Source organism: Rhodococcus ruber NBRC 15591, from assembly GCF_001894945.1.
Taxonomy (GTDB): Bacteria; Actinomycetota; Actinomycetes; order Mycobacteriales; family Mycobacteriaceae; genus Rhodococcus; species Rhodococcus ruber.
The window spans coordinates 115,343-172,904 of record NZ_BCXE01000014.1 but is presented as its reverse complement, the minus strand read 5'-3'; the positions used below and the strand labels follow the sequence as shown (position 1 = coordinate 172,904).

Annotated in this window: 51 protein-coding genes (1 of these 51 only partly in view); 27 read left to right on the top strand and 24 right to left on the bottom strand. The window is 72.6% G+C overall.

Features of this window, described 5'->3' with window-relative positions; genetic code table 11:
- Positions 1 to 107: 107 nt before the first annotated feature.
- Together RR3_RS10125 and RR3_RS10120 are read left to right on the top strand one after the other, a co-directional pair.
- A complete protein-coding gene (locus tag RR3_RS10125; RefSeq protein WP_048773512.1) occupies positions 108 to 1,469 on the top strand; it encodes a M20/M25/M40 family metallo-hydrolase in 1,362 nt (453 codons plus the stop codon).
- 29 nt (positions 1,470 to 1,498) lie between these two features.
- Positions 1,499 to 2,032: a YbhB/YbcL family Raf kinase inhibitor-like protein gene (locus tag RR3_RS10120; protein ID WP_010596495.1), complete on the top strand. Its 534-nt coding sequence runs from the start codon at positions 1,499 to 1,501 to the stop codon at positions 2,030 to 2,032.
- A 108-nt stretch (positions 2,033 to 2,140) separates the two neighbouring features.
- Here RR3_RS10120 and RR3_RS10115 read toward each other — a convergent pair whose 3' ends face one another.
- From RR3_RS10115 to RR3_RS10105, 3 genes are read right to left on the bottom strand one after another with little or no spacing between them, the layout of a single operon-like run.
- On the bottom strand, positions 2,141 to 3,211 hold the full coding sequence (locus RR3_RS10115) for a quinone-dependent dihydroorotate dehydrogenase (RefSeq protein WP_017682200.1): 1,071 nt from the start codon (positions 3,209 to 3,211) through the stop codon (positions 2,141 to 2,143).
- A gap of 41 nt (positions 3,212 to 3,252) precedes the next feature.
- Positions 3,253 to 3,513, bottom strand: coding sequence for a DUF5703 family protein (locus tag RR3_RS10110; protein WP_017682199.1), 261 nt, complete (start codon positions 3,511 to 3,513; stop codon positions 3,253 to 3,255).
- Positions 3,513 to 4,523, bottom strand: a complete 1,011-nt coding sequence (locus RR3_RS10105; protein WP_064066675.1) for an NHL repeat-containing protein — start codon at positions 4,521 to 4,523, stop codon at positions 3,513 to 3,515. Before RR3_RS10105 ends, RR3_RS10110 begins: the two co-directional genes overlap by 1 nt.
- A gap of 137 nt (positions 4,524 to 4,660) precedes the next feature.
- Here RR3_RS10105 and RR3_RS10100 point away from each other — a divergent pair, with 137 nt between their 5' ends.
- Positions 4,661 to 5,008 (top strand): hypothetical protein, encoded by a 348-nt coding sequence (locus RR3_RS10100; RefSeq protein ID WP_010596492.1) that lies wholly within the window; start codon positions 4,661 to 4,663, stop codon positions 5,006 to 5,008.
- Here RR3_RS10100 and RR3_RS10095 read toward each other — a convergent pair.
- The 5 genes from RR3_RS10095 to RR3_RS10075 all read right to left on the bottom strand — a co-directional run bounded on the left by RR3_RS10095 (position 4,961) and on the right by RR3_RS10075 (position 9,643).
- A complete protein-coding gene (locus tag RR3_RS10095) occupies positions 4,961 to 5,848 on the bottom strand; it encodes a heme ABC transporter ATP-binding protein (RefSeq protein WP_048773508.1) in 888 nt (295 codons plus the stop codon). The genes RR3_RS10100 and RR3_RS10095 overlap by 48 nt on opposite strands.
- Positions 5,845 to 6,924, bottom strand: a complete 1,080-nt coding sequence (locus RR3_RS10090; RefSeq protein ID WP_017682195.1) for a FecCD family ABC transporter permease — start codon at positions 6,922 to 6,924, stop codon at positions 5,845 to 5,847. The genes RR3_RS10095 and RR3_RS10090 overlap by 4 nt, the downstream gene beginning before the upstream one ends.
- Entirely contained in the window at positions 6,921 to 7,931 is a 1,011-nt protein-coding gene (locus RR3_RS10085) for a heme/hemin ABC transporter substrate-binding protein (protein WP_010596489.1), read from the bottom strand. The genes RR3_RS10090 and RR3_RS10085 overlap by 4 nt, the downstream gene beginning before the upstream one ends.
- The gene (locus RR3_RS10080) at positions 7,928 to 8,602 is read right to left on the bottom strand and encodes a biliverdin-producing heme oxygenase (protein WP_010596488.1); all 675 of its coding nucleotides are present in this window, start codon (positions 8,600 to 8,602) and stop codon (positions 7,928 to 7,930) included. Before RR3_RS10080 ends, RR3_RS10085 begins: the two co-directional genes overlap by 4 nt.
- Before the next feature lie 102 nt (positions 8,603 to 8,704).
- Entirely contained in the window at positions 8,705 to 9,643 is a 939-nt protein-coding gene (locus tag RR3_RS10075) for an aldo/keto reductase (protein WP_010596487.1), read from the bottom strand.
- Between the two features lie 191 nt (positions 9,644 to 9,834).
- Here RR3_RS10075 and RR3_RS10070 point away from each other — a divergent pair, with 191 nt between their 5' ends.
- The 5 genes from RR3_RS10070 to mshC are packed head-to-tail and all read left to right on the top strand — an operon-like array spanning position 9,835 to position 14,144.
- Positions 9,835 to 10,680 carry an undecaprenyl-diphosphate phosphatase gene (locus RR3_RS10070; protein WP_174557566.1) on the top strand — a complete coding sequence of 282 codons (846 nt, stop codon included), beginning with the start codon at positions 9,835 to 9,837 and terminating at the stop codon, positions 10,678 to 10,680.
- A gap of 55 nt (positions 10,681 to 10,735) precedes the next feature.
- The gene (locus tag RR3_RS10065; protein WP_010596485.1) at positions 10,736 to 11,416 is read left to right on the top strand and encodes a histidine phosphatase family protein; all 681 of its coding nucleotides are present in this window, start codon (positions 10,736 to 10,738) and stop codon (positions 11,414 to 11,416) included.
- A gap of 42 nt (positions 11,417 to 11,458) precedes the next feature.
- On the top strand, positions 11,459 to 12,043 hold the full coding sequence (locus RR3_RS10060; RefSeq protein ID WP_017682191.1) for a DUF3090 domain-containing protein: 585 nt from the start codon (positions 11,459 to 11,461) through the stop codon (positions 12,041 to 12,043).
- A gap of 4 nt (positions 12,044 to 12,047) precedes the next feature.
- Entirely contained in the window at positions 12,048 to 12,851 is an 804-nt protein-coding gene (locus RR3_RS10055) for an SCO1664 family protein (protein ID WP_064066780.1), read from the top strand.
- Positions 12,852 to 12,902: 51 nt separating this feature from the next.
- Positions 12,903 to 14,144, top strand: coding sequence for a cysteine--1-D-myo-inosityl 2-amino-2-deoxy-alpha-D-glucopyranoside ligase (gene mshC / locus RR3_RS10050; RefSeq protein WP_064066779.1), 1,242 nt, complete (start codon positions 12,903 to 12,905; stop codon positions 14,142 to 14,144).
- A 223-nt stretch (positions 14,145 to 14,367) separates the two neighbouring features.
- Here the strand turns inward: mshC and RR3_RS24505 are convergent, their stop codons facing one another.
- The 6 genes from RR3_RS24505 to RR3_RS10015 all read right to left on the bottom strand — a co-directional run bounded on the left by RR3_RS24505 (position 14,368) and on the right by RR3_RS10015 (position 25,097).
- A complete protein-coding gene (locus tag RR3_RS24505; protein WP_010596481.1) occupies positions 14,368 to 15,297 on the bottom strand; it encodes a helix-turn-helix domain-containing protein in 930 nt (309 codons plus the stop codon).
- A gap of 486 nt (positions 15,298 to 15,783) precedes the next feature.
- Positions 15,784 to 19,929: a TIGR02680 family protein gene (locus tag RR3_RS10035; RefSeq protein WP_072786406.1), complete on the bottom strand. Its 4,146-nt coding sequence runs from the start codon at positions 19,927 to 19,929 to the stop codon at positions 15,784 to 15,786.
- Complete coding sequence (locus tag RR3_RS10030; RefSeq protein ID WP_010596479.1) at positions 19,926 to 21,290, bottom strand: DUF2398 family protein; 1,365 nt, start codon at positions 21,288 to 21,290, stop codon at positions 19,926 to 19,928. The genes RR3_RS10035 and RR3_RS10030 overlap by 4 nt, the downstream gene beginning before the upstream one ends.
- On the bottom strand, positions 21,287 to 22,753 hold the full coding sequence (locus tag RR3_RS10025) for a TIGR02677 family protein (protein WP_064066759.1): 1,467 nt from the start codon (positions 22,751 to 22,753) through the stop codon (positions 21,287 to 21,289). Before RR3_RS10025 ends, RR3_RS10030 begins: the two co-directional genes overlap by 4 nt.
- A gap of 184 nt (positions 22,754 to 22,937) precedes the next feature.
- Complete coding sequence (locus RR3_RS10020) at positions 22,938 to 23,987, bottom strand: coiled-coil domain-containing protein (RefSeq protein ID WP_064066758.1); 1,050 nt, start codon at positions 23,985 to 23,987, stop codon at positions 22,938 to 22,940.
- Positions 23,988 to 24,491: 504 nt separating this feature from the next.
- Positions 24,492 to 25,097 carry a helix-turn-helix domain-containing protein gene (locus tag RR3_RS10015; protein ID WP_048774377.1) on the bottom strand — a complete coding sequence of 202 codons (606 nt, stop codon included), beginning with the start codon at positions 25,095 to 25,097 and terminating at the stop codon, positions 24,492 to 24,494.
- Between the two features lie 79 nt (positions 25,098 to 25,176).
- Here RR3_RS10015 and RR3_RS10010 point away from each other — a divergent pair, with 79 nt between their 5' ends.
- Positions 25,177 to 26,163 carry an NAD(P)/FAD-dependent oxidoreductase gene (locus RR3_RS10010; protein WP_234420187.1) on the top strand — a complete coding sequence of 329 codons (987 nt, stop codon included), beginning with the start codon at positions 25,177 to 25,179 and terminating at the stop codon, positions 26,161 to 26,163.
- 236 nt (positions 26,164 to 26,399) lie between these two features.
- A complete protein-coding gene (locus RR3_RS10005; protein WP_051059610.1) occupies positions 26,400 to 27,458 on the top strand; it encodes a site-specific integrase in 1,059 nt (352 codons plus the stop codon).
- 6 nt (positions 27,459 to 27,464) lie between these two features.
- Here RR3_RS10005 and RR3_RS10000 read toward each other — a convergent pair whose 3' ends face one another.
- Complete coding sequence (locus RR3_RS10000; RefSeq protein ID WP_010596473.1) at positions 27,465 to 28,550, bottom strand: hypothetical protein; 1,086 nt, start codon at positions 28,548 to 28,550, stop codon at positions 27,465 to 27,467.
- A 395-nt stretch (positions 28,551 to 28,945) separates the two neighbouring features.
- Between RR3_RS10000 and RR3_RS09995 the strand changes: the two genes are divergently transcribed.
- Positions 28,946 to 29,797: a DUF8686 domain-containing protein gene (locus RR3_RS09995; protein WP_174557565.1), complete on the top strand. Its 852-nt coding sequence runs from the start codon at positions 28,946 to 28,948 to the stop codon at positions 29,795 to 29,797.
- On the opposite strand, the gene RR3_RS09990 is transcribed toward RR3_RS09995, so the two are convergent.
- The 4 genes from RR3_RS09990 to RR3_RS09975 form a co-directional block, all read right to left on the bottom strand.
- Positions 29,784 to 30,119: a Rieske (2Fe-2S) protein gene (locus RR3_RS09990; RefSeq protein WP_010596471.1), complete on the bottom strand. Its 336-nt coding sequence runs from the start codon at positions 30,117 to 30,119 to the stop codon at positions 29,784 to 29,786. The genes RR3_RS09995 and RR3_RS09990 overlap by 14 nt on opposite strands.
- A complete protein-coding gene (gene nirB, locus RR3_RS09985) occupies positions 30,116 to 32,623 on the bottom strand; it encodes a nitrite reductase large subunit NirB (protein ID WP_017681800.1) in 2,508 nt (835 codons plus the stop codon). Before nirB ends, RR3_RS09990 begins: the two co-directional genes overlap by 4 nt.
- A 90-nt stretch (positions 32,624 to 32,713) precedes the next feature.
- Complete coding sequence (locus tag RR3_RS09980; RefSeq protein ID WP_017681801.1) at positions 32,714 to 33,853, bottom strand: MFS transporter; 1,140 nt, start codon at positions 33,851 to 33,853, stop codon at positions 32,714 to 32,716.
- Entirely contained in the window at positions 33,850 to 34,743 is an 894-nt protein-coding gene (locus RR3_RS09975; RefSeq protein ID WP_010596468.1) for a PAC2 family protein, read from the bottom strand. The genes RR3_RS09980 and RR3_RS09975 overlap by 4 nt, the downstream gene beginning before the upstream one ends.
- A gap of 51 nt (positions 34,744 to 34,794) precedes the next feature.
- On the opposite strand from RR3_RS09975, the gene metH reads away from it, so the two are divergent.
- From metH to hisG, 6 genes are all read left to right on the top strand, one after another.
- The gene (gene metH, locus RR3_RS09970) at positions 34,795 to 38,364 is read left to right on the top strand and encodes a methionine synthase (RefSeq protein ID WP_026138016.1); all 3,570 of its coding nucleotides are present in this window, start codon (positions 34,795 to 34,797) and stop codon (positions 38,362 to 38,364) included.
- Positions 38,357 to 39,046: an HAD family hydrolase gene (locus tag RR3_RS09965; protein WP_026138017.1), complete on the top strand. Its 690-nt coding sequence runs from the start codon at positions 38,357 to 38,359 to the stop codon at positions 39,044 to 39,046. Before metH ends, RR3_RS09965 begins: the two co-directional genes overlap by 8 nt.
- Before the next feature lies 1 nt (position 39,047).
- A complete protein-coding gene (gene trhO / locus RR3_RS09960; protein WP_010596464.1) occupies positions 39,048 to 39,908 on the top strand; it encodes an oxygen-dependent tRNA uridine(34) hydroxylase TrhO in 861 nt (286 codons plus the stop codon).
- A gap of 2 nt (positions 39,909 to 39,910) precedes the next feature.
- Positions 39,911 to 40,798 (top strand): pseudouridine synthase, encoded by an 888-nt coding sequence (locus tag RR3_RS09955; RefSeq protein ID WP_064066711.1) that lies wholly within the window; start codon positions 39,911 to 39,913, stop codon positions 40,796 to 40,798.
- Positions 40,799 to 40,858: 60 nt separating this feature from the next.
- The gene (locus RR3_RS09950; RefSeq protein ID WP_003937712.1) at positions 40,859 to 41,122 is read left to right on the top strand and encodes a phosphoribosyl-ATP diphosphatase; all 264 of its coding nucleotides are present in this window, start codon (positions 40,859 to 40,861) and stop codon (positions 41,120 to 41,122) included.
- 105 nt (positions 41,123 to 41,227) lie between these two features.
- Positions 41,228 to 42,091: an ATP phosphoribosyltransferase gene (gene hisG, locus RR3_RS09945; protein ID WP_010596462.1), complete on the top strand. Its 864-nt coding sequence runs from the start codon at positions 41,228 to 41,230 to the stop codon at positions 42,089 to 42,091.
- A 22-nt stretch (positions 42,092 to 42,113) separates the two neighbouring features.
- On the opposite strand, the gene RR3_RS09940 is transcribed toward hisG, so the two are convergent.
- From RR3_RS09940 to RR3_RS09930, 3 genes are all read right to left on the bottom strand, one after another.
- Positions 42,114 to 43,910 (bottom strand): alpha/beta fold hydrolase, encoded by a 1,797-nt coding sequence (locus RR3_RS09940; RefSeq protein WP_072786404.1) that lies wholly within the window; start codon positions 43,908 to 43,910, stop codon positions 42,114 to 42,116.
- Between the two features lie 96 nt (positions 43,911 to 44,006).
- Complete coding sequence (locus RR3_RS09935) at positions 44,007 to 44,822, bottom strand: thioesterase family protein (protein ID WP_017681805.1); 816 nt, start codon at positions 44,820 to 44,822, stop codon at positions 44,007 to 44,009.
- Complete coding sequence (locus tag RR3_RS09930; RefSeq protein ID WP_040269745.1) at positions 44,819 to 45,700, bottom strand: RecB family exonuclease; 882 nt, start codon at positions 45,698 to 45,700, stop codon at positions 44,819 to 44,821. The genes RR3_RS09935 and RR3_RS09930 overlap by 4 nt, the downstream gene beginning before the upstream one ends.
- 70 nt (positions 45,701 to 45,770) lie before the next feature.
- On the opposite strand from RR3_RS09930, the gene RR3_RS09925 reads away from it, so the two are divergent.
- Entirely contained in the window at positions 45,771 to 46,622 is an 852-nt protein-coding gene (locus RR3_RS09925) for a tRNA (adenine-N1)-methyltransferase (RefSeq protein ID WP_010596458.1), read from the top strand.
- Between the two features lie 24 nt (positions 46,623 to 46,646).
- Here RR3_RS09925 and RR3_RS09920 read toward each other — a convergent pair whose 3' ends face one another.
- Positions 46,647 to 47,174, bottom strand: coding sequence for a WKL family lipoprotein (locus RR3_RS09920; protein WP_064066613.1), 528 nt, complete (start codon positions 47,172 to 47,174; stop codon positions 46,647 to 46,649).
- A gap of 173 nt (positions 47,175 to 47,347) precedes the next feature.
- Between RR3_RS09920 and arc the strand changes: the two genes are divergently transcribed.
- From arc to prcA, 6 genes are all read left to right on the top strand, one after another.
- Positions 47,348 to 49,132, top strand: a complete 1,785-nt coding sequence (gene arc, locus RR3_RS09915; protein WP_064066612.1) for a proteasome ATPase — start codon at positions 47,348 to 47,350, stop codon at positions 49,130 to 49,132.
- A gap of 73 nt (positions 49,133 to 49,205) precedes the next feature.
- Positions 49,206 to 49,616 carry a nitroreductase family deazaflavin-dependent oxidoreductase gene (locus RR3_RS09910; RefSeq protein WP_064066611.1) on the top strand — a complete coding sequence of 137 codons (411 nt, stop codon included), beginning with the start codon at positions 49,206 to 49,208 and terminating at the stop codon, positions 49,614 to 49,616.
- Positions 49,617 to 49,626: 10 nt separating this feature from the next.
- The gene (dop, locus tag RR3_RS09905) at positions 49,627 to 51,120 is read left to right on the top strand and encodes a depupylase/deamidase Dop (protein ID WP_010596453.1); all 1,494 of its coding nucleotides are present in this window, start codon (positions 49,627 to 49,629) and stop codon (positions 51,118 to 51,120) included.
- 138 nt (positions 51,121 to 51,258) lie between these two features.
- Positions 51,259 to 51,450 carry a ubiquitin-like protein Pup gene (locus RR3_RS09900; protein WP_003937722.1) on the top strand — a complete coding sequence of 64 codons (192 nt, stop codon included), beginning with the start codon at positions 51,259 to 51,261 and terminating at the stop codon, positions 51,448 to 51,450.
- 44 nt (positions 51,451 to 51,494) lie between these two features.
- Positions 51,495 to 52,313 carry a proteasome subunit beta gene (gene prcB / locus RR3_RS09895; RefSeq protein ID WP_017681810.1) on the top strand — a complete coding sequence of 273 codons (819 nt, stop codon included), beginning with the start codon at positions 51,495 to 51,497 and terminating at the stop codon, positions 52,311 to 52,313.
- Positions 52,310 to 53,086: a proteasome subunit alpha gene (gene prcA / locus RR3_RS09890; protein ID WP_064066610.1), complete on the top strand. Its 777-nt coding sequence runs from the start codon at positions 52,310 to 52,312 to the stop codon at positions 53,084 to 53,086. The genes prcB and prcA overlap by 4 nt, the downstream gene beginning before the upstream one ends.
- On the opposite strand, the gene RR3_RS09885 is transcribed toward prcA, so the two are convergent.
- Positions 53,074 to 54,546: a bifunctional phosphatase PAP2/diacylglycerol kinase family protein gene (locus RR3_RS09885; RefSeq protein ID WP_072786408.1), complete on the bottom strand. Its 1,473-nt coding sequence runs from the start codon at positions 54,544 to 54,546 to the stop codon at positions 53,074 to 53,076. The genes prcA and RR3_RS09885 overlap by 13 nt on opposite strands.
- A 64-nt stretch (positions 54,547 to 54,610) precedes the next feature.
- Here RR3_RS09885 and pafA point away from each other — a divergent pair, with 64 nt between their 5' ends.
- From pafA to RR3_RS09870, 3 genes are all read left to right on the top strand, one after another.
- Positions 54,611 to 55,969 carry a Pup--protein ligase gene (pafA, locus tag RR3_RS09880; protein WP_003937216.1) on the top strand — a complete coding sequence of 453 codons (1,359 nt, stop codon included), beginning with the start codon at positions 54,611 to 54,613 and terminating at the stop codon, positions 55,967 to 55,969.
- An 80-nt stretch (positions 55,970 to 56,049) separates the two neighbouring features.
- Positions 56,050 to 57,090 carry a helix-turn-helix transcriptional regulator gene (locus RR3_RS09875; RefSeq protein WP_017682295.1) on the top strand — a complete coding sequence of 347 codons (1,041 nt, stop codon included), beginning with the start codon at positions 56,050 to 56,052 and terminating at the stop codon, positions 57,088 to 57,090.
- Positions 57,087 to 57,562, top strand: the start of a protein-coding gene (locus RR3_RS09870) for a helix-turn-helix transcriptional regulator (protein ID WP_017682296.1). Its footprint extends 499 nt past the window's final position; 476 of the gene's 975 nt are visible here — the first part of the coding sequence; the start codon lies at positions 57,087 to 57,089; its stop codon lies off the right edge, out of view. Before RR3_RS09875 ends, RR3_RS09870 begins: the two co-directional genes overlap by 4 nt.

The window sequence follows — 57,562 nt, the reverse complement described above, 5'->3', positions numbered from 1 at the left end:
CGCTCCCACGTCCGTGGGCGCTGTGAAAGAGTAACCCACCGCGTCGCGGCGCCCAAATCGCCCCGCCCACCTGCGGGTTTGCCGAGATCGATGGTAGACAGGGGACCGTGTCCACAACATCGAATCCCGCCCAGCCGGCCGACGGATCCCGCGCCGAGGCCGAAGTCGTCGACCTGGTGTCGCAGCTGATCCGCTTCGACACCTCCAACACCGGAGACCTGGCCACCACCCGCGGGGAACGGGACTGCGCGATGTGGGTGGCGGCGCGGCTCGAGGAGGTCGGTTACACCACCGAATACGTCGAATCAGGCGCTCCCGGCCGCGGCAACGTGTTCGCCCGCCTGCCGGGTGCCGACCCGTCCCGGGGTGCGCTGCTGCTGCACGGGCACCTCGACGTGGTGCCCGCCGAACCGGCGGACTGGAGCGTGCACCCGTTCTCCGGGGCCGTGGAGAACGGCTACGTGTGGGGGCGCGGCGCGGTCGACATGAAGGACATGGTCGGGATGATGCTGGCCATCGCCCGCCGTTTCAAGGCCGAGAACATCGTGCCGCCACGCGACCTGGTCTTCGCGTTCCTCGCCGACGAGGAGGCCGGCGGCACCTACGGCAGCCACTGGCTCGTGCGGCACCGCCCCGACCTGTTCGACGGCATCACCGAAGCCGTCGGCGAGGTCGGCGGGTTCTCCCTGACGGTGCCGCGCCGCGACGGCGGCGAGCGCCGCCTGTACCTCGTCGAGACCGCCGAGAAGGGCCTGGGCTGGATGCGGTTGACCGCCAAGGGCCGCGCGGGCCACGGCTCGTTCCTGCACGAGGACAACGCCGTCACCGTCCTCGCCCAGGCCGTCGCCCGCCTCGGCACGCACACCTTCCCGCTCGTGCTGACCGACTCGGTCGCCGAGTTCCTCGCCGCCGTCGCCGAGGAGACCGGACTCGACTTCGATCCGGCCTCGCCGGACCTCGACGGCACCCTCGCCAAGCTCGGGTCCATCGCCCGCATCGTCGGCGCCACCCTGCGCGACACCGCCAACCCGACCATGCTCGACGCCGGGTACAAGGCCAACGTCATTCCCCAGACGGCGCAGGCCGTCGTCGACTGCCGCATCCTGCCGGGCCGGCGCGCCGAGTTCGAACGCACCGTCGACGAGCTGATCGGCCCGGACGTCACCCGCGAATGGATCACCGACCTCGACTCGTACGAGACCACGTTCGACGGGGACCTCGTCGAGGCGATGAACGCGGCCATCCTGGCCCACGATCCCCTCGGGCGGACCGTGCCGTACATGCTTTCCGGCGGCACCGACGCGAAGGCCTTCGCCAAGCTCGGCATCCGCTGCTTCGGATTCGCCCCGCTGCAGCTGCCCCCGGAACTGGATTTCGCGGCGCTGTTCCACGGGGTGGACGAGCGTGTCCCGGTCGACGCACTGCGCTTCGGCACCCGTGTCATGGAACACTTCCTGCTGCACGCCTGAGCACACCAGCACCCAGAGAAAGGACCGGTATGGCCCACGACCCGTATGCGCCGCTGCCCGACCTGCCCACCTTCGATCTCACCAGCGAGGACATCACCGACGGTCGCCCGCTGAAGCCGGAACAGGCCAGCGGGATCTTCGGGGTGCCCGGCGGGCAGGACATCTCCCCGCAGCTGTCGTGGTCGGGCTTTCCCCCCGAAACCAAGAGCTTCGTCGTCACCGTGTTCGACCCCGACGCACCCACCGCGTCCGGGTTCTGGCACTGGGCGGTGGCGAACATCCCGGCGTCGGTGACGTCGCTGCCCGCGGGGGCCGGCGACGACACCGGCTCCGCGCTGCCCGAGGGTGCGGTCACCTTGAAGAACGACGGCGGTCTGCACCGCTTCCTCGGCGCGGCCCCGCCGGCCGGGCACGGCCCGCACCGCTACATCGTGGCCGTGCACGCCCTCGACGTGGAGACCCTCGACGGGGTCGGCCCCGACTCGACCCCGGCGTTCCTCGGATTCAACGTGTTCTCCCACGCGATCGCGCGCGCGACGCTGCACGGCACGTTCGAGCAGTAGACCCGTTCGGCGGGCCGGCTCCGCACCGGAATCGGGCAGGCGCACCCGTCCCGAGGGGTGTGCCTGTCCGGCGGTGTGGCCCGGCCCGCCGGATCCGGGCGCGGCGGATCAGACGCGGGCGCCTGCGCCCACCGCGTCGCCGATCGACGCGAACCCGGCTGCCCGCACCTTCCGGGCGAGACCCTTGTGGACGCGGCGCGCCCAGAACGGGCCGCCGTAGATGAAACCGGTGTAGCCCTGCACCAGCGACGCGCCGGCGAGGATCCGCTCCCACGCCTGCTCGGCGGTCTCGATGCCGCCCACCGAGATCAGCACCAGCCGGTCCCCGACCCGCGCGTGCAGCCGGCGCAGGACCTCGAGGGAGCGCTGTGCGACCGGGGGACCGGACAGCCCGCCGGCGCCGATCTCCGCGACCAGGGCCGGATCGGTGCGCAACCCGTCCCGCCGGACGGTGGTGTTGGTGGCGACGATGCCCGCGAGCCCGAGTTCGACGGCGAGGTCGGCGACCGCGTCGACGTCCTCGTCGGACAGGTCGGGGGCGATCTTCACCAGCACCGGTACGTGCACGGTGTCCAGCACCGCCGCGAGCAGCGGCCGCAGCGACTCGACCGCCTGCAGGTCGCGCAGCCCGGGGGTGTTGGGGGACGAGACGTTGACGACGACGAAGTCGGCGAGCGGGCCGAGCAGCCGGGCGCTCGCGGTGTAGTCCTCGGCCGCGTCCGCCGGCGCGACCACCTTGGTCTTCCCGATGTTCGCGCCTATCGGGACGGTGTGCGCGCGGGTGCGCAGCCGGTTCGCGGCCTCCCCGGCCCCGTGGTTGTTGAAGCCCATCCGGTTGATCAGCGCCCGGTCCGCGGGCAGGCGGAACAGCCGGGGCGCCGGGTTGCCGGGCTGCGCCTGGGCGGTGACGGTGCCGATCTCGGCGAACCCGAAGCCCAGGGGACCCCAGGCGTTCACCCCGGCCGCATCCTTGTCGAAGCCGGCCGCGAGACCGAGCGGGGCCGGGAACGTCACCCCGAACACCGTGTTGCGCAGCACCGGATCGTCGACGACGAGAACCTTCGCGATCAGCGTCCGCAGCGGCGGGACCCGGGTCGCGAGCCGCATCGCGGTGAACGCGAGGTGGTGGATCCGCTCCGGCGGCAGCAGGAACAGCAGTCGAAGGAACAAGCGATACACGGAACACTCCCTGCTGGCCCGGGCGGCGCCCGGGGTCGGCGTCAACGAACGGTGGGTTCGGGCACGTGGTGGCCGGTCTTGCGGCGGCGCAGCAGCACCCGGCGGCTGCCGTCGGGATACAGCCGCACCCGCGTCAGCTCCCACCCGTGGAACTCGGCCTGGATGGCGAGCCGCAGCGACGCGCTGACCCGCGAGACGTCGCGCGGCAGCCGCAGCGGCACGTAGTCGTACTCGTCGTTGCTGGTGTCCCAGCCCACCGGCATCCGCGTCCACCGGCCGCCCACGTCGCGTGGACCTGCCATCACACACCCCCGATCGGGATCCTCTGCAGCCCGTCCCCGGTCCCGGATCCGATCACCAGGACGGCGCCGGCGGTGTCGACCACCACCGAGTTCGGTTGCCGCACCGTCGCGTACCGGCCTCGCTCCTGCGGAATCCCGGTCGACAGATCGTAGCCGACGACCTCGTTGCTCCCGGTCGAAGTGACCCACACGAGGTCGTTCGCGCTGTCGTAGGCGACGCCGTACGGGGCGTTCGGCACCGGATACCGCTGGCGCAACACCAGCGGATCGAGCGTGTACACGTGCAGCTCCCCACCCCGGGTGTCGGTCACCAGCACCCGGCCGAACGGGTCGGTGGCCAGCTGCGTGGCACCCTCCCCGGCGCGCAACGCCAGGCCGAGATCCCCGTCGGCGACGTCGACCTCGGTCAGCGACGTCTGGCGCCGATCCAGCGCGGCCAGCTCGGTGCCCACGGCGGCGAGCGCGTCGACCGACGCCAGACCGGGGACGGTCTGCGTCGCACCCGACGCCGGGTCCACGAGGTGGATGACGCCGTCGGCGGTGCCCACGGCGAGGCGACCGTCCGCCAGCACGGCGGCCGCCCGCGCATCCCCGTCCACGGGTACCTCCGTGACGGCGCCCGACCGCACATCCACCCGGGCCACGACGCCGGCGCCGGGGGCGAGGACCTCGCCGTCGACACCGGCGAGCACGGTCGCCGCCGCGGCCGGCAGGGTGACCTCGCGGGGCGCTGCCGCGGGGTCGGCGGCCCGGAGCAGCAGCAGCCGCGACCCGTCGCCGGCGAGCGCGGCGACCGTACTCGTGCCAGGATCGACGGCGAGGGCCTCGACGGCGCGGCCCAGTGCCTGCACCGTCCCCGCCGGCGGGACGGCCGGTTCCGGCGCCACGGCCGGGGTCGCCGGGTCGATGGTGGGCAGGCTGTCGCCGCCGCTGGAGGAGGAACACCCGGTGACCAGCGCCAACGCGAACCCCACCGCCGCGGCGGTCGCACGTGCTGCCGGTCTGCCCATCGTCTCGCTCCTCGTCGTCGCCCGGGGTCGGTGGCGTGCGGCACCGTCGCCGGCGGCGCACCCGACCCCCAGTGTTCCTGATCGCCGTGGCGGCGCCGCAGCCGCCTCGCCCCCCGTCACCCAGCCAGGAGGCCGATGTGACCTGGCCCACCGGTTCCCCCGACCGGCCCCCCGACGGCTTCGTCGTCGAGTACCTCAGCCCGGGTGTGCACGCGCACGGGTTCGGTCGCACCGAGGAGGGCCGGCCGTTCTCGTTCCGGGTGCGCCGCGCCACCCTGCGGGTGGAGGTGTACCGGCCCGCGGGCCCGTCCACCGTGCCCACCGCGGCGGACGTGATCGCCCGGGCGCGGGCGTCGGTCGCCGAGATCGACCTCGGTGACGAACGCAGCGTGGCGGCGGCGGTGCGGGACACCGTCGCCCGCGCCCGGCCGTGCCGGTCACCGACGTGGCTCGACCGCGTGCTCGGCTGGCTGCCCGGCCGGTGACGCCGCCGCGTCGCCGGCCCGCAGCGGCAGCACCAGCGGTGCGCCGGTCCCGGGATGGGGATGGACCCGCACCGGGTAGTGGTACACGCGAGTGAGCAGCTCCCCGGTCAGCACCTGCGCGGGCGGACCGTCGGCGGCGACGCGGCCTCCGGCGAGCACACAGACCCGGTCCGCGTACGCGGCGGCCAGATTCAGATCGTGCAGCACCACCACCACGGCCGTGCCGGCGTCGGCGCGGCCGCGCACCACCTGCATCACCGTCTCCTGATGCCCCAGATCCAGGGCCGCGGTGGGCTCGTCGAGCAGCAGCGTCTGGGTGTCCTGCGCCAGCACCCGCGCCAGCGCCACCCGGGCCCGCTCGCCGCCGGACAGGGCCGGGAACGGCCGGTGCGCCAGGTGCGTGACGTCCGCCTCGGCCAGCGCCGCGGCCACCGTCGTCTCGTCGTCCCGGCTGCGGTCGGTGCGCGCCCAGGCCGCACGGCCCATCCGCACCACCTGCAGGGCGGTGAAGGCGAACCCGACCGCGTGCTGCTGCGGCAGCACCGCCCGTCGTCGCGCCAGGGCGGCGGCCGAGAACTCGGCCAGCGGACGGTCGCCGACCGTCACCTCGCCCGCCGCGACGGGGTGATCGCCGGCGAGCGCGGCCAGCAGGGTGGACTTGCCGGCGCCGTTGGGCCCGACGAGCGCGAGCACCTCCCCGACCCGCACCTCGAGGTCGACGCCGTCGAGGACGACGCGGTCGCCGCGGCGGACGGCCACCTGCTCGGCGCGCAGCGTCACCGCGCCCCGCCCGGCTCGGGCGGGCACCTGCCGGTCCGGCCACGGCCGCCGCGGACTCACGCCCAGCCGCCCTGGCGTGCCCGGGTGCGGCGCAGCATCCAGAAGAACACCGGGCCACCGACCAGCGAGGTCAGCATGCCCAGCGGCAGGTCCGCGTTCGGCACCAGGGTGCGGGCACCGAGGTCCGCGGCAAGCAGCACCACCGCGCCGCACAACGCGGCGGCCGGGATCAGCACGCGGTGCGCGGGCCCCAGCGCGATCCGCATCAGGTGCGGCACCACGAGCCCGACGAACAAGATGATGCCGGTGAACGCCACCCCGGAGCACACCAGGACGGCGACGACGACGATCGCGGCCTGCCGTACCCGCTCGACGTCGACCCCGAGGTGGCGCGCGACGTGCTCGCCGAGGGCGAGCAGGTCCAGCTTCGGGGCGAGCACGACGGCCGCGACGACGCCGCCGACCGCGAGCGGCGCGACCACCGACACGACCTCCCACGTGGCCCCACCCAGGCTGCCGAGCTGCCAGAACACGATCTGGTCGCGCGCGGCGGGGGAGGCGACGAACGTGAACAGGGCGATCAGGCCGCCGGCGAACGCGTTGACCGCCACGCCGGTGAGGATGACCGTGACCACCTCGGTGCGGCCCTCGGACCGCGACAGCACGTACACCAGGGTCGTGGTCAGCAGCCCGGTGACGAACGCGGCGCCCGCCAGCGCCCACCCGGCGGTGAACGCCCCGCCCAGCACGATCGCCGCGCACGCCCCGACGGCGGCCCCGGCGGAGACGCCGATCACCCCGGGCTCGGCGAGCGGATTGGCGAACACGCCCTGCAGCAGGGCGCCCGCGCAGCCCAGCGACGCCCCCACCACGACGGCGAGCACCACCCGCGGGAACCGCACCTCCCACAGGGTGACCTCACCGGCCGGGTGGGCCGGCAGCGGCCCGAGGTCGAGCCCGAGGCGGTGCAGCACGCTGCCGATCACCTCGGCCGGCGAGGTGGGCACCTGCCCGAGGCACGCCGAGAGCACCGCCAGCACCACCAGGGCGGCCGTCAGGCCCGCGACCACCGCCGCGGTGCGGCCGCGGTGGGCGGCGGCCGGACGGACGGGGGCGGGGGAGTCGACGGCGCTCATGCCGGTGCGGCCGGGTAGAGCGCCGCGGCGAGCGCGGCGAGCACCCGGCCGGTGTCCGGGCCGAAGCTCAGCAGCACCGAGTCGGCCATGTCGACGATGGTGCCGTCGCGCCCGGCCGGGGTCTGGGCGACGCCGGGCAGCCGGGCGAGGCCCTCGGGCCCGCCCACGGAGGCCAGGCTCTCGGTCATGATCAAGATCACGTCCGGGGCGGAGGCGATCATCGCCTCGCTGGTGATCGGGGTGAACTCGGACGTCAGGCCGGCGACGGTGCCCGCATCGCGGCCGCCGAGCGCCTCGACGAGCGCGTCCGCGCCCGATCCGGGACCGCCGAGCATCTTGATCGCCGACCCGCGCAGATACAGGAACGCCACCGTCGGGGGTGTCCCGTCGTCCGGCACCGCCGCGCGGGCCGCGGCGATCTCGTCGTCGGTGCGCTGCGCCAGGGCCTCACCCGCCGCGGGCACGCCGAGCGCCCGGGCGACGAAGCGGATCTGCTCGCCCACGGTCGCCAGGGTGCGGCGCGGGTCGACGAACACCACGGGCACCCCGGTGGCCCGCAGCTGTTCCTGCACCGCGAGCGGCCCCACCGACGTGTCCGTGAGCACCACCGTCGGGGCCAGGGCCAAGATCGCCTCCGTCGAGAGCCCGTGCCCGCCGGGGGTGACGTTGGGCACCTGCTCGACGGCGGGGAAACCCGCCGTCGACCGACCCACCAGCCGGTCCCCGAGACCGAGCGCGAACACGGTCTGGGCGAGGGTGCCCGACCGGTCGGCCGTCACGATGCGGGAGGCGTCGGTGACGGTGACGTCGACCCCGTCGACGCCGCGGACCGTCACCGGCAGCGCCGGCACGGGAGCCTCGGCGATCGGCCGCGGATTCGGATCGCCCACCACCGCGGTGCGCGCCCCGGTCCCGCCGCCCCCGGTCGGGGCGGTCGAACACCCGACGAGCAGCGCGACGAGCGCGAGCGCCGCGGCGAGGAACGCGAGGATGCCGCGTCGCGTCATGGCAGGGCGGAAGTCGTGCGGTACCGGTCCAGGTCGGCGGCCAGATCGGCGAACAGGTCGGCGTTGAGCCCGAACACCAGGTTCGCCTCGTCGATCACCGTGCGCCGCCGGCCCTCGTCGAGCGGCGCCGCGTCCAGCTTCGCCCGGTAGGCGTCCTTGAACGGCTTGGGGTGGGGAATGTCGTCGAAGATGTAGAACCGCAACCCGTCCCGGTCCAGCCCGTACGCGCGCTCGAGCAGGCGCCGGATGATCTGCCCACCCGACAGATCCCCCAGATACCGCAGGTAGTGGTGCGCCAGGAACACCTCCGGGCGCACCGCGGCCACCTGCTCGAGCCGCGCGACGTACCGCTCGGTCGCGGGCAGCGGCGCGATCGTCTCCCGCCACCGCGGGCCGAGCAGGAACGTCAGATCCGCCTCGAGCGCCGGAGTGCGCAGCAACGCGTCGTCCAGGAACGGCCCGGCGATCGGGTCACCCGCGTGCGAGCGGCCGACCCGTTCGAGCGTCTCGTAGACGAACCACGACTGCGCGAGCAGCGCCGCATACCCCTGCCGGGTGAGCCGGCCGGCCAGCAGTTCGGTGACGAACTGCGCGTTCTCGGTGTCGCTGTGCGCCTGCGCGGTCTCCCGGCGGAGCCGTTGCGCGAACCCCGCGGCCTCGATCGCGGTCATCGACCGGTCCCTCCTCGTGCCCGCCGTCCGGTGCCGGTGCACCGACCTCGACCACAGGCTAACCTAACTTCGTGGCGGGGTCGCGGGCCCGGGGGCCCGACGTCACGCACTGACGTCGTCGAGCGCCGCCGCGATCGCCGCCGGCAACTCCAGTTCCTCCGTCACCAGCACCCCGGTCAGCTGCGCCAGATCCCGCGCACCCACCACCGTCGACGCCACTCCCGTCCGGTCCCGCACCCACGCCAACGCCACCGCCAGCGGGGAGGTCCCCAGTCCGTCCGCGGCCGTCGCCACCGCCTCGACCACCCGCGCCGCCGGCTCGGTCAGATAGCTGCGCACCTCCTCGGTGTGCAGGTCGTCGGCGCCCCGCGAGTCCGCCGGGATGCCGTCGCGGTACTTGCCCGTCAACACCCCGCCCGCGAGCGGCACCGCCGCGAACACCCCCACCCCGTGGTGCAGGGCCGCCGGGATCAGCTCCTCCTCGACCCCGCGCGCGAGCAGCGAATACTCCACCTGCGTTCCCACCAGCGGTGCGTGCCGCGTCGCCACCGACGCGGCCGTCGCCAGCTGCCACCCCAGGTACCCGCGCACCCCCACGTACCGGGCCCGGCCGCTGGTCACCGCGAACTCCAGCGCCGCCGCCACCTCGTCGACCGGCGTCCGTGGATCCCACGTCGCCACCTGCCACAGATCGAGATGGTCGGTGCCCAGGTCCCGCAGCGTGCGGTCCAGCTGCGTGAGCAGACCCGCACGGGAACAGTCCACCCGCCCCGCCCCGACCTTCGAGGTGTCGATGCCCGAGCTGCCCGACACGACCAGCTGATCGCGCGGCACCACGTCGTCGAGCAGCTCCGCCAGGATCCGCTGCGCCACCCCGTCACCGTAGGCGGGGGAGGTGTCGACCAGGGTGCCACCGGCGTCGACGAACGCCGACAGCTGCGCCGCCGCCTCGTCCCCGTCCGTGCCGCGTCCCCAGCTCAGGGTGCCCAGGCCGAGCCGCGAGACCCGCAGCCCGCTCGCACCCACCGTTCTGTGTTCCATATCCGCCCGCGCCTCGTCACGATCCGACCGACGGGGTCGAGCCGCCGTCACCGCGACCGCCGCCCCTGACCCAGCACCCTAGTGCCGTGAGGCCGCGAAAACCGTTCCGCCGCGCCGCGTACCCTCGCCCAGGTGAAAATCGACCCCACCCCCGGCGACCGTCCCCACGAGCACCCGGAGGGCACCGCGTGATCGGCGAATCCATGACCTGGCTGCAGGCGCTCGTCCTCGGCCTCGTGCAGGGCCTGACCGAGTTCCTGCCGATCTCGTCCTCCGGCCACCTGCGGATCGTCTCGGAGATCTTCTTCGGCACCGACGCCGGCGCCTCCTTCACCGCCGTCACCCAGCTCGGCACCGAGGCGGCCGTCCTGGTCTTCTTCGGCAAGGACATCGTCCGGATCGTCGCCGCCTGGTTCCGTGGCCTCGCCCACCGCGAACACCGCAGCGACCTCGACTACCGCATGGGCTGGTACGTGATCGTCGGCACCATCCCCGTCGGCGTCCTCGGCTTCCTGTTCAAGGACCAGATCCGCACCGGCGCCCGCAACCTGTGGCTCATCGCCACCATGCTCATCGTGTTCGCCCTGGTCATCGCCGCCGCCGAACGCTACGGCCGCAAGACCCGCAAGCTCGACGAACTCACCCTCCGCGACGGCATCGTCATGGGCTCCGCGCAGGCCCTCGCCCTGATCCCCGGCGTGTCCCGCTCCGGCGGCACCATCAGCGCCGGCCTGTTTCTCGGCCTGACCCGCGAGGCCGCCGCCCGGTACTCGTTCCTGCTCGCCATCCCCGCCGTCGTCGCCTCCGGCCTGTTCAGCCTCCCGGACGCGTTCGAACCCGCCGGGGAGGGCCTCAGCGCCTCCGGCGCCCAGCTGTTCGTCGCCACCGCCGTCGCGTTCGCCGTCGGCTACGCCTCCATCGCCTGGCTGCTCAAATTCGTCGTCGACCACTCGATGTACTGGTTCGTCGGCTACCGCATCGCCCTCGGCACCCTCGTCCTGGCCCTGCTCGCCACCGGCACCATCTCGGCCACCTGAGGCCGGGACCCCGCCGGGCCCGCTCGTCGGGCGCCCGGCCCATTAGGCTGGCTTCATGACGGTCATCCTGCTGCGGCACGGGCGCTCGACGGCGAACACCGCCCGGGTCCTCGCCGGACGCACCCCCGGCGTCGAACTCGACGAGGTCGGCCACATCCAGGCCAAGGGCCTCGTCGCGCGGCTCGCCGGCCTCACCATCGCCGAGATCGTGCACTCGCCGCTGCTGCGCTGCCACCAGACGGTGACCCCCCTCGCCGCCGACCGCGGCCTGACCCCCCTCGTCGACGACCGCCTCGTCGAGGTGGACTACGGGCAGTGGACCGGCCGCGAACTCGGCGAACTCCTGCAGGAACCGCTGTGGAAGGTGGTCCAGCAGCACGCCTCGGCCGCCGTGTTCCCCGACGGCGAGGGCCTCGCGCAGGTCCAGGCCCGCGCCGTCACCGCCGTCCGCGAACACGACAGCCGCCTCGCCGCCGCCCACGGCGGTGACGTCGTCTGGATCGCCTGCACCCACGGCGACGTCATCAAGGCCGTCCTCGCCGACGCGCTCGGCACGCACCTCGACGGCTACCAGCGCATCGTCGCCGAGCCCGCCTCCCTCAGCGTCGTCCGCTACACCGAGACCCGCCCGTTCGTGCTGCGGGTCAACGACACCGGCTCGGACCTGTCCGGGCTCGCACCGCCCGCCCAACCGGCGCCCGCGCCCGGCGGGGAGGTCGCCCCCCGCGGCGGATAATGGGAGAGCGACACCGGATGGATACGACAACGAGGAGGTGCGATGGCCCGCGCGATACATGTCTTCCGGACCCCGGACCGGTTCGTCGCCGGCACCGTCGGTGAACCCGGCGACCGGGTGTTCTATCTGCAGGCCGTGCACGCCTCCCGGGTGGTGAGCGTCATGCTCGAGAAGCAACAGGTGCAGATCCTCGCCGACCGTATGGGCCTGCTCCTCGAGGAGGTGCACCGCCGCTTCGGCACCGACCTGCCCGAGGACCCGGACGTCGACATCAGTCCGCTCGTCACCCCCATCGACGCGGAGTTCCGCGTCGGGACCATGGGCCTGGGCTGGGACGCCGACAGCGGCAACGTCGTCGTCGAACTGCTCGCCGTCACCGAGACCGAGGTCGACGAGTCCGTCGTCCTCGACGACGCCGAGGAGGGCCCGGACGCCGTCCGCGTCTTCCTCACCCCCCAGCAGGCCCGCGACTTCGCCGCCCGCTCCGAACTCGTCGTCGCCGCCGGCCGCACCCCGTGCCCGCTGTGCGGCGAACCGGTCGGCGGCGGCCACATCTGCGTCCGCACCAACGGGTACCTGCGCACCGAGGGCTTCGACCCCGCCGCCTGGCTCGGCGAGGAGACCTGACCCGGTGGGCAGCCCCGACCTCCGCACCGTGCTCACGGACGGCGAACTCACCGTGGTCGGCCGCGTCGTCCACGCCAGCAACGCCACCCTCGTGTGCGACGCCACCCTCGGCGCGACCACCGTGCGCTGCGTGTACAAACCCGTCCGCGGCGAACGGCCCCTGTGGGACTTCCCCGACGGCACCCTCGCCGGCCGGGAAGTCGCCTCCTACCTCGTCTCCGAAGCCCTCGGCTGGGGCGTGATCCCCACCACCGTGCTGCGCGAGGGACCCTTCGGGACCGGCATGGTGCAGCAGTGGATCGACACCCCCGATCCCGCCGACCCGCCCGGCCGCCTCGACCTCGTCGACCTGTGCCCGCTCGACGCCGTCCCTCCCGGATGGCTGCCCGTCCTGCGCGCCCGCGACCTCGACGGCACCTACGTCGTCCTCGTCCACGCCGACGACCCGCGCCTGCAGCGCATGGCCGTGCTCGACGTCGTCCTCAACAACGCCGACCGCAAGGGCGGACACGCCCTCGAAGGCCTCGACGGCGGCGTGTACGGCGTCGACCACGGCATCTGCCTGCACCAGGAGAACAAGCTGCGCACCGTGCTGTGGGGCTGGGCCGGCAGCCCGATCGACCCGTCGCTCCTGGTCGACCTGGACAAACTCGCCCGCGAACTCGACGGCGAACTCGGCCGGCGGCTGGGCACCTACATCACCGCCCGCGAGGTCGCCGCCCTGCGCGGCCGCATCGCCGCCCTGCTCCGCCGCCCCGTCATGCCCCGCCCCGTCGGCGAGCGGCGCATCCCCTGGCCGGCGTTCTGAGGACCCGGCCTCCGTCCGGAGCGCTCTGCGCCCTCCACTAGGCTCGTGCGCATGCTGTCATGGTCCGACATCGCGCTCCCGTCCGTCCCCGGCCAGGGCCCCCCGCTGCGGCTCTACGACACCGCGGACCGCGCGGTCCGCCCCGTCACCCCGGGTCGCACGGCCACGATGTACGTCTGCGGCATCACCCCCTACGACGCCACCCACCTCGGCCACGCCGCCACCTACCTCGCCTTCGACCTGGTCCATCGGGTGTGGCGCGACGCGGGCCACGACGTGCACTACGTCCAGAACGTCACCGACGTCGACGACCCGCTGTTCGAACGCGCCGCCCGCGACGGCGAGGACTGGATCGTGCTCGGCATGCGCGAGACCGCGCTGTTCCGCGAGGACATGGAGGCGCTGCGCGTCCTGCCGCCCCGCGACTACATCGGCGCCGTCGAATCCGTCGGTGAAGTCGTCGAACTGGTCGAGAAACTCGTCGCCTCCGGCGCCGCCTACATCGTCGACGACGCCGAGTACCCCGACGTGTACTTCCGCGCCGACGCCACCGAGCAGTTCGGCTACGAGTCCGGCTACGACCGCGCCACCATGGAACATTTCTTCGCCGAACGCGGCGGCGACCCCGACCGCCCCGGCAAACGTGACCCGCTCGACGCGCTGCTCTGGCGCGCGCAGCGGCCCGGCGAACCGGCCTGGCCGTCCCCGTTCGGCGACGGCCGCCCCGGCTGGCACATCGAATGCGCCGCCATCGCCCTCAACCGGATCGGCAGCGGCTTCGACGTCCAGGGCGGTGGCAGCGACCTGATCTTCCCGCACCACGAGTTCTCCGCCGCCCACGCCGAGGCCGTCACCGGCGAGCGCCGCTTCGCGCGGCACTACGTGCACACCGGGATGATCGGCCTCGACGGTGAGAAGATGTCCAAGTCCCGCGGCAATCTCGTCTTCGTCTCCAAGCTTCGGGGCCAGGGCGTCGACCCCGCCGCCCTCCGCCTCGGACTGCTCGCCGGGCACTACCGCGCCGACCGCGCCTGGACCGATCAGGTCCTCGCCGACGCGCAGGCCCGCCTCGCCCGGTGGCGCGACGCCGCGGCCCTGGGCTCGGCCCAGTCCGCCGACGACACGATCGCTCGGCTGCGTCAGCACCTCGCCGACGACCTGGACACCCCGAAAGCCCTCGCCGCGCTGGACAGCTGGGCGACGTTCGCGGTCGAGCGCGGCGGCGACGACCCCTCGGCACCCGCGGCGTTCGCGGACGCCGTCGACGCCCTGCTCGGGATCCCGCTGCGATAGAGCGAATTTCGAGTGTGCACATCTCGTCGCGACACGCCGAGGCGTAACGACGAGATGTGCGCTGCGGAACTCCGGTGCCGGGCCGTAGGTCTCCGCCACCACCGGCACTCGCCGAAAAGGCCCCTGGCGGTGCGACTCGTGGACGAATCGCCCGCCGGCGGCGTCGTCGCGGCGCAATGTGGATCCATCGGACCGACCACGGCGAACAGACACTCCGTCCGCGTCACGCACTACTCGCACACAACGTCCGGTGAGTGCGGTCGTGGGCGGAGCAGGATTCGGTCCGCTTGCGTGCGCTCGGCACTCCGGGGGGTGCCTCCGGCCACTCGAATCCGGCGCGGCGGCACGGGCAGCGAACTGCTCTGCCGAGTTCGTCGTCAGGTCGCCAGCCGTACTCCTCGCAGTTGCCGCAGGTGGGTGGACGTTTCGGCCGCGGCGGGCGCAGTTCCTGCCAGGTCGGGATCCACGCCGCCGCCGAGCGGGCGGGATCGTGTGGTCGATGGCGTGCGAGTGCCGCGCGCACGAGCGCGTCGATGCCGTGGACGTCGACCGAGTGCGTGATTATCGAGGCCTTCTCCGCGGTGAGGGTGTCGAACCGGGCGGTGAGCCCGGCCCGGCGGCATGCCGCGGCCAGTGTCTCGATCTGCGGATGATGCGGCCGCTGCGCCGCCTTCGCGGCGCGGGCGGGAGGCGCCGGGCGCGACGCAGCAGGTTCATCTCTTGGTTCGAGGACGGTTCGGGTGACATGCGTGTCACCCCGTGGCCGCTCGACTGTCACCCCGTCGGGGGCACAGTTGTCGCCCCGTGCGCGGGAGCGGGGTGACGATGTGTCGCCCCGCCGCATCGCCAGGTTGTAGCAGGTGGGGCGACGGTCCTCGCGAGCGATGGTGGCGGCGACGCGCTGCTGGTCGCCGCGGGAGATGAGACCGAGCTGGACGAGGGCGGCAAGGCAGCGTTGCACCTGCCGTTCGCTCATCCGGGCGTAGCCGGCGAGGGTGCGCACGGATGGATAGGCGCCCTCGCCGTGCCGGGACGCGTGATTCGCCAGGCTGATCAGGACCACGGTCAGCGCCGGCGCCGACGGCATGCCGGGCGGCGTGGGGGAGGGGATCGCGGCGCGTTCAAGTGCCCAGATGATCGCTTCGATGCTCATGGCGTCACCTGCGCATGAGTATGCTGTCGCATGTTCGACTCCTTTTCAGTCGGACATCCGGCCCGTCGCGGTGGCAGTCGCGGCGGGCCTTCCTGTTGAGTTTTCGCACACGCGTTCGACCGCGTGTGGTTGATCATCTTTGCATCGGACCGGACGGGGGTCAACGCTCCGCCGCAGCTCGTCGGTCTGCCCGTTGCCGTGGATTCGGCAGCGCGCAGCGCCGACGACCGGGTGGCGACAGCATCCGTCGAATCCGGTGTGGTGCCGATCGATGCCGTAGTCGGGGGCCCTGACTCGGCGTCGGCGGGGCCTGCGGTCGGCGACGCCGCACCCCGGCACCGAGAGAATCCGAGCGCAGCGGAACCTAAAGAAAAACCGAACTTGGCGACCCTGCTTCCACAGCCCCGAAGCGGAACCCACCGTCCGGCGCATCGGAGCAGAGGGGGATGCGCCGCCTCCCGCATCGATCCGGGAGCGCCCGCACCCCTACGCGAACTCGAGCGCCCCCTCCACCACCGCCGGCACCCGCCGCGTGCCCGGCGACCCCAGCGCCGCCGCCAGATCCGACCCGTCGTGCTCGGCGAGCAACCCGCCCTCCGACCACACCAACAGCGTCGCCCCGACCGTGTGCTCGGCCACCGAATGCGCCAGATCGTAATGCGCGCACGCCGGCACCCCGGCATAGGTGATCCACAGGTCGTAGCCGGTCATGAACAGATCCAGATCGAACTGCACACTCAACCCCAGCAACTCCGCCCGCCCGTTGTCGTCCACCCCGGCGAACGCCTCGTCCAACGCCAGCAACCGCGGCGCCTGCGGATCCGCCGAATCCAGCATCACGTGCGCCGCCGCGAACAACGGCAGATGCAGCGACACCGACTGCTCACCCCCCGACAACGCCGAATGCCGCGCCACCGTCAACCGATCCTCCGTGCCGTCCGCGCCGATCAACCCGAACGAGAACACCCGCCACCGCCGGTAGTCCAGCGTCGTCGCCAGGATCTCCGGATACGACCGCTCCGGATGCGCCGCCCGCTCCGCCCGGATCCGCGCCGCGAAATGCGCCCGCACCCGCGCCAGCTCCTCCGGACCCAGCGCCGACACCTCCCGATCCAGCAGCCGGCACACCGCCCGTGCCTGATCGTCGAGATGATCGGCCAGCACCCATCGCACTCCCACCGTCGTCCCCGACGACATGCGCCGTTGCCGCATCTCCGTCCCCATCCGGGCGATCAGCTCCCGCGCGTCCTCGGTGCGCTCGTGGATCTGCTGCGCCAAGCCCGCCAACAGCGCATCCTCGAGGATGCGCCGCTCCGCGTCGGTCAACAGCAGCTCCTGCTCCCGCCGCGCCGCCCCGATCCGCACCGCGAACTCCGCCACCGACGAGAACCCCTGCTCGTCCTGCACCCGCACCACCGTCAACCCCTCCGGCGCATCCCACTGCAGCCGATAGTCCTGACCGGCCGCCGCGAGCTGACCGTCGAACTCCTGCAACGCCGCCGTCAACGCCGACCGGGCCGCCTTGCGGGCCCCGTCCCCGCCCTTGACCGTCGCCGTCGCCGCCGCCAGCGCCGCGTACAGCGCCCCCACCGCCGCGGGCACCGCAGGCACGTCCCCGGCCGCCCGGGTGAGCCGAGCCTGCTCCGGCGCCGGCCACTCCACTGCCGCCGACGGCCACCGCAGCTCCTCCGAGATCCCCAGCAGCGCCAGCACATCCGGCCGCGCATACGGCGCCAGCTGTGCCGCATCGGCCCGCGTCTCGGTCAACGCCGACCGCAGCGCCTGCTCCGCCGCGACATGCGCCGCCTCCGCCTTCCCGAGCCGTTCGACCGCCTCGTCGTGCGCGCGGCGCGCGGCGCGTTGCTCCGTCCGCGCCGCCTCGATCCGTTCGCGGGCCTGTGCGAGTTGCGCGTCGATCTGCTGCGCGTCGGCGCCCAACGCCTCACGCAGTGTCGCCAGCCGCTGCTGCTGTTGCCGCAGCGACTCCTCGGCCGTGACCGCCCGTTCGGCGGACGCACCGGCCGCCACCCGGGTGTCGTCGCGCCGCGCCTGCGCCTCCCGCGCCCGCTCGATCGCGGCCACCCGCTCCCGCCGGGCACGCAACAACACCTGGCCCTGCGACTCGAAGAACCGGATCGCCGCCGCCAGCTGCTCGAGCTCGCGGACCGTGTGCGGCGCCCGGTGCCGGGCCGCCACCGACCGCACCTGCCGCTCCTTCACGGAGCATTCGGCGATCACCTGATCGAGGTCCCGGTCCGCCGCGGCCGCCGCCTCCCCGGCGGTGCGCAACGCCCCCGCGCACTCACTGACCTTCCGCAACGCCGCAAGCACCGCGCCGGTGCGCGGCACCGCCGACGCGGCCCCATCCAGCCGCGCCAGCCGTTCGCCGACCGCCACCCGCGCCGACTCCGCGTCCGCCACCCGCGCCCGCACCTCGGCGATCTCCGCGTCGAGTTCGGCCGATCGCAGGCGCCGGCGACGGGCCCGCGCGGTCGCCCCGATGTACTCGGCCTGCGCCTTCGTGTACCGACCCAGCTGCACCCCCTGGCGGTAGCCGCCACGCTCGTCGACCGCCGGGCCGGTCTCGTCCGTCACCACGTCCGGCACCGCGACCGACGCCAGCACCTCCCGCACCCGCTCGGCCGGCACCCCGGTATCCGGTTCCACGACCAGCACGTCGGCCAACGTCCGGCCCACGGGCCGCTGCGCCGCCGGCGCCGGCACCAGCACCGCCGCCCCCGCGGGCACGTCTCCCGCCCCGCCGCACACCCAGCCCGTCAACAGGTTCGCCGCCTCCAGCGCCGCCTCGAGGCCCGCGGCCGCCTCCGCGCTCACCGCGTCCGCGAACCGCACCAGCCGCCACAGCGGCGCGCCCGACGTGCCGGTCCCCGAAGTCGACGCGGGGAACGCCGGGGGAGCGTCGTCGCGCTCGGCCTCGATCATGTCCCGCTCGGCCTCCAACAGCGCGATCCGCTCCCGTCCGTGCGTGATCTCCGCCTCCAGGCCACGGCCGCGGAACCGCAACTCCTCGACCACCGGCGCCGTACGCTCGGCCAGCACCGCCGCCGGTGTCGCCGCCTCGTCGTCGCCGGCCGCCGCGATCGCCGCAGCCAGCGCCTCGAACAGCTCCTCCGGCCCGTCGACCCCCGACCATGCGTCCCGATGACCGGTCCACCACTCCCGCAACAGGGTCGACGCCTCCGCGCGGGCCGACTCCACCGCCGCGTCCGCCGCGTCCACCGCCGCCCGGGCCGACTCGCGCTGCGCCCGGGCGCGCTCGGCCGCGGCCTCCGCCCGCACCCGCGCCGCCGACGCCCCCTCCGCGGCCGCCACCGCCGCCCGCACCGCGCGCACATCCGCGGCCCGCTCCTCCGCACACGCGGCGACCGTCGCCGCGATCTGGTCACCGCCGGTGTCCCCGCCCGGCCCCGCCCACTCGACACCCGCATCGCGCGCCGCCCCGGCGAGCGCGTCCTCGGCGCGGTGTGCCGCGGACGCCGCGTCCGCGGCCGCCTCCGCGGCCCGCCGCGCCTCCTCCTCACGCTGCGCCAGCTCCACCCGCGCGCGCTGCGCCTGCTCCGCCTGCCCGGCCGTGGTGCGCTCGAGATCCGCCACCACCTGCGCCAGATCGTCGAGCTGCTGCTTACCCTCGTACGCGCTCGACCGCTGCAGCGCCTCGAGCGTCGCGCGGGTCTGCTCGAGGTCCCGCTCCGCGACCTCGAGCCGCTCGAGCGTCAGCGCCCGCTCCACCCCGGCCCGCTCGAACGCCGCCACCGACGCCGTCCACTCCGACGTGCCGGCGTCGACCGCCGCCAGCCGGGCCCCCAGCCGGTCCACGTCGGCGCGAGCCTGCTGACCCAGGTAGGTCGTATACACCGCGACGAACCTCTGCGCCGCGTCGTCGGCCGCCGCCAACGACTCCAGTGTGCGGGACACCTCCTCCATGTCGGCGAACGACCGCGCCGCCTCGAGCACCAGCTGCTCGTCGAGCGGCCGCAACCCGTCGGTGAGCGCCTGCGACAACCCCTTCGGATCCAGATTCTTCGCCAGCTGCGGCCGGCGCAACGTCAGGATCAGGTTGATCAGCTGCTCGTAACGCTCGATCCCGAGCCCGAACAACCGCGCATCGATCGCCGCCCGGTAGTCCACCGGCCGGTCCGTGACCGCATCGGCACCGACCTCCTCGATCAGCTGCCGCCGCGTCAGCGGACGATCGGCCGCATCCAGCAGCGAGAAGTCCACACCGACCCGGCCGTCGACGACGAAATACCACCGCGTGACCTTGTCGTGGCCGCGCGCCGCGCGCATCCCGACCCCCACCGTCACCGCCTCCGGATCGTCCCGGCGCCCGCGGCAGAACTCCATCCACACATACGAATACGCACTGTCCTGCCCCTGATACAGCAGGTTGGACCGCATCGTGCGCTCCTCGCCGGCGAACGGGTTCAACCGCCGCGGCTCGATGCGACCGTCGAACACGAACGGGAACAGCACCTCGAGCGCCTTGGTCTTGCCCGACCCGTTGGGCCCCCGCAGCACCAGCCGACCGTCCGCGAACGAGAACTCCTGATCCCGGTAGTCCCACAGGTTGATGATCCCGGCCCGGGTGGGCCGGAAACGGGCACTGCTCACGACATCTCCGCTTCGTTCGAATCCTCGCCGGCCAGCGCGAGACGCGGATCGCGTTCGCGCACCGTCACCACCACCCCCCGGAACCGGGCCAGCGCCGGCAACGCCAGCACCCCGCCGGGCACCCGGGCCACCAGCCGCTGCCGCTCCAACACCGTCACCGCCGCCTCCAGCAGACCGGCCGGATCGGCCTGCCACTGCGCGGCGAAGGTACGACCGAACTCGTCGGCCAGCCGCGCCACCGTCTCCGCCAGCCAACTGTCCTCGACCAGCGGATGCGCCGGCGCCGGCCGCGACCCCGGGGGCGCATCCGCCGCAGCCGCGTCACCCGCCAGCGGCGCGAACACCCCGGCCGCCGGGATCGCGGCGTCCAATCCCGCCTCGAGCTCGGCCTCCGCGTCCACCGGCCGCGGCAACCGCACCGGTTCGCACCCCGGCTCCGACACCCGCGCGCAGATCTCCCCGGCCAGCAACAACGCCACCTGCGGAACCGTCCCCACCCCCGGAAACCGCAGATCCGACATCCGCCCCGACGAGTCCACCAGCGCGACGCCCTCCGCGCGGCGCTCGGCCACCAGCCCCGTCAACAGTTCGATTCCCGCGGTCGTGCGCGGCAGCGCCAGCTGCAGCCGCGCCTCGTCGTCGAGTTCCTCGGCATACACCACCGGCCGCTGCACCAGCGCCCGGCGCACCCGCCGCGCCACCTCCGCGGTGCCCACGCTCCGGTCCCCGTCGCGGCGGTCACCGGCGGCGAGCAGGCCCCGCACCGAATTCAGGTGCTGCAGCGCCCGCGGCGGCCGGAACAACGCCGCCACCACGGGCCGGTCGATGTCGTAGAGGGCCTCACCTCGCTCCGGGTCCGACACCCAGCCCCCGGCGTCGCCGTCCGCCAGCGCGATCGCCCCCCGCGCCGCCAGCCACGCCACCGCGTCGACGAACGCGTCCCGGTCCGTCGCCCGCTCGGGAGCCAGTTCGACCCCGGGCACCTGTCCCGCCTCGGACGCGACCTGCTCGGCCAGCTCCGACAGGGTGATCTGCCCACCCGCGCGGCCCAGCGCCGCCAGCGCCAGCGCCAGATATGCGTACCGGCGACGGTCGAAGGGCCGGTCGGTCACCGAGCGCGCCCCGCCCCCGGGATCGAGCCGGTCGGCGACGGTGAACAACCGCGCGGTCGTCTCGGTCACCTCGAGCCGGTACCCGAACAACTCGAGCAGGTCCTCCCGCAGCTCCGTCGCCCACCGGCGCAGCAGCGGCAGCGCGGCCCGGTCGGGGTATCGGGTGGTCACCAGGTGGTGCGAGAGGATCAGCCGTGCCGCCCGCTGGTAGGAATCCCGGTCGAGCGGCGAGATCCGCCGGGCGCTCACTGCACGCTCACCCGCAGCCCGTCCAGATGCAGCCGGCCCCGCGCCGTCCGGACCACCGTGCCCTCCGGGGCCGGGCTCAGCGTCAGCCGCACCCCGTTCTGGGTGCCCGTCGCACCCGGCACGGTGCCGCTGACCGGAACCCGCGCCGACAGCGCCGCGTCGAGCAGACCCAACAGCACCTCGGTCTCCGGCTCGGACAACTCCCGCTCGTCCACGCCGCCCGCCGCGAGGGAGCGTGCCGCCTCGGCCCGCGCCCGCTGCGTCGCCAGCTGCCGTTCCCGCAACCGCCGGACCCCGGATTCGTTGCGCTGCACCCGCGCCGGCGCTCCCGCCGACGGGGTGCGCCCGGTCTCGGCCAGCGTCCGGGCGATCGGCACGGGTGGCGCGTCCCACCACGACGTCGTCACCGGGACCGTCTCCGGGTCGGGATGCACGACGGAGAAGTGCCGCGGGCGGCCCAGGTCGAACACCGCGTCGAACAGCGCGTGCGCCGACTGCTCGTCCGGCGCGGCCGCGAACCAGGCGGCCAGGTGCCGCAGCTGCGATTCGCGGCTGACCCCGCCCCGGCGGGTCTCCGTCAATCGCCGCAGCAGCGCCAGCACCGCCGCGATCGCGCTCATCGTGCCGTCCCGGAGCCGCTCCGACTCGCTGGGCACGTCGGCGGCGCCGACGAACCACCGCTCGAGCCCACGCCACCGGGCCCGCCAGTCCGCGTGCCGCTCGGCCACGGACAACAGCATCCGCTCGTCGTGCGCGGCGGCGAACCCCAGCATGCGGTCGACCCCGGTCTCCCGCACCCGCGCCAGCGCCGCCGCGAGTTTAGGACCGTAGCGGGCCAGGTCGGTGCTGAACTCCCGCATGTGGGCCAGCACCGCATCCTTGTGCGCCAGGAACGACTCGGGTGTGACCTCGGTGGTGCGCACCAGGTCGCCGAGCATCAGGTAGAACCCGGCGGCCCGCTCGGCCATGTCCGACAACGTCGTGTCCAGCCGCGACAGTTTGCGGTAGACGAGCTCGCCGTCCCCGGCGTCGTTCGCCGCCGCCAGCTCGGTCAGGTCGGCCAGCAGATCCGCCAGGGCGAGACGCGACAGCGACGCGTCCTCGCCGCGCGCGCTCAGCACCTCCTCGACCGCCCGGAAGGCGTGGTAACCGGCCCGGCCGAACTGATACACGTAGTGCCGGTTGCGGTACTCGGCCAGCGACGCCGCCCGGGTGCCGTCGTAGCTGCGTTCGAGCACCCCCCAGGTGTGGAGCTGCTCGAGAAGGGGCGCCACGTCCTGGGCGGACAGTGCCGCCGCCGGATCCGTCGAGCCGGTCCGCTCGAGGATCGCCGCGACCTCGGCGGCGTGCAGCAGCACGACGTAGTTGGCCCGAGCGAGGTCGAAAGCCCGCAGCACCCAGAGGTATTCGGCCCGCTTCTCGGCCGTCGCGAACGAGAACAACCGGAGCCGGTCGTGCTGCACCCCGGGCCCCGGGTCGGTGTGCCCGGCGGGCGGCTGCGTTTCGTTCACCGTGACAGGGTAGGCGGGGGCGGCCCACGTGCCACGCAACCCCCGGTGCCGTGCGTGCCACACCCGGGACGGGAGGCGCCGCCGTGCCTCCCGTGGGCGTCCGGTCGTCGCCGGGGTCGGGAACGTCGCCGTTCGGTCAGCTCTCGGCCGGCGTCGTTTCCGTCGGGTCCGCCTCGCGGCGGGTCTCGGCCGCCGCGGCGTGTGCCGCGGCGAGGTCGCCCCGGAGCCGGTCCCGCTCGCCGCGCAGGTCGACGATCTCGGCCCGTAGTTCGTCGCCTCTGTCGCGGGCCGCGGTCTCGGCGGCCCGCGCGGCGGCCGCCGCGACGCGAGCCTCTTCGAGGGCGCCGCGCAGTTCCTCGACGCGGGCGCGTTCCGCGGTGAGATCGGTGTCGAGCCGGGCCACGGCCGCGGCGGCCGTGGCCGCCTCCTTCTCCGCCGCGGCGCGGGTGTGCGCCAGATCGTCACGCAGGGTCGCGAGCTCCGATTCGAGCCGGGCGAGCTGCTGTTGCTGCGTGGTGACGGTCGACCGGTACTCGGCGATCTCCGCGGCGTGCGCTGCCGCGGTGGCGTCGATGCCTTCCTGCCAGGTGCGCAGTGTGTCCGCGTGCTCCTCGGCCGCTCGTGTCGACTCGTCGCGATGCGCGGTCTCGAGGTCCCGGATCCGGGCGTCGTGCGCGGCACGGGCGTCCGCCAGCTCGCGGTCGACGGCCTCGACGGCGGCCTCCGCGTTGTCGCGGTCCTCGGTTGCCTGGGCGAGTTGCTCGCGCAGGCGGGCGATCCTGGCGTCCGCGTCCGCCTTCACCTTCGCCAGCTCCGTGGTGGCCCGGGTCATCTGCGCCTCGAGTGCGTCCGGGTCGGTGAGCTTGTCGACGGCCGCGGTGATCTGTGCGGCGACGGCGTTGTACTGCGCGAGCGACGTCGCGTTCAGGGTGCGGAGCGCGGCGACGGCGGACGCCAGGTTGGTGGCTGCTTCGGCCGGGCCCGGGGGAGTGGTCAGCTCGGCCACGGAGGCCGCCTCCCTCTTCTGCCGTTCGCGTTCTCGGTAGGCCCGGACCCGGTCTGCGGCGGACGCGTACTTGCGCGGCCGTCCCGGCTTCGGGCGCGCGTCGGGCATGCGTTGGTCGGGCATGGGTTGGTCGGGCATGCGCTGGTCCGGCAGGGAGTCGCCGGTGCTCGCTTCGCTCACGGATTCCTCATCTCGGTCGGTGGTTGCCGCCATATCTATCAGGGGGAGGGAGAGGCCAGGAGGCGTTAGTGGAATCGGCTGCCTACGGAATTCCTTGATTAGCCGAATCACTGCCCAGCTCTTTCTCGACCGAGCTCACCAGCCGAGCACACGAGGCGGGGGCCTTCCCGGCGGGCCGAATACGGGCCCCGGCGCGTCCTATGGGCCGCAGTGTACGTGTCTCAAAACGAAATGAATTACGAAACGAAATGAATGAGAAAAAATAATAGCAGTTAGATAGAGGTGCTATGCGGACGAAACTCGAAACGTTACGAAGACCCATCCAGTCGACCTCCGAAAGGGCGCATAGATTCGCATATATGCATGGATCGGGCATGATCGTCATAACCCCCTCTTATAGTGAGTCAGAACGCCGTGGGTGGGCGAAAAGCGGGGAGGGGTTCCGTGCCGGGGCTCAGCGGTGAACCATCGGCCCTTCCGTGCCCACACGGGAGCGGGAGATCTCTACGGATCGGACTGGCGCGGAACAGGTTTCGTGGCCGGACGGGCGCGAAGATGCGCTCGTTCACCCTGCTTGCCGAACAGGCTGAGGAACTCGACCGGTTCGGCACCGGCGGCGCCGAACCAGTGCGGCACGCGAGTGTCGAACTCGGCCGCCTCCCCGGGGGAGAGAACCAGGTCGTGCTCACCGAGGACGAGCCGTAGCCGTCCGTCGAGGACGTAGAGCCACTCGTACCCCTCGTGGGTCTGGGGATCCGGTTCCCCGCGGCTGCTGTCGGCGGGGAGCACCAGCTTGTACGCCTGGATCCCGCCGGCTCGCCGGGTGAGCGGCACCATGGTCATGCCGTGCCGGGTGACGGGACGCAGGTGAATGCGCGGGTCGCCCGTCGGCGGGGCGCCGACCAGTTCGTCGAGCGTCACCCCGTGCGCTCTGGCCAGGGGCAGCAGCAGCTCGAGCGTCGGTCGGCGGGTTCCGGACTCGAGTCGGGACAGGGTGCTCACCGAGATGCCCGTCGCCGCCGAGAGATCGGTCAACGTCGTCTCGCGGGTACGCCGCAGCGCGCGGAGCCGGGGTCCGACCGTCGCGAGCGCCTGGTCGAGATCGTCCATGCGGTAATTTTGCCATATCGGCAAATTATGTTGCCAGTCATTGCGGTCGGCACGCACAGTCGTCGTGGAGGTGGTCGAGATGAGCGACGTGCTCGGGTACGGATACGACGTGGTAGTGATCGGCGGGGGAGCCGCCGGGTTGAACGCGGCACTGATGCTCGCCCGCGCGCGACGATCGGTGGTCGTCGTCGACGCGGGTGCGCCGCGCAATGCACCGGCGACGGGTGTGCACGGGCTGCTGGGCCGCGAGGGGATCCCGCCGACCGAACTGCTCGAGCGCGGCCGGGGCGAGGTCCGCGGATACGGCGGTGACGTGGTGCGCGCCGGCGTGGATGCTGTCACCCGCAGAGACGGCGGGTTCGAGGTGGCGCTGTCCGACGGCCGGGTGACCCGGGGGCGTCAGGTGCTGGTGGCCACCGGAGCGGTCGACGACCTGCCCGACGTACCCGGCCTGCGGGCACGGTGGGGACGAGACGTGCTGCACTGCCCGTACTGCCACGGCTGGGAGGTCCGCGACCAGGCGATCGGCGTGCTCGCGAGCGGCCCCATGTCCGTGCACCAGGCCCTGCTGTTCCGGCAGTGGAGCGCCGACGTCACCTTCTTCACCCACACGGCGCCGGGGCCCGCCGCAGAGGAGGCGGAGCAACTGGCCGCGCGTGGCGTCCGGGTGATCGACGGTGAAATCGTGGCAGTGGAGACCGTCGACGACCGACTTGCGGGGGTACGGCTGCGTGGGGACCGGATGATCGCCCGGGAGGCGCTGGTGGTCGCGCCGCGGATGGTGGTGCGCGCCGATTTTCTCGCGCCCCTCGGGGTGCGGCCGGCGCAGCATCCGGCCGGGGTGGGAGAGCACATTCCGGCGGACGTGACCGGCCGCACCGACGTCCCCGGCGTCTGGGTTGCCGGTAACGTCACCGATCCCGTCGCCCAGGTGGGTGCCGCCGCGGCGGCAGGCGCGGCCGTCGCCGCCCGGATCAACGCGGGCCTGATCGCCGAGGAGACACGGCAGGCAGTCGAGGCCCGTCACGGTCGAGTCCCGGGCCGGTCGCACACGCCCGCGCGCTGACCGACGGGAACAGCTGCTGCCCCGGTGCGCCACACGGGTGCGTGCGTCGCACCCCCGAGCCGGGCACGACGCGCCGGCCGGTGTCGTCGACGCGAGGGGCGCGATCGACGCGTATCGTCCGTGCGCGAAGGGTCGGGCAGAGGAGTGGTGTCACCGTGACGAATCAGTTGCCCGGCAATGATTCCCCCGAGTCGCCACTGCCTGCGCCGGCGCTTCCCCCCGGTGTGGAGGAGGCGATGCGCCGGCTCCGCGCCAAGGCCGCATCGGAGAACACCCGCGCCGCCGTGACCAGCGACTGGAACAAGTTCGCCCGATGGTGCGACACCGTCGGTCACGTCCCCCTTCCGGCCGCGCCCGAACTCGTGGGCTGGTACCTGACCGAGAAGTCGGGCGAACTGCGACCCGACGGGCGGTGGGCGTACGCCCCGTCGACCCTCGCGCGATGGGTCGCGACGATCAACAAGATGCACGCCTTGGCGGGACTGCCGAAGCCGGGACACCACGAGGCCGTGCGAGACGTGGTGCGGGGCATCCGGCGGACCCGTGCGGCGCCACCGGCGCGCCGCACACCCCTGCTCACCGACGACATCCGGGCGATCGTCGGAGCGATGCGCACCGCCGCCACCGAGTGGCCGGATCGGGTAGCCGAGCGCCGCGACTCCGCCCTGCTACTGCTGGGGCTCGCCGGTGCGATGCGCCGGTCGGAACTGTCGGCACTGGCCATGTCCGATGTCGTCGCCCATCGGTCCGACGGGTTGTACGTGACGATTCGTCGCTCGAAGGCGGATCGGGACGCGCGCGGGCGCACCGTCACGCTCCCGTACGGCCGGGATCCGCAGACCTGCCCGGTGTGCGCCTACCGGCGCTGGCGCGAGGTGCTCGACGCATGGGACGCGGACGGTGGGGCGGCGGTGCGGGAGTTGGTGAGCGACGAGTGTGCCGCCGGCGACGAGCACTGCTGCCGCGGTGTCGCGCCGGGGACGGGGAGTGTGGAACGGCCGCTGTTCCGCACGATCCACCGCACCGGTGCCGTCGGCAGCGGCGCCCTGAGCGGGCAGTCGGTGCACTCGATGATCCAGCGCCGGGCGCGGCAGGCGGGGTTCGCGCCCGAGGTGGTTGCCACCTTGGGCGGGCACAGCCTGCGCGCGGGGTTCGTCACCCAGGCCGTCCGCAACGGAGCCACGACCCAGACGATCATGACGCAGACGGGGCACGCCGACGAGCGGATGGTGGCGCTCTACAGCCGCCAGCACGCCGGACTCGCCGGCAATGCCGTCACCGTGCTCGGCCTCTGACCACGGTCAGGTGCGCCCCACGGGCCGGCGCCACGCGCTCGGGTCGGCGGTGAGCGCCGCGAGCAGGTGTTCGGCGGCGTTCGGATTGCGGAACGGTCCGGCCAGCAGGTCCGCATAGACCTGGGACGGTGCCGCGAAGCGTAGTCCGTCGCGTCGCTCCATCCGCTCGAACACCACCGGCGACCACGGCGTGGCCACCACGACGTCGGCGCCGCGGTCGACCGGGCGCAGACCCAGGGCCTGGGCGAACGTGTCCGGGTCGTCGGCGTACACCTCGAGGACCTCGGCGCCTGCGTAGTCGGTGGCCCCGAGACCGGTGATCGCATAGCTCAGGTCGAGCGGTTCGGAGAGATCCGCCCGTACCGTGCCGATGCCGTCGGGCGCGGCGAATCCCCTTGTGACGCAAGGCTTACGGTCCGCAGCCCACGCGCGCAGCATCTTCTCCCAGTGCACCATCGTGATCGGGCCGCGCGGAATGCGGCGAATCAGTTCCCGTTCCCCGAGGACCTCGACGACGCGGTAGGTGGCGCCGGTGGAGGCACCGGAGAGCCGGATCAGTTCCGGTACGGACATCTCCCCGGTGAAGTCGGCGAGCGCCCGGACCACGCGTTCGGACGGTTCGCCGGTGAGCACGCCCGACGGCCGGCCGGGCCCGCGCCACGGGTCGGCGTCGGCGCCGCGGTTGCGCACCCACATCGCCGGCCGGGACGCGACGAGCGTGAGATTCCCGGTCGCGTCGGAGTACGAGATGCCGTGCTGATCGAGCTGGCGGCGGACCGGATCGGAGAGATAGTGAGCGCACACGAATCCGCGGTCGGACTCGGACAGTTCCGCGGCGATGCGCGCGACGTCTCCGCTGAGGACGCCGCGGGACGCGATGACCGCGTACGACACCGATTCGCCGTCGGGCGCGGTCACGAGGATCCGGTCGGGGGCCGCGGGGGAGCGGGGGCGGTCGGAGGTGACCGTCCAGCCCAGGGGCAGGCACGCCTCGACCACGGCGATGGCGCGGCGGTAGATGTCGATGGGCCGCTCCGGGCGGGGGCCCGTCGCGCTGTCGGCTGGTTCTGCGAGCGGTGCGGACGCGGTCATGTCCCCACCATAGGTAATCGGTACGACACGGAAGCCCAACAATTTGCGAACACTCGTTCTCGGCCCGCAGTGCAGGGGGGCGGAGCGGCAGGCGACGAGGCACAGAGTCTCGGAACAGCAGAATCCGGAGGCCGATGTTTCGCCCGGTCGGTCCCGAGCCGGCGAACCCATGTGAGGACGTCGAGGGTGGTGCGCAGTGGAGGCCGACTCGGCGGTCGCCCGGAACGACGGGAAATATTCCGAGCAATACGGAACATATAAAATTACCGAACCCTTCCTCACTCCCACGACAACTCGCCAACAAACAAAGCAAAGACCCCCGGGCGGCACCTGCGGACTACAGTCCGGGAGTGCCTGCGCCGCGTCCGAATCGCCCGTCTCGCCGGTCTGTGCTGATGTCGCTGGTGGCGGCGGCGATCGCTGTGTATGCCGGCGTACTCCTCCTGTTCGGGGTGAGTTCGCACGAACGGCGGGAGTGGCGGCCCGTGGAGGTGGCTGCCGACTCGGTGCTCGTGGTGGTGACGATGAAGTCGCTGCAGCCGACGGTCGACCGGGTGAATGCGGAGGTCACCATCTATCCCGGGGAGGCGTTCCTCGATGCGAACGGGGCCACGCTCGCCGTGCCGCTGAGTGTGCTGCTCGTGCCGGCTGTCGCGCAGTCGGAGTTGTTCTTCCCGGCTCACACCGTGCCTGTCGCCTACCCGGTGGAACTGCTGGCGCGGGGGCAGGCGATCCGCTGGCCGTTCGACGTCTTCGACGTCACGCCGGTCGTCGTGGAGGTCGACGTGGGGGAGGGAGCGGAGCGGGAGCCGGTGCCGTCGGCGGTGCTGATCGACGGCCGCATCGACGGGTGGTCGATCGACCGTAGAGCGGTCGTGGCGGCCCCGGAGCTCGGTTTCCCCGAGGGGGTGGACGGCACCGAGGTGGTGTTCGTGCGCACCGGGGGCACTCTGGTGTATGCGGCGATCCTGCTGCTGATGATGGTCGTCCTCGCGGTGCTCGCCGCGTTCGTCGCGGTGCAGACGTTCCGGCGGCGCCGGGCAGTCGAAACCGACATGCTCGCCTGGATGGCGGCCATGCTGTTCGCCGTGGTTCCGCTGCGAGGCATCCTGCCGGGTTCGCCGCCGATCGGGTCGTGGGTCGACGTGGCGGTGACCATCTGGGTGGTCACCGCCCTCGTCGCCGCGCTGACGCTGTACGTGTACTGCTGGTGGCGTGACAGCCACCCGTCGCTCACCCGACGGTGACGACGATCCGGCCGTCGTGCACCCGCGCGGGGTAGATGTGGACGGGGTCGATGCCGGGTGCGGTGCACCGTCCGGTGTCGAACCTGAACGCGTACTGGTGCAGGGGGCACACGACGAGGTCGGGGTCGATCTGGCCGTCGGCGAGCGGTCCGCCCCGGTGTGGGCACACCGCGTCCAGCGCCCGGACGGTGCCGTCGCCGAGCAGGAACACGGCGATCTGCCGTCCGCCCGCCGTGTAGGTGCGGCCTTCGCCCGGGGTCAGGTCGCTCAGCGCGCCTACCTCGTACTCCCGCGCGGTGGTCCGGCTTTCGGTGGTGGTCATCGGACCGGCACCTGCGGCAGCGGGAGCAGCGGCAGCGCGGGACGGAACTGTGCCGGCGACTTCGGGGCTGTCCGTTCGAGCCAGGGGTCCCGGTATGCCGCGACGGCGGCGCCGATGCGGTCGTCGAGTCCGGTCACGATGTCCTCCTCGTCTCGGACCAGCAGCGCCTGGAGCCGGTCGATGCCGACGCGGGGCACGAAGTCGTAGGTTCGCTCGAGCCATGCGGCGTTCTCGCGGTAGTACTGGATGAACCGGCCGGCCAGGGCCAGGACGTCGTCGCCGGACACGGGGCCGGCGAGCAGGTCACCCTTGCGGATGTGGGCGCCGGCGGCGCCGCCGACGTAGATCTCCCAGCGTCCGTCGCCGACCGCGACGACGCCGAAGTCCTTGCACAGCGCTTCCGAGCAGTTGCGGGGGCATCCGGCCACGGCGAGTTTCAGCTTGGCGGGTGTCTCGAGTCCCTGGAAGCGTTCCTCGAGGGCGATGCCGAGCGCGGTCGAGTCGCCGAGGCCGAAGCGGCAGAAATCGCTGCCGACACAGGTCTTGACGGTGCGGAAGCTCTTTCCGTAGGCGTATCCGGAGGGCATGTCCAGGTCGGCCCACACCTTCGGCAGGTCCTCCTTGCGGATGCCGAGCAGGTCGATGCGCTGGCCGCCGGTGACCTTGACCATGGGCACGTCGTACTTGTCGGCGACGTCGGCGATGCGCCGCAGCTGGTCCGGGGTGGTGACCCCGCCCTTCATCTGCGGCACCACGGAGAAGGTGCCGTCGCGCTGGATGTTGGCGTGGACGCGGTCGTTGATGAACAGCGCACCCCGTTCGTCGACCCAGTCCGGGCCCCACACGGTGCGCAGCAGCGACGCGAGCGGCATCTTGGCGGTGGCCTCCTCGCGGCCGCCGGGGGCGAGTTCGGCGAAGACCTGGGAGACCGCACGCAGGTCGCGGCGACGGATCTCGGCGATCAGGTCCGGCTTGGCGAGCGGGATGCACGGCACGTACCAGTTCGCGGCGGGGTCCGCGGCGAGGGCGCCGCCGGCGGCGCAGGCGACGATGTCGGCGACCAGGCTCTTGCACGAGCCGCAGCCCTTCCCGGCGCGGGTGCGGGCGCACACCTGCGCGAGGGTGCCGGCGCCGTCGTGGACGCAGGAGACGATGTCACCCTTGCTGACGCCGTTGCAGTTGCACACCTGGGTTTCGTCCGGCAGGTCGGCGGCGACGTCGGCGCCCTGCGGGTCGCCGAGGTCGAACAGCAGCGCCGCGCGGTCCGCGGGGATCTCGATCCTGCCGTCGAAGGCCTGGGTCAGGGTGGTGGCTCTGCTCACGTCGCCGAGCAGCATGGCGCCGACGAGCCGGTCGTCGCGCACGACGATGCTCTTGTAGATGCCGCTGCGCGGATCGTAGAACTGGACGAACTCGTCGTCTTCGTGTTCGGGTCCCTTGATGCCCATCGCGACGACGTCGATGCCGGCGACCTTGAGGGCGGTGCCGGTGCGCGAGCCCTCGTACGCGGCGTGGGGATTCGTGCCGGTGAGGTGCTCGGCGAGGACGACGGCCTGTTCCCAGACGGGTGCGACGAGCCCGTACACCTCGCCGCGGTGCTGGGCGCATTCGCCGACGGCGTAGATGCTCGATTCTTCCTCGCAGCGCATCTGGTCGTCGACGACGATGCCGCGTTCGACGACGAGGCCGCCGGCGCGGGCGAATTCGGTGTTGGGACGGATGCCGGCGGTGACCACGACCATGTCGGTGTCGACGACGGTGCCGTCGGCGAAGTGCACGGCGGTCACGGCGCCGCGGTCGTCGCGCAGGACGGCGGTGGTGCGGGTGCCGGTGTGCACGGTGATGCCGAGTCGTTCGATTTCGGTGCGCAGTACCCGGCCGCCGCGTTCGTCGAGCTGCTGGTTCATCAGGTGGGTGGGCGAGTGCACCACGGTGACGGTCAGGCCCTGGGTGCGCAGCCCGTAGGCGGCTTCGAGGCCGAGCAGGCCGCCGCCGACGACCACGGCGCGGACGTCGTCGTGGGCGTCGGCCATCTGCAGCATGCCGTTGGTGTCGGCGAGGGTGCGGAAGCCGAAGACCCCGCGACCGAGCCGTCCGTCCGGTTCACGCAGCCCGTCCATGTTGGGGAAGAAGGTGTTCGATCCGGTCGCGACGACGAGCAGGTCGTAGGGGACCTGCCGGCCGGACTCGCACGTGACGGTCTTGCCGAAGCGGTCGAGACGGGTGGCGCGGTCACCGGCGTACAAGGTCACGCCGTTCGCGCGGTACCAGCTCATCGGATTGAGGACGAGGTCGTCGTCGACGTCGGCCTCCCCGGCCAGCACGTGGGAGAGCATGATCCGGTTGTAGTTGCCGTACGGCTCGTCGCCGATCATGGTGATGTCGAACTGGTCCCGGCCGCCGCGCGCGAGGATCTCCTCGACGGTGCGGGCGCCGGCCATGCCGTTGCCGACGACGAGCAGGCGCCGACGCGGGCCGTGGTGGTGCGACGCGGTTGGGGTCATGCGTCCAGGGTTGCCGGGGGCGGTGACGGCTCGGCGGCACCGGGGTTACGCGGCGGTCAGGAAGTGCTCACCGCCGCCGGGGTGAGGATGTCAGCGGGAGGGGGAGTCGCGGCGCGGCATCGCCAGCGGGGCGACGACGGCGAGCACGAGGGCGGGCACGACGAAGCTCGCGACCGGGGCGGCGGCGTAGAGGGGGGTCAGTGCCAGCGGGGCGACGGCGCCGCCGGAGAACCGGAACGCCTGCACCACCGAGACGGCGCCGCCGCGGTTGCGGCCCGAGGAGCCGAGGACGGCGGCGTTGACCCCGACGAGCACACACTGGGAGGCGATGCCGGCGACGAACCACGCGGCCGCGACCAGCCACAGCAGTCCGGCGGTGCCGACGACGACGACGAGACCGGCGCCGGCGAGAGCGCCGAGCAGCACGGTGCGACGGGCGCCGATGCGGTCGATGAGGGTGCCGACCCGGCGGGCGGTGAGGATGCCGGCGACGCCGAAGCCGGTCAGGAGCAGGCCCCGTTGCGTGGGGGTCAGACCGAAGACGTCCTCGGCGCGGAAGGCGAGCAGGAAGTTCAACCCGCCGAGGGCTCCCCAACCGAGCAGGGCGACGACCCCGATGCGCACCACGTCGGGGCGCAGCGCGTCGCGCAGCCGTGGCGGGGCCTCGCCGGTGGGCACGGTCAGCTGCTCGGGCAGGCCGATCACGGCGAGGACGGCGGCCGCCGCGGCGATCACGACGAACGCCCACCGCCAGTCGACCTCGGCGGCCAGCCCCCCGACGAGCGGGGCCGAGGTCTGTCCGGCGGCCTGCATCGCCCCGAACAGGCCCAGGGCGCGGCCGAGGCGGGCCCGCGGGACGAGCGCGGCGAGCGCCGCGAGCAGCAGCGGGGTGGTGAAGGCGTTGGCGACGCCCTGCAGGGCCCGGGATGCGAGCAGCAGCCCGAGGGTGGGGGCGAGCGCGGACGCCAGCGACGCGACGGCGTAGACGATGTACGCGGTGCGGACGGTGCGGACCCGTCCCCACCGTGCCCCGAGGGTGCCGGAGACGAGCATGGTCAGCGCGAACGGTCCGAGGTAGGCGGTGAGGGTGCTCGCGGCCGCGCCGGCGCTCACGCCGGTGGAGGCGCCGATCTCCGGCAGCATCGACGCCACGACACCGCCGCCGAAGGGTCCGAGGAATCCTCCGGCGTAGAGGGCGGCACGCGGCAGCGAGGCGCGTGCCGCCCTCACTGGGTGAAGCCGCCCGGGCCTCGTCGCCGCAGGTAGCGTTCGAACTCGGCGGCGAGGGCGTCGCCGTCGATCTTGGCGATGACCTCGGAGATGTCCGATTCGGCGTCGCCGCGTTCCTCGAGGGCGCGGACGTATTCGGCGATCTCCTCGTCGTCCTCGGTCATCGCGGTGACGGTCTGTTCCCATTCCTCGGCGAGGACCGGCAGTTCGCCGAGCGGGACCTCGAGGTCGAGGACGTCTTCGACGCGGCGCAGCAGCGCGACGGTGGCCTTGGGGTTCGGGGGTTGCGAGACGTAGTGGGGGACGGCGGCCCAGAACGACACGGCGGGCACGCCGGCGCGGACGCACGCATCCTGCAGGACCCCGGCGATGCCGGTGGGCCCTTCGTACCGCGAGCCTTCCAGGTTGAAGCGTTTGGCGGCGTCGGTGCTGTAGGCGGTGCCGGTCACGGGGACGGGCCGGGTGTGGGGGGTGTCGGCGAGCAGGGCACCGAGGATGACGACGGTGTGCACGCCGATCTCGTCGGCGAGTTCGATGATGGCGTCGCAGAAGCTGCGCCAGCGCATGTTGGGTTCGATGCCGCGCAGCAGCACGACGTCGCGTGTGCTGCCGGGCGGCGAGCACACCGACAGGCGGGTGGCGGGCCATTCGATCTCGCGGGTGACGCCGTCGACGAGACGCACCATGGGGCGGTTGACCTGGTAGTCGTAGTAGTCCTCGGAGTCCAGTTCGGCGAACGGTTCGGCGTCCCAGATGAGCTCGAGGTGTTCGACGGCGCCGCTGGCCGCGTCACCGGCGTCGTTCCACCCTTCGAATGCGGCGACCAGCACCGGGTCACGCAGGGTCGGCACGTCCGGTTCCGGGGTCTCGGCGAACTCGCTTGCACTCACCTGTCCAGCCTACGGCGAGAGCCGGACGGGCCGCCCACTAGTCTGGAACGCATGTCCACCCCATTGCACTCTGCCTTGCTCGATGCGCTCTCGCAGCGCGTTGTCGTGGGAGACGGGGCGATGGGCACGATGTTGCAGGCCGCGGATCTGAGTCTGGACGACTTCCGCGGCCTCGAGGGGTGCAACGAGATTCTCAACGACTCCCGGCCCGACGTCATCCGGGGAATCCACCGGGCGTACTTCGAGGCGGGAGCGGATGCCGTTTCCACCAACACCTTCGGTTGCAACCTGCCCAACCTCGCCGACTACGACATCGCCGATCGCATCCGGGACCTGTCCGAACGCGGCGCCCGCCTGGCCCGGGAGGTGGCCGACGAGATGGGTCCCGGCCCGGACGGCATGGGACGGTTCGTGCTGGGCTCGATGGGTCCGGGCACGAAGCTGCCCACCCTCGGTCATGCCCCGTTCGCCGTGTTGCGTGACGCCTACACCGAGTCCGCGCTGGGCATGCTCGACGGCGGCGCCGACGCCATCCTCGTCGAGACCTGCCAGGACCTGCTGCAGGCGAAGGCCGCGATCGTCGGTAGCCGCCGCGCGATGGAGCGGTCCGGTCGGCGCATTCCGATCGTCACCCACGTGACGGTGGAGACGACCGGCACGATGCTGCTCGGCAGCGAGATCGGGGCGGCCCTGACGGCGCTCGAGCCGCTGGGCATCGACCTGATTGGGCTGAACTGTGCCACCGGCCCGGAGGAGATGAGCGAGCACCTGCGGCATCTGTCCAAGCATGCCCGGCTGCCGGTGTCGGTGATGCCGAACGCGGGCCTGCCGGTGCTCGGGGCCAACGGCGCCGAGTACCCGTTGACCCCGGAGGAACTGGCGCAGGCGCTCAGCGGGTTCGTCGCCGAGTTCGGGCTGGCGCTGGTCGGCGGCTGCTGCGGCACCACCCCCGAGCACATCCGGCAGGTCGCCGAGGCGGTGCGCGAGACCGAGCGCGCCGAACGCGCTCCCCGGCCGGAGCCGGGCGTGTCGTCGTTGTACTCGGCGGTACCGTTCGAGCAGGACTCGTCGATCCTGATGATCGGCGAGCGCACCAATTCGAACGGGTCGAAGGCGTTCCGGGAGGCGATGCTCGCCGGGGATCATCAGAAGTGCCTGGACATCGCGAAGGATCAGATCCGCGACGGCGCGCACCTGCTGGATCTGAACGTGGACTACGTGGGCCGCGACGGCGCCGCCGACATGGCGGATCTGGCGAGCCGGCTGGCGACGGCGTCGACGTTGCCGATCATGATCGATTCGACGGAGCCGGACGTGATCCGGGCCGGTCTCGAGCATCTCGGGGGCCGGTGCGCGGTGAACTCGGTGAACTACGAGGACGGCGACGGCCCGGGTTCGCGGTTCGAACGGATCATGCAGCACGTGGTCGAGCACGGTGCCGCGGTGGTCGCGTTGACGATCGACGAGGAGGGTCAGGCGCGTACCGCCGAGCACAAGGTGCGCATCGCCGAGCGGCTGATCGCGGATCTGACCGGCAACTGGGGCCTCGGCGAGGAGGACATCGTCGTCGACGCCCTGACGTTCCCGATCTCCACCGGGCAGGAGGAGGTCCGCCGGGACGCCATCGAGACGATCGAGGCGATCCGCGAGATCAAGCGCCGGCATCCGCGGGTGCACTTCACCCTGGGCATCTCGAACGTGTCGTTCGGACTGAACCCGGCGGCGCGGCAGGTGCTGAACTCGGTGTTCCTGCACGAGTGTGTGCAGGCGGGGCTGGACACGGCGATCGTGCACGCGTCGAAGATCCTGCCGATGGCGCGGATCCCGGACGAGCAGCGCGAGACGGCGCTGGACCTGGTGTACGACCGGCGGCGCGAGGGATACGACCCGCTGCAGAAGCTGATGGCGCTGTTCGAAGGGGTGTCGGCGGCGTCGTCGCGCGAGTCCCGCGCGCAGGAGCTCGCTGCGCTGCCGCTGTTCGAGCGGCTCGAGCGGCGGATCGTCGACGGCGAGCGCAACGGGCTCGAGGCGGATCTGGACGAGGCGATGCAGACGACGCCGCCGCTGGCGATCATCAATGACACGCTGCTGTCGGGGATGAAGACGGTCGGGGAGCTGTTCGGCTCGGGGCAGATGCAGCTGCCGTTCGTGCTGCAGTCCGCCGAGGTGATGAAGGCGGCGGTGGCGTACCTCGAGCCGCACATGGAGTCCACCGGCGACGAGGGCAAGGGCCGGATCGTGCTGGCCACCGTCAAGGGCGACGTGCACGACATCGGCAAGAACCTCGTCGACATCATCTTGAGCAACAACGGCTACGAGGTGGTCAACCTCGGCATCAAACAGCCGATCGCGACGATCCTGGACGCGGCCGTGGACAAGAACGCCGACGTGATCGGCATGTCCGGGCTGTTGGTGAAGTCGACCGTGGTGATGAAGGAGAACCTCGAGGAGCTCAATCACCGCGGGGTGGCGCAGCGGTTCCCGGTGCTGCTCGGCGGTGCCGCGCTGACCCGCTCGTACGTCGAGAACGACCTGGCCGAGATCTACGACGGTGAGGTGTCCTACGCGCGCGATGCGTTCGAGGGGCTGCATCTGATGGACCGGGTCATGGCCGTCAAGCGCGGCGAGGGCCCGGCGCCGGACAGCCCGGAGGCGGTCGCGGCGAAGGAGAAGGCCGCCGAGCGCAAGGCGCGGCACGAGCGGTCCAAGCGGATCGCGGAGAAGCGCAAGGCCGCCGAGACGCCGGTGGAGGTGCCGGAACGCTCCGATGTGGCCGCCGACCTCGAGGTGCCCACCCCGCCGTTCTGGGGCACCCGGTTGGTCAAGGGGGTGGCGCTGGCCGACTACGCGGGCCTGATCGACGAGCGGGCGCTGTTCCTGGGACAGTGGGGGCTGCGCGGGCAGCGCACCGGGGACGGGCCGACGTACGAGGAGCTGGTGGAGAGCGAGGGCCGGCCGCGGCTGCGGTACTGGCTCGACCGGTTGTCCACCGAGGGGATCCTGGCGCACGCCGCCGTGGTGTACGGGTACTTCCCGGCGGTGTCGGAAGGCGACGACGTGGTGGTGCTGGCCGAGCCGCATCCGGACGCCGCCGAGCGGTACCGGTTCACCTATCCGCGGCAGCAGCGCGGCCGGTTCCTGTGCATCGCCGACTTCGTGCGGTCGCGGGCGGACGCGCGGGCGAAGGGGCAGGTGGACGTGCTGCCGTTCCAGCTGGTGACGATGGGGCAGCCGATCGCGGACTTCGCGAACGAGTTGTTCGCGGCGAACTCCTACCGGGACTACCTGGAGGTGCACGGCATCGGCGTGCAGCTGACCGAGGCGCTGGCCGAGTACTGGCACCGGCGGGTCCGGGAGGAGCTGGTGCTCGCCGGCGGTCACAACCTGGCCGAGGAGGATCCGGCGGACGTGGCCGAGTTCTTCAAGCTGGGCTACCGCGGGGCGCGGTTCGCGTTCGGGTACGGGGCGTGCCCGAACCTCGAGGACCGCATCAAGCTGGTCGAGTTGCTCGAGCCGGACCGGATCGGGGTGGAGCTGTCGGAGGAGCTGCAGCTGCATCCGGAACAGTCCACCGACGCGTTCGTCCTGCATCACCCGGAGGCGAAGTACTTCAATGTCTAGCGCGGTGGCCACGTCGACGCTGCGAGCGGTCCTGTGGGACATGGACGGCACGCTGCTCGAGTCGGAAACGTTGTGGGACATCGGGATGCGGGAGTTGTCGCTGCGCCTGGGCGGGCCCATGACGGACGAGACACGGCGGGCGACGATCGGGGCGTCGAGCGCGTTCGCGTTGCGGACGGTGTTCGAGTCGCTCGATCTCGTCCCGGACCCCGACGCCCTGGCCGCCGCGAAGGCGTGGCTGTACGGGCGCATGGGGGAGCTGTTCGCGCAGGGCCTGCCGTGGCGGCCCGGGGCGCGCCGGACGCTGGGGGCGGTGCGCGCCGCCGGGCTCGGGTCCGCGCTGGTGACCAACACCGACCGGGCGTTGTGCGAGTTCGCCCTGGACACGTTGGGGCGCGAGCACTTCGACCATTCGGTGTGCGGCGACGAGGTGCCGGCCGGCAAGCCGGACCCGGCGCCGTACCTGCGGGCGGCACAGCTGCTCGGTCTCGATCCGGTGCACTGTCTGGCGGTGGAGGACTCGCCCACCGGGGCGGCGGCCGCGGAGGCCGCGGGCTGCACGGTGCTGGTGGTGCCGTCGTTGACGGAGGTGCCCGGCTCGCCGCGACGGGTGTTCCGGGAGAGTCTGGACGGGCTGACCGTCGCGGACCTGCACGCGCTGCACCTGCCCGGAGCGTACTGAGGTGGCGATCCCGAAGATCGTGTTGTTCTACCGGTTCACCCCGCTGGCCGATCCGGAGGCGATCCGGTTGTGGCAGCACACCCTGGCGGCGTCGAACGGGCTCACCGGCCGCATCCTCATCTCCGAGCACGGCATCAACGCCACCGTCGGCGGCGACATCGCCGCCGTGAAGCGGTACGTGCGCGGCACCCGCGCGTACGCGCCGTTCGCCGACGCCGACATCAAATGGTCGGACGGGACCGGGCGGGACTTTCCGCGCCTGTCGGTGCGGGTGCGGCCGGAGATCGTGACGTTCGGGGCGCCGCACGAGGTGAAGGTCGACGAGCACGGGGTGGTCGGCGGTGGTGTGCCGCTGTCGCCGCACGGGCTGCACGAGTTGATCGGCGAGCGCGGCGACGAGGTGGTGTTCTTCGACGGACGCAACGCGTTCGAGGCGCAGATCGGCCGGTTCCGTGGGGCGGTGGTGCCGGACGTGGCGACCACGCGCGAGTTCGTGTCGGTGCTCGACAGCGGCCGCTACGACCATCTCAAGTCGCGGCCGGTGGTGACCTACTGCACGGGCGGGGTGCGCTGCGAGGTGCTGTCCGCGTTGATGCGCAACCGCGGGTTCGAGCAGGTGTATCAGCTCGACGGCGGCATCGTCCGCTACGGCGAGACGTTCGGCGACGACGGGCTGTGGGAGGGTTCGCTGTACGTCTTCGACGGCCGGATGAACGTCGAGTTCTCGGACGCGGCGGCGGTGCTGGGGCGGTGCGCGGTGTGCGGGGCCCCGACCTCGCGCTACCGCAACCACCCGGACATCAACGGCCGGGAGCTGAGCCTGGTGTGCGAGGCGTGCGTGCCGGACCCGGCCGGGCCTTGACCGTGGCCGCGCCGCCGCTGCCGGTGCGCGACGGTCTCGGCCCCGATCGGCTGCGGCTGCCGGTGACCGATCCGGCCCGCACGATCCTGGGGTTCCTGCACCGCGCCGAACCCGGTGAGGACTGGCAGCGCCACGTCGCGGCCGGGGAACTCGTCGACGAGCACGGCCGGCCGGTGACCGAGGACACCGGCTACCAGCCGGGCCGGTTCGTGTACTTCTACCGCGAGCCGCCGCCGGAGGTGCCGGTGCCGTTCCCGGTGACCGTCCTGCACCGCGACGAGGGGCTGGTCGTCGTGGACAAGCCGCACTTCCTGGCGACGATCCCGCGGGGCGCGCACATCCGGGAGACGGTGGTGGTACGGCTGCGCCGCGAACTCGGTCTGCCGGAGCTGGTGCCGGTGCACCGTCTGGACCGGATGACGGCGGGCGTGCTGCTGTGCACCGTCGACCCGGCGTTGCGGGGGCCGTACCAGCAGCTGTTCGAACGGCAGCGGGTGCGCAAGGTGTACGAGGCGATCGCCCCCTACCGGCCCGGACTCGAGTTCCCCCGCACGGTGCGCGGCCGCATCCGGAAGCGGCACGGTGAGCTCACGGCGGTGGAGGAGCCCGGCGAGGCCAACTCCGAGACGTGGATCGAGTTGGTGGAGCGGCGCGGCGCGCTGGCCCGGTACCGGCTCCATCCCCGGACCGGGCGCACCCACCAGCTGCGGCTGCACCTGAACTCGCTGGGCGCGCCGATCGTGGGGGACAACTTCTATCCGCGGCTGCGGCGCCGCGCGCCGGACGACTTCTCCGATCCGTTGCGCCTGCTGGCGCGGACCGTCGAGTTCGACGATCCGCGCACCGGGCGGCGGCGCCGGTTCGACAGCGGCCTCACCCTCGGGTTCTGACGGTCCGGCGGGGGACACTGGGTGCGGGAGCGTGCCGCGGTCATGAAACAATGAACCCCCGTGAAGACCTTCGATTCCCTGTTCGCCGAGCTGTCCGAGCGTGCCGTCACCCGTCCCGAGGGGTCCGGCACCGTCGCCGCCCTCGACGCCGGGGTCCATGCCCAGGGCAAGAAGGTGATCGAGGAGGCCGGCGAGGTGTGGATCGCCGCCGAGTACCAGAGCGACGAACAGCTGGCGGAGGAGATTTCGCAGTTGCTGTACTGGGTGCAGGTGCTGATGGTCGGCCGGGGACTGAAGCTCGAGGACGTCTACAAGCACCTGTGACGGCGCGCCGCCGGGCCGTGGCCCGTGGCCGGCCGTCGTGCCCGCGAGACCTCCCGCACGTTTTCCCGCCCCTTGCTGTTCGCACCGTTGCCGAAAGGACCGTCCATGCTGCGCGTCGCAGTTCCGAACAAGGGCTCGCTGTCCGAGTCCGCCGCCGAGATCCTGCGTGAGGCCGGATACCGGCGCCGCACCGACTCGCGCGATCTGACCGTCATCGACCCGGTCAACGACGTCGAGTTCTTCTTCCTGCGCCCGAAGGACATCGCCATCTACGTCGGGTCCGGCGAGCTCGATCTGGGGATCACCGGCCGCGATCTGGCGTTGGATTCGGCGGCGCCGGTCACCGAGCGTCTCGCGCTGGGTTTCGGGTACTCCACGTTCCGGTACGCCGCGCCCAGGGGCCGGGACTGGAAGGTCGAGGATCTGGCCGGTCTGCGGATCGCCACCTCGTATCCGAATCTGGTGCGGCGGGACCTGGCGGCGCGGGGGATCGAGGCGACGGTGATCCGTCTCGACGGTGCGGTGGAGATCTCCATTCAGCTCGGCGTCGCCGACGCGATTGCCGATGTCGTCGGCTCGGGCCGGACGCTGCGCCAGCACGATCTGGTGGCGTTCGGGGAGTCGCTGTGCGACTCGGAGGGTGTGCTGATCGAACAGGAGGGCGCGAGCCGCGGGGATTCGGCGCGCAATCAGCTCGTCGCCCGCATCGAGGGCGTGGTGTTCGCGCAGCAGTACGTGATGCTCGACTACGACTGCCCCAAGCCGGTGCTCGACGAGGCCGTGCAGATCACGCCGGGGCTGGAGTCACCGACGATCTCCCCGCTGGCCGACGATTCGTCGGTGGCGGTGCGGGCGATGGTGCCGCGCAAGGGTCACAACGCGGTGATGGATCGGCTCGCCGGGATCGGGGCGCGGGCGATCCTGGCCACGGACATCCGGTCGTGCCGCGCGATGCGCGGCGTCGAGTAGCCGCGGCCGAGCGCCCGGCGCGTCAGCGCCCGGGGCAGGTGCCGGGGGCGGCGGTGCCGGCGAGACGCTGTTCGGTCCAGGTGAGCAGGTCGGGTACGAGCGGGGAGTCCTCGGCGACGAGCCCGAGGTGGTCCCGGCCGGGATAGGTGCGGTAGTCCAGGGCCCAGTTCTCGGCGCAGCGGTCGCGCACGTAGCCGTCCTGCACGGCGGCGGTGACGAGGGAATCGGTGGCGCCCTGCGCGAGCAGGACGGGCACGGCCATCGTGCCGGTGGGGACGTTCTCCGCGAGGCGGCGGCCGAGGGGTCCGGTAGTGGGGTCGGTGCGCAGCACGGATCGGTCGCGACTGAGCGAGAGTGCCGACAGGACCGAGACGTAGACGGCGGGTTCGGACAGGCACCTCGTCGCCATCTCGCGCACGAGGGTGCGGGCGGCGGGCCCGACGTAGGTGTCGCCGTCGACGTCGTCGTAGACCGCGGTGTAGGCGGCGAGGACGTACGAGGCGAACACGCTGCCGCCGGGAACGGTGTCGAGTCCGGTGGTCAGCGCGACGGTGTCGCTGGCGGGGGCCATCACGGCGATCCCGGCGACGGGTGTGTCCGGGGCGTAGGTGGGGGCGAGCAGCCCCGCCCACAGGGCCGCGTGCCCGCCCTGCGAGTGCCCCCACACGACGGTGCGGTCGGCGAGGTCGAGGTGGTCGAGCTGGTGGGCTGCGCGCACAGCGTCGAGCACCGAGCGTCCTTCGCCCTGCCCGATCAGGTACGGGTGCGGGCCTGCGGTGCCCAGGCCGACGTAGTCGGTGGCCACCAGAGCCCAGCCGCGGTCGAGGAGCGCGGACTCGGCGGGCAGGGCGCCGGCGCCGAGCGGGTCGTCGAGGAGGGTGGGCGCGCAGGGTTCGGCGAAACCGGTGGTCCCGTGGGCCCAGGCGATCACCGGTCGAGGTCCGGGCGGGGCGTTCTTCGCGACCACGACCAGGGCGCTGGCCACGGCGGGCTGGTTGTCGTCGCGGGTGGTGGTGTAGAGGATGCGCCAGGCCTCGGCGCCGTCGGGGACGGCGCGGGTGAACGGTTCGGCGCGCAGCAGCGCGCCGGGATGATCGGGCATCCGGTGCGGTGCGGTGTAGAACGCGTCGACGACGGGGGAGCCGGCGCGCAGGCGGACCGCGACGCCGGCTGCGGCGACGGCCACGAGCAGCGCGAGAACCGCCACGGCCGGTCGCCGGTACCGGGCCGGGGTGCGGCGGGGCGCCGTCGGGGTGGGGCCGGGGGTGCGGTCGTCGAGGGCGGCGAGTCCGTCGCCGATGCGGGTGAGGCCGAAGAACACGGTGCGGATGCCGAACAGGAAGGCGACGACGAGGACCGTGACGTCGGGCCAGCGCCAGGCGAGGACACCGAACACGATGTCGGCGAGGCCGAGGACTGCGGTGGTGAGTCGCTCGTCGAGGTCGCCGCGGGCGGCGCGGGCCAGACGCAGGGCGCCGCCGACGACGAGGGCGAGCGCGACGGCGGGGGCGAGCAGATCCAGGGTCCGGCCGAGCCAGGCGAGGACGACGATGCCGAACCCGATCCAGGCGAGGGCAGTGGCGATGGCCGCCGCACCGGCGTGGGAGCGGTGCGCGGCGAGCAGGTCGGCGGCGCCGGCGGTGATCGCGGCCAGGCCGATCAGCAGGCCCAGCGCGGACAGTGAGGTCAGCGGTCTCGTCGTGAGCAGCAGGCCGAGCAGCAGACAGACGAGTCCGAGGAGCACGGACGTCCACCACGGTGCCGTGCGCAGCGCGGCGGTGGCGGCGCGGGCTCGGCGGTGGGGACCGGTCGCGGGCATGTCGTCCTCCCCTGGCGCCGACCGAAATGTCCGGTCGAGTGTGGCACGGTCCGCGGGCGTCCGCCCGGTGATCGGTGGTCGGTGCCCGCGGCGGGGTCAGCGGGGGCGGACCTGCACGGTCTGCGCGATCCGTCCGACGGCGCCGTCCTCGTCGTACAGCACGCCGGCGGTCATGCCCACCCCGTCCGGGCCGGTGGAGGTCTCGGCGCTGATGCCGATCCATTCGCCGGTCGGTTCCCGGAACAGGTGCACCGTCAGGTCGGTGTTGAGGAATGTCCACTCGGCGGGGTCGAGCTTGGAGCCGACACCGTTGGCGACGTCGGCGACGGTGAACAGCCGCTCGACGGGGGTGGGGGCTTCGCCCTCGACGAGTGCGACGTCGGTGCGCAGCCACGCTGCCGACGGCCCGGGCGCCCCGATGGGGGTGATGGTGCGCCAGTCCAGGGTGCGCACGAACCCGGTCTGCCAGAAGTCGGCGTCGGGGTGTTCGACGGTGCCGCGAGCGGGTGGCGGCAGCGGCGCGTCGGCGGCGTGGGCGACCTCGGGCAGTTCGGTGGTCTGCATGCGCCAGGCGGTGCCGCGGGCCACGGCGCGGGCGGTGCTGTCGGGGCCGGCGGCCCACAGCTCGGCGACGACGAGTTCGACCTTGCGGCCGGGGCGGTCGATGCGGGTGCGGACCTCGATCTCGGTCAGCGGCACCGGGCCGAGCAGTTCGACGCAGATGCGGGTCAGTCGGGCGTCGGGTCGTCGGCCGTGGCGGTCGAGGGCGCGGGCCAGCAGCGCGGACGGCGGGGCGCCGTGCTGCATCGTCGGTGCCCACGTGCTGACGGTGTGCGCGGTGGGCTGGAAGCGTTCGACGTCGGCGCTGGGGTTGCTCCCGTCGATCGGCACGAAGTACGCCGCGTCGCTCACTCGTTCGTCTCCTCCTCGGTGCGGTCCGCACCGGCGTGTTCGTCCGGGCGGTCCGGATAGGGCGGGGCGGTGCCGCCGAATGCCGGGCACCGCACCCGATGATCGCACCACCGGCACAGCGGTCCCGGGTTGGGCCGGAAGTCCTGTGCGTCGGTCGCGGTGCGCACGGCCGCCCAGAGGGCGCGCAGGGTGGTCTCGAAGCGGCGCAGCTCGTCCTGGTCGGGGGTGTAGTCGAGCACCTGTCCGTCCGCGAGGTACAGCAGTCGCAGCCGCGCCGGCACCACGCCGCGGGTGCGCAGCATCACCAGGGCGTAGAACTTCAGTTGGAACAGTGCCGCCGCCTCGCCGTCGGGCCGGGGGGAGCGGCCGGTCTTGTAGTCGACCACGCGCAGCAGGCCCTGCGGGGAGATGTCGAGCCGGTCGACGAAGCCGCGCAGCCGCGGCCCGTCGTCCAGGTCGGTCTCCACCCGCAGCTCGCACGCCTCGGGGGTGAACGCGGTGGGGTCCTCGAGGGTGAAGTAGCGGGCGAGCAGGGCGCGGGCCTCGGCGAGGAACCGGTCGCGCTGGTCCTCGCCGATCACCTCGGCGAGGGCGGGTTCGTGCTCGACGAGCCGCCGCCAGGCCGGTGCCACCAGCTCGGCGGCGGGGGCGGGCAGCCGGTCGGCGGCGGGCAGGGTGAACAACGCTTCGAGGGCTGCGTGGACGAGACTGCCGCGCAGCTGGGCTCGCGACGGGACCTCCGGGATGCGGTCGATCGCCCGGAACCGGTAGAGCAGGGGGCAGCGTTTGAAGTCGGCGGCACGGGACGGCGACAGCGCCGGTGGCCGCGGTGCCGCGGGCCGGTCGTCGGTGGGGGGCGTGGTCGCGGCCGGGTTCACACCTGGCAGGGTATGGCCCGGGACCGACACGGTGTCGGTCCCGGTGGAGCGGACGAAGGTGGATACGGCGATGGCAGCAGGTGGACTCGGGCGCAGCGGACCGTTCGAGGTCGGTGACCGGGTGCAGCTCACCGACGCCAAGGGCCGCAAGTACACGGTGGTGCTCGAGGCGGGCAAGGAGTTCCACACCCACCGGGGCGGGATCCTGCACGACGCGCTGCTCGGCGCGGACGAGGGCAGCGTCGTCACCTCCACGAACGGCACCCCGTATCTGGCGTTGCGGCCGCTGCTGACGGACTACGTGCTGTCCATGCCGCGTGGGGCGCAGGTGATCTACCCGAAGGACGCCGCACAGATCGTGCACGAGGGTGATGTGTTCCCCGGTGCCCGGGTGCTCGAGGCCGGTGCCGGTTCGGGTGCGCTGACCTGTTCGCTGCTGCGGGCGGTGGGACCGACCGGCCGGGTGGTGTCCTACGAGGTGCGCGAGGATCACGCCGAGCATGCGGTGCGCAACGTCGAGACCTTCTTCGGGCAGCGTCCCGGGAACTGGGATCTGACGGTGGGGGACGTCGCGGACTACGACCTGGACCGGCACGGTCCGGTCGACCGGGTGGTGCTGGACATGCTGGCCCCGTGGGATGCTCTGCCGACGGCGGCGAAGGCGCTGGTGCCCGGTGGGGTGCTGATCGTGTATGTGGCGACGGTGACTCAGCTGTCGAAGGTGGTCGAGGCGCTGCGGGAGCAGACCTGCTGGACGGAACCGCGGTCGTGGGAGTCGATGGTGCGCGGCTGGCACGTGGTGGGTCTGGCGGTGCGGCCGGAGCACCGGATGCAGGGGCACACCGCGTTCCTGGTCAGCGCGCGCCGTCTCGCCGAGGGCACCGTCACGCCGAAGCCGCAGCGCCGGCCGAGCAAGGGCTGATCCGGCCGGGGGCCGAGCGCTCGGTCACCGGCAGGTCAGGGACCCCATCGCCAGGACCTGGCAGGTGCTCTCGTCCGCCAGGTGCCAGGTTCCGTCCTCCCGCTCGAACGTCATCGGCATCGGGGCGCCGCCGTGCGGGCCGGTGACCTGCACGGTCGCCGTGACCGTGTCGCCGTCGACGGACTCGACGGTGTCGACGTCGGCGGTGAGCGGGTAGCCGGCGAGCATCCCGTTGAACTGTTCGAGCAGCGCGGCCCGCGCCGCGCCGTTCTCGACGATCGCGGTCTTGTCGGCCGCCGGCACCGCCGGGTCGAAGAACGTCGCCAGCACGGCGTCGAGTTCGGCCGCGGACGCGGCGGACGGGGCGGCGGTGGACTGGACGGCGGTGGACTGGACGGCGGTGGACTGGACGGCGGTGGACTGGACGGCGGTGGACTGGACGGCGGTGGACTGGACGGCGGCACCGGTGGAGTCGCCGGTGGCGCAGGCCGGCAGCGCGGTCAGGGCGGTGGCGGCGACGGCGGCAGCTGCCCACCTGGTGCGAGTGGTCACGGAAGTCCTTTCGACCCGGCTGCGAGAAAGGCAAGGCTAACATCGGTCGTGGGGTCCCGGGTCGCCGCCGTGAGGAATCCGACACGCATTCGCCGCATGCCGATTTCGCGTCGCACCACACAGTCGGCCGTCTGCCGGTAGCGTGGAATGACCGATAGTGGAGGGAGTCGCACATGAGCTCGACAGAGAACCCGGATTCGGTTGCGGCGGCACAAGAACTCGAAGCGCTGCGCGCCGAGGCGACCGCCCTGCGGCGGCGGCTCGTCGAACCGTCCGAACAGGTCCGTGACCTCGAGGCCCGGCTCGACTCCCTGACCGTGCGCAACGGCAAGCTGATGGACACCCTCAAAGAGGCCCGCCAGCAGCTGATCACCCTGCGCGAGGAAGTCGACCGGCTCGGTCAGCCCCCCAGCGGTTACGGGGTGCTGCTCGGCATCTACGACGACCAGACCGTGGACGTGTTCACCTCCGGCCGCAAGATGCGGGTCACCGTGTCCCCGAACCTCGAACCCGAGTCGTTCGTCTCCGGACAGACGGTCCGGTTGAACGAGGCGCTGACCGTCGTCGAAGCCGGCGGCTTCGAGCGGGTCGGGGAGATCACCACCTTGCGCGAGGTCCTCGACGACGGCACCCGCGCCCTCGTGGTCGGACACGCCGACGAGGAACGCATCGTGTGGCTGGCCGCGCCGCTGGCCGCCGCGGCGGCAGCCGCGGCCGGGATCGTCGAGGTCGGCGAGGGCGGCGAGGACACCGAAGCGTCGTTCAAGCTGCGGCCGGGCGACTCGCTGCTGGTCGACAGCAAGGCCGGGTACGCCTTCGAGCGCATCCCCAAGGCCGAGGTCGAGGACCTCGTCCTCGAAGAGGTTCCCGACGTCGACTACAACGACATCGGTGGCCTCGGCCGGCAGATCGAACAGATCCGCGACGCGGTGGAACTGCCGTTCCTGCACAAGGACCTGTTCCGGGAATACGCGCTGCGCCCACCCAAGGGGGTGCTGCTCTACGGCCCGCCCGGCTGCGGCAAGACCCTCATCGCCAAGGCCGTCGCCAATTCGCTCGCCAAGAAGATCGCCGAGGCCCGCGGCGAGGATTCGAAGGAGGCCAAGTCCTACTTCCTCAACATCAAGGGCCCCGAACTGCTCAACAAGTTCGTCGGCGAGACCGAACGCCACATCCGGTTGATCTTCCAGCGGGCGCGGGAGAAGGCGTCCGAAGGCACCCCGGTGATCGTGTTCTTCGACGAGATGGACTCGATCTTCCGCACCCGCGGCTCCGGGGTGTCCTCCGACGTCGAGACCACGGTGGTGCCGCAGCTGCTGTCGGAGATCGACGGTGTCGAGGGCCTCGAGAACGTCATCGTGATCGGCGCGTCCAACCGGGAGGACATGATCGACCCGGCGATCCTGCGGCCCGGCCGGCTCGACGTGAAGATCAAGATCGAACGGCCCGACGCCGAGGCGGCACTGGACATCTTCTCCAAGTACCTCACCGAGGGACTGCCGGTGCACGCCGACGACCTCGCCGAGTTCGGCGGGCACCGCGGTGCGTGCGTGCGCGCGATGATCGAACGGGTCGTCGACCGGATGTACGCCGAGAGCGAGGAGAACCGCTTCCTCGAGGTGACGTACGCCAACGGTGACAAGGAGGTCCTGTACTTCAAGGACTTCAACTCCGGGGCGATGATCCAGAACATCGTCGACCGCGCCAAGAAGTACGCGATCAAGTCGGTGCTCGAGACCGGGGCACCGGGCCTGCGGGTGCAGCACCTGCTCGACTCCATCGTCGACGAATTCGCCGAGAACGAGGACCTGCCCAACACCACCAACCCGGACGACTGGGCACGGATCCCGGGCAAGAAGGGCGAACGCATCGTCTACATCCGCACCCTGGTCACCGGTAAGAACGCCAGCGCCAGCCGGGCGATCGACACCGAGTCGAACACCGGCCAGTACCTGTGACGCCGTCCCGGTGGGGCCGCCGCGGGGAGCGGCGGCCCCACCGGGACCCGACGCGACCGGCAGGAGGGTGAGCGTGCCGCTGCCCCGTGCCCTCGCCCGGTTCAACCGGGTGGTCACCAACCGGCTCGCCGGGCACCTGCCGGGCACGGCGATCGTCGAACATCGCGGCCGGCGCAGCGGGCGCCGCTATCGCACCCCGGTGCTGGTGTTCGGCCGCGCAGGCGGCTACCGCATCGCACTGACCTACGGTCCCCGGACCGACTGGGTGCGCAACGTGCGTGCCGCGGGCGGCTGCACCCTGCACCACCGCGGCCGCCGTCTCGACCTCGTCGACCCCGTCCTCGGCCGCGACCCGACGGCGGGCTGGGCGCCGCCCGGGGTCCGCCAGGTTCTGCGCGCGACCGGCTCGGTGGAGTTTCTCGACACCGCCGTCGCCCCACCTTCCGCCCGTCCCGGCCCGCCCGACCCGGCGCCGATCGCCTAACCTCGACGTCATGCAGCGGATCATCGGCATCGAGGTCGAGTACGGGATCTCCTCACCCAACGAGCCCACAGCGAACCCGATCCTCACGTCCACCCAGGCGGTGCTGGCGTACGCGGCCGCTGAGGGCGTGCCCCGCGCCAAGCGCACCCGCTGGGACTACGAGGTCGAATCCCCCCTGCGCGACGCCCGCGGCTTCGACCTGGGCCGGTTCAACGGCCCGGCCCCGGTCATCGACGCCGACGAGGTCGGCGCCGCCAACATGATCCTCACCAACGGCGCCCGGCTGTACGTCGACCACGCCCACCCGGAGTACTCGGCGCCGGAGGTCACCGACCCCCTCGACGCGGTCATCTGGGACAAGGCCGGCGAACGGGTGATGGAGGCGGCCGCCCGGCACGCCTCGAGCGTGCCCGGCGCGCCGCGCCTGCAGTTGTACAAGAACAACGTCGACGGCAAGGGCGCCTCGTACGGCACCCACGAGAACTACCTCATGGCCCGCGACACGCCGTTCTCGGCGGTGGTCGCGGGGTTGACCCCGTTCTTCGTCTCCCGGCAGGTGATCACCGGCTCCGGCCGGGTCGGCATCGGCCAGTCCGGCGACGAGGCCGGATTCCAGTTGTCGCAGCGCGCCGACTACATCGAGGTCGAGGTCGGGCTCGAGACCACCCTCAAGCGGGGCATCATCAACACCCGCGACGAGCCGCACGCCGACGCCGACAAGTACCGGCGCCTGCATGTCATCATCGGCGACGCCAACCTCGCCGAGATGTCGACCTACCTCAAGGTCGGCACCACCGCGCTGGTGCTGGATCTGATCGAGGCCGGTGTGGACCTGTCGGATCTGCAGCTGGCGCGGCCGGTCACCGCCGTGCACCACATCAGCCACGACCCCACGCTGCGCAAGACCGTGGCCCTGACCGACGGCCGGGAGCTGACCGGCCTGGCCCTGCAGCGGATCTACCACGAGCGGGTCGCGACGTTCCACGACGGCACCGACGACAAGCGGGTCCGCGACATCCTCGACAAGTGGGCGATGGTCCTCGACCTGCTCGAACGCGACCCCATGGACTGCGCGCACCTGCTGGACTGGCCGGCGAAACTGCGCCTGCTCGAGGGGTTCCGCAACCGGGAGGGCCTGGCGTGGTCGGCACCGCGGCTGCATCTGGTGGACCTGCAGTACTCCGACGTGCGGCTGGACAAGGGCCTGTACAACCGGCTCGTCGCCCGCGGCTCGATGGAGCGCCTGGTCGCCGAGCAGGATGTGCTCGACGCGGTGCATACCCCGCCGTCGGACACCCGCGCGTTCTTCCGCGGCGAATGCCTGCGCCGGTTCGGCGCCGACATCGCCGCCGCCAGCTGGGACTCGGTGATCTTCGACCTGGGCGGCGAATCGCTGGTGCGCATCCCCACCCTCGAGCCGCTGCGCGGCAGCCGCGCGCACGTCGGCAAGTTGCTCGACTCGGTGGATTCGGCGGCCGCGCTGGTCGACGAACTGACCAGCTGACCCGCCCGGGCGGGCGCGACACGCGCGTAGTCGCGCGGAGTGTCGCATCTGCTCGGTAGGGTGGAGGTCCGAGCAGTCGGTGCTCGCGCCGGTCGCGGCCGGGGCGGGCCCCACGAACGAACGAGGAGGTCGACCGCTATGGCTCAGGAGCGGACCACACGCGGTGGCGGAGGCGACGACGACGAGGTCGTCGGCGACGGCGGTGCCGGTCAGGAACGACGCGAGAAGCTCGCGGCCGAGACCGACGACCTGCTCGACGAGATCGACGACGTGCTCGAGGAGAACGCCGAGGACTTCGTGCGTGCGTACGTGCAGAAGGGCGGCCAGTGACAGCGGAGCGTTCGCCGATCCCGTTCCCCGTCCACCCGCCGCACATGCCGTTCGGTTCCCCGCTGTCCTCGTTCTCCGACCACCTGCGCCTGCACGCGCCGGAACTGCTGCCGGAGAACCGTCCCGGGCTGCGCGGCGCCGACGCGGACATCGCCCCGCACGGCACCACGATCGTCGCGGTGACGTTCGCCGGTGGGGTGCTGATCGCCGGTGACCGGCGCGCCACCATGGGCAACATGGTGGCCAGCCGGGACGTGCAGAAGGTGTTCGTCACCGACAGCTACTCCGCGGCCGGGATCGCCGGCACCGCCGGGCTGGCCGTCGAGCTCGTGCGCCTGTTCGCGGTGGAACTCGAGCACTACGAGAAGATCGAAGGTGTCCCGCTGACCTTCGACGGTAAGGCCAACCGGTTGTCGTCGATGGTGCGCGGCAACCTCGGGGCCGCGATGCAGGGCCTGGCGGTGGTCCCGCTGCTGGTCGGCTACGACCTCGAGGCGCCGGACCCGCAGCGCGCCGGCCGGATCGTGTCCTACGACGTGGTGGGGGGCCGCTACGAGGAGCGCGCCGGCTACCACGCGGTGGGCTCGGGGTCGTTGTTCGCCAAGTCGTCGCTCAAGAAGCTCTACCGCGCCGACGCGGACCAGGCGGCGGCGCTGCGCACCGTCGTCGAGGCCCTCTACGACGCCGCCGACGACGACACCGCCACCGGCGGCCCGGACACCGCCCGCGGCATCTATCCCACCGCGGTGGTCATCACCGCCGACGGCGCTGTCGAGGTACCGGAGCAGACATTGTCCGAGCTGGCCCGCACCGTCGTCGCGGACCGCACCGTCACCGAGTCCGGGCAGGGAGGTGCGCTGTGACGCTGCCGTACTATGCGTCCGCCGAGCAGATCATGCGCGATCGCTCGGAACTGGCGCGCAAGGGCATCGCGCGGGGCCGCAGTGTGGTCGTGCTGATCTACGCCGACGGGGTGGTGTTCGTTGCCGAGAACCCGTCGAAGGCCCTGCACAAGGTCAGTGAACTGTACGACCGCATCGGATTCGCCGCGGTCGGCAAGTACAACGAGTTCGAGAACCTGCGGCGCGCCGGGATCGTGCACGCCGACATGCGCGGCTATTCCTACGACCGGCGCGATGTGACCGTGCGGTCGCTGGCCAACGCCTACGCCCAGACCCTGGGCACCATCTTCACCGAGCAGCCCAAGCCGTACGAGGTGGAGATCTGCGTCGCCGAGGTCGGCCGCGCCGAGTCCGCCGACACGGCGCAGCTGTACCGCATCACCTACGACGGGTCGATCGTCGACGAACCGCAGTTCGTGGTGATGGGTGGGCACACCGAACCCATCGCCACCGCGCTACGCGAGTCGTACCGGCCGGGGCTGTCCCTCGCCGAGGCGGTGCAGGTCGCAGTGCAGGCCTTGCAGCAGGTGCCCGCCGCCGGACCCGAGAACGGCACCCGGGTGCTCGGCCGCGCCGAACTCGAGGTGGCGGTGCTCGAGAAGCCCCGCCCGCGCCGCGCGTTCCGCCGCATCACCGGCGCCGCGCTCGACCAGTTGCTGCCGGGCAGTGACACCGCCGGGGCGGGCAGTGACACCGCCGGGGCGGACGGAGCGGAGCCCGCTCAGGGTTCCTGATCGACGGGCCGGTAGACGGTCAGCGCGCCGGGGGCGCTGCGGAACTCGAACCGCGTGCCCTCGGCGAGGACCTCACCGTCGGTGGCCAGGGCGACCCGCCCGTCACGCACCCGCACCGACAGCGCCGGCGCATCGCGCCGCACGTGGATCGGGGACCCGGCGAGGCTGCCGGTGGCCGCGGCCGCGAGCAGTCGCGTCCGCGACCAGTGCAGATCGGCCCGCAGATACCGCACGTCCAGGGTCCCGGTGTCGAGGCGGGGCCGTGACATCGGCACCCGATCGTCCGGTGCGTACCGTCCGTTGCCGACGAACAGCAACCACACCGCGGTGGGCACCCCGTCCAGCGACACCCGCAGCGGGCTCGCGGTCGCGAGGACCGCGGCCAACGCCGCCGCGGCGGCCGGCCACTTGCCGATCCGCGGCTCCCAGCGTTCGCGCAGCCGCACCGAGTCCGGATAGCCGCCCACGCTGGCGGTGTTGACGAACACCGGGCCACCCTCCGGCCCGGACCTGTCGACCTGTACCCGGCCGAGATCCACGCGCTGGGCCTGCCCGCGCTCGACCGCGCGCACGGTCTGCTCCAGGTCGAGCAGCCCGGCGTCGCGCGCGAAATGGTTCAGGGTGCCGCCCGGGAACACCGCCAGCGGCAGGCCGTGCGCCACGGCCGCGCCGGCCGCGGCCCGCACGGTGCCGTCCCCGCCGTGTACGCCGAGCGCCGCGGGGGCGTGCTCGGCGACGTACCGGTCGAGTTGGGCGGTGAACTCCTGGTCCGGGTCGAGGACGATCACCCGTGCCCGGGGCAGCGCCGCGGCGATCGCGTCCGCGCCGTCGTCCCGGCCCGCGTCGGGGTTGACCAGCACCAGCAGGTCCCGGCCCTGCGGCAGGGCGGGGGCCGGGGTGGGTGGGCCCAGCCGGGCGGGCTCCTCGGTGCGGACCGCCCACCAGCGCCGGGTGGCCAGGGCCACCGCCGTGCCGAGGGCGACGCCGGTGACCACGTCGGCCGGCCAGTGCACCCCGGTGTGCACCCGGGAGTAGGCGACCGCCGCGGCCACCGGCGCGAGCACGGCCCCCGCCAGCGGGGATTCGAGGGCCATCCCGGTGGCGAAGGCCGCCGCCGACGCCGAATGCCCGGACGGGAACGACGACGAGCGTGGCGTCGGCAGCGAGCGGCGCAGCGGCCCGTCCTGCCGGGCCGGGGGGCGGCGGCGCGGCAGCAGCGGCTTGAGCACCCCGTTGGCCAGGGCGCTGGCCCCGCCCAGGGCCAGCAGGCCGCGGACGGCGCCGCGCCGGGGCCGTCCGCCCATCGCGGCGCACGCCGCGGCGCAGCCCAGCCACAGCCGACCGTGGTCGGCGGCGCGGCTCAGGCCGCGCAGCACGGGGTCGGCGGGGGAGGGCCGCAGGGCGGCGCTGCCCGCGAACAGGGACCGGTCCAGGCGTGTCAACGGTGCGGGGGCGAACATCACGGGTTCGACGGTAATCCCGTTGCGGCTCATGCTCGGTGATTCCGCGCGGTACTGTCGAAGTGTGCAGCGACGAATCATGGGCATCGAGACGGAGTTCGGCGTCACGTGCACCTTCCACGGGCACCGGCGGCTGAGCCCGGACGAGGTCGCCCGGTATCTGTTCCGCCGGGTGGTGTCCTGGGGGCGCAGCTCGAACGTGTTCCTCCGCAACGGGGCGCGCCTGTACCTGGACGTCGGGTCGCACCCGGAGTACGCCACGGCCGAATGCGACGACCTTCTCCAGCTCGTCGAGCACGATCACGCCGGCGAGCGGGTGCTCGAGGAACTGCTGATCGACGCCGAGCAGCGCCTCGCCGAGGAGGGCATCGGCGGGGACATCTACCTGTTCAAGAACAACACCGACTCGGCCGGCAACTCCTACGGCTGCCACGAGAACTACCTCGTGGTGCGGGCGGGGGAGTTCTCCCGCATCTCGGACGTGCTGCTGCCGTTCCTGGTGACGCGGCAGTTGATCTGCGGCGCCGGGAAGGTGCTGCAGACCCCCAAGGCGGCCACGTTCTGCCTGTCGCAGCGCGCCGAGCACATCTGGGAGGGCGTGTCGTCGGCGACCACCCGGTCCCGGCCGATCATCAACACCCGCGACGAGCCGCACGCCGACGCCGAGAAGTACCGGCGGTTGCACGTGATCGTCGGGGACTCGAACATGTCCGAGACCACCACGATGCTCAAGGTCGGCTCCGCGTCGCTGGTGCTCGAGATGATCGAGGCCGGGGTGGCGTTCCGCGACTTCGCGCTCGACAATCCGATCCGGGCCATCCGGGAGGTCAGCCACGACCTGACCGGGCGCAGGCCGGTGCGCCTGGCCGGTGGCCGGCAGGCCAGCGCCCTCGACATCCAGCGCGAGTATCACGGCCGGGCGGTGGAGTACCTGCGCACCCGCGAACCCGATCCGCACGTCGAGCAGGTGGTGGATCTGTGGGGCCGGGTGCTCGACGCGGTCGAGTCGCAGGACTTCGCGAAGGTCGAAACCGAGGTCGACTGGGTGATCAAGCGCAAGCTGTTCCAGCGCTACCAGGACCGCTACGACCTGGAGCTGTCCGACCCGAAGATCGCCCAGCTGGACCTGGCGTACCACGACATCAAACGCGGGCGCGGGGTGTTCGACCTGCTTCAGCGCAAGGGCCTGGCCACGCGGCTGACCGACGACGAGTCCGTCGACGCGGCCGTGCACACCCCGCCGCAGACCACCCGGGCGAAGCTGCGCGGCGACTTCATCGCCGCCGCGCAGGACGCGGGCCGCGACTTCACCGTGGACTGGGTGCACCTCAAGCTCAACGATCAGGCGCAGCGCACGGTCCTGTGCAAGGACCCGTTCCGCTCGGTCGACGAACGCGTCGAACGGCTCATCGCCTCGATGTAGGAGCGCCCCGGGGTCGCCGGCAGAGGGGCCGGCGTCCGGTAACCGGGTCGACCGGCGGGCGGGGGATTAGGCTGCACCGCGTGGCGAATTCCAAAGTCGAGCGGCTGGTGAACCTGGTCATCTGCCTGTTGTCCACCCGCCAGTTCCTCACCGCCGAGAAGATCCGCGCCTCCGTCGCCGGATACGACGACTCGGGCAGCGACGAGGCGTTCAGCCGCATGTTCGAACGCGACAAGAACGAGCTGCGCGATCTGGGGATCCCCCTCGAGACCGGCATGCCGTCCCGGTTCTCCACCGTCGAGGGCTACCGCATCAACCGCGACGCCTACGAACTGCCCGAGATCGAACTGACCAGCGCCGAGGCCGCGGCGGTCGCGGTGGCGGCGGCGCTGTGGGAGTCACCGGAGCTCACCTCCGCGGCGCAGGGCGCGCTGCTCAAGCTGCGCGCCGCCGGGGTGCAGGTCGATGCCGATCCGGCGGGCGCGATCACCGCGATGCCCACCCGCAGTCGCGGTTCCGAGCCGGTGCTGGGGCGGCTGCTCGCCGCCGTCGACGCGCGCCGCGCGGTGCGGTTCCGGCACCGCAGTTCCCCGACCGACCCGTGGACCGAGCGCACCGTCGAGCCGTGGGGGGTGGTCACGGTGCACGGTCGCTGGTATCTGGTGGGGTTCGACCGGGACCGGGGGGCGCCGCGCACCTTCCGGCTCTCCCGGATCGACGACGACATCACCGAGTTCGGTCCTGCCGGGGCCGTGCGGATCCCCGAGGGGGTGGACCTGCGGGCGCACGCCCGCGCCGCCACCGCCACCGGCGACGTGACCGGTCATGCCCGGGTGTGGGTCGCGGACGGGCGCGCATTCGAACTGCGCCGGCTCGGCACCGAGCACGAGCGCCGCGTGGTGGGCGCCCGGCCCGGCACGGTCCTGGACGTGCCGGTGCGGTCGTGGGAGTGGATCGGGCGGGTGATCGCCGGGCAGGGCGCCGACGCGCTGGTGCTCGACCCGCCGGAGTTGCGCGAGGAGGTGCGCCGCACCCTGGCCCGGGTGCTGGCCACCCCGACGGTCGCGGCCGGCGCCGGCACCAACAGCGGCGTGGCCGCCGAGCGGGGGGAGCACCGATGAGCACACGTCTGTCCGGTCGGCTGACCCGGCTGCTGAACCTGGTGCCCTACTTCCTGGCCCATCCGGGGATCAGCGCCGCCGAGGCCGCGCGCGATCTCGGGGTCACCCCGAAGCAGATCATGGACGACCTGAATCAGCTGTGGGTGTGCGGGCTACCCGGCTACGGTCCCGGCGACCTGATCGATCTGTCGTTCTCCGAGGACAGCATCGTGGTCACCTTCACCGCCGGGATCGACCGGCCGCTGCGGCTGACGTCCACCGAGGCCACGGCGCTGCTGGTGGCGTTGCGGTCGCTGGTGGAGATGCCCGGTGTGGTCGACCCCACCGCGGCGCTCGGGGCGATCGCGAAGATCGAGGCGGCGGCCGGCACGGCCGCGGCCACCGCCCGCCCCCCGGCCCCCACACCTCCGGTCGCCGAGGATCCGGTGGCGGCGACGGTGCGGTCGGCCGTGCAGCACGGACGGGCGCTGCA

Bases quoted from the DNA above. Each gene is read 5' to 3' on its own strand.
- RR3_RS10120 (WP_010596495.1), top strand. From the start codon at position 1,499: ATGGCCCACGACCCGTATGCGCCGCTGCCCGACCTGCCCACCTTCGAT.
- RR3_RS10110 (WP_017682199.1), bottom strand. From the start codon at position 3,513: ATGGCAGGTCCACGCGACGTGGGCGGCCGGTGGACGCGGATGCCGGTG.
- RR3_RS10105 (WP_064066675.1), bottom strand. From the start codon at position 4,523: ATGGGCAGACCGGCAGCACGTGCGACCGCCGCGGCGGTGGGGTTCGCG.
- RR3_RS10090 (WP_017682195.1), bottom strand. From the start codon at position 6,924: ATGAGCGCCGTCGACTCCCCCGCCCCCGTCCGTCCGGCCGCCGCCCAC.
- RR3_RS10085 (WP_010596489.1), bottom strand. From the start codon at position 7,931: ATGACGCGACGCGGCATCCTCGCGTTCCTCGCCGCGGCGCTCGCGCTC.
- RR3_RS10080 (WP_010596488.1), bottom strand. From the start codon at position 8,602: ATGACCGCGATCGAGGCCGCGGGGTTCGCGCAACGGCTCCGCCGGGAG.
- RR3_RS10075 (WP_010596487.1), bottom strand. From the start codon at position 9,643: ATGGAACACAGAACGGTGGGTGCGAGCGGGCTGCGGGTCTCGCGGCTC.
- RR3_RS10065 (WP_010596485.1), top strand. From the start codon at position 10,736: ATGACGGTCATCCTGCTGCGGCACGGGCGCTCGACGGCGAACACCGCC.
- RR3_RS10060 (WP_017682191.1), top strand. From the start codon at position 11,459: ATGGCCCGCGCGATACATGTCTTCCGGACCCCGGACCGGTTCGTCGCC.
- mshC (WP_064066779.1), top strand. From the start codon at position 12,903: ATGCTGTCATGGTCCGACATCGCGCTCCCGTCCGTCCCCGGCCAGGGC.
- RR3_RS24505 (WP_010596481.1), bottom strand. From the start codon at position 15,297: ATGAGCATCGAAGCGATCATCTGGGCACTTGAACGCGCCGCGATCCCC.
- RR3_RS10015 (WP_048774377.1), bottom strand. From the start codon at position 25,097: ATGGACGATCTCGACCAGGCGCTCGCGACGGTCGGACCCCGGCTCCGC.
- RR3_RS10010 (WP_234420187.1), top strand. From the start codon at position 25,177: ATGAGCGACGTGCTCGGGTACGGATACGACGTGGTAGTGATCGGCGGG.
- RR3_RS10005 (WP_051059610.1), top strand. From the start codon at position 26,400: ATGCGCCGGCTCCGCGCCAAGGCCGCATCGGAGAACACCCGCGCCGCC.
- RR3_RS10000 (WP_010596473.1), bottom strand. From the start codon at position 28,550: ATGACCGCGTCCGCACCGCTCGCAGAACCAGCCGACAGCGCGACGGGC.
- RR3_RS09995 (WP_174557565.1), top strand. From the start codon at position 28,946: ATGTCGCTGGTGGCGGCGGCGATCGCTGTGTATGCCGGCGTACTCCTC.
- RR3_RS09990 (WP_010596471.1), bottom strand. From the start codon at position 30,119: ATGACCACCACCGAAAGCCGGACCACCGCGCGGGAGTACGAGGTAGGC.
- nirB (WP_017681800.1), bottom strand. From the start codon at position 32,623: ATGACCCCAACCGCGTCGCACCACCACGGCCCGCGTCGGCGCCTGCTC.
- metH (WP_026138016.1), top strand. From the start codon at position 34,795: ATGTCCACCCCATTGCACTCTGCCTTGCTCGATGCGCTCTCGCAGCGC.
- RR3_RS09965 (WP_026138017.1), top strand. From the start codon at position 38,357: ATGTCTAGCGCGGTGGCCACGTCGACGCTGCGAGCGGTCCTGTGGGAC.
- hisG (WP_010596462.1), top strand. From the start codon at position 41,228: ATGCTGCGCGTCGCAGTTCCGAACAAGGGCTCGCTGTCCGAGTCCGCC.
- RR3_RS09940 (WP_072786404.1), bottom strand. From the start codon at position 43,910: ATGCCCGCGACCGGTCCCCACCGCCGAGCCCGCGCCGCCACCGCCGCG.
- RR3_RS09925 (WP_010596458.1), top strand. From the start codon at position 45,771: ATGGCAGCAGGTGGACTCGGGCGCAGCGGACCGTTCGAGGTCGGTGAC.
- arc (WP_064066612.1), top strand. From the start codon at position 47,348: ATGAGCTCGACAGAGAACCCGGATTCGGTTGCGGCGGCACAAGAACTC.
- dop (WP_010596453.1), top strand. From the start codon at position 49,627: ATGCAGCGGATCATCGGCATCGAGGTCGAGTACGGGATCTCCTCACCC.
- RR3_RS09900 (WP_003937722.1), top strand. From the start codon at position 51,259: ATGGCTCAGGAGCGGACCACACGCGGTGGCGGAGGCGACGACGACGAG.
- prcB (WP_017681810.1), top strand. From the start codon at position 51,495: ATGCCGTTCGGTTCCCCGCTGTCCTCGTTCTCCGACCACCTGCGCCTG.
- RR3_RS09885 (WP_072786408.1), bottom strand. From the start codon at position 54,546: ATGTTCGCCCCCGCACCGTTGACACGCCTGGACCGGTCCCTGTTCGCG.